The sequence below is a fragment of the Kitasatospora sp. NPDC034533 genome, from assembly GCF_055575155.1.
In genome coordinates, this window is the sequence record NZ_JBVITE010000016.1 from 56,880 (window position 1) to 112,010 (window position 55,131).

49 protein-coding genes and 1 pseudogene (2 of these 50 running past the window's edge) are annotated in these 55,131 nt (G+C 74.7%); 19 read left to right on the forward strand and 31 right to left on the reverse strand.

What is annotated here, in order from left to right:
- Positions 1-571, reverse strand: the 5' portion of a protein-coding gene (locus ACZ55U_RS14495) for a (2Fe-2S)-binding protein (RefSeq protein ID WP_465526101.1). It extends 173 nt beyond the left edge of the window; 571 of the gene's 744 nt are visible here — the first part of the coding sequence; it begins with the start codon at positions 569-571; its stop codon lies beyond the left edge, outside the window.
- 259 nt (positions 572-830) lie between these two features.
- The gene (locus tag ACZ55U_RS14500) at positions 831-1,448 is read right to left on the reverse strand and encodes a hypothetical protein (RefSeq protein ID WP_465526103.1); all 618 of its coding nucleotides are present in this window, start codon (positions 1,446-1,448) and stop codon (positions 831-833) included.
- Between the two features lie 162 nt (positions 1,449-1,610).
- Here ACZ55U_RS14500 and ACZ55U_RS14505 point away from each other — a divergent pair, with 162 nt between their 5' ends.
- Complete coding sequence (locus tag ACZ55U_RS14505) at positions 1,611-2,849, forward strand: sensor histidine kinase (protein ID WP_465526105.1); 1,239 nt, start codon at positions 1,611-1,613, stop codon at positions 2,847-2,849.
- A 141-nt stretch (positions 2,850-2,990) separates the two neighbouring features.
- Here ACZ55U_RS14505 and ACZ55U_RS14510 read toward each other — a convergent pair whose 3' ends face one another.
- From ACZ55U_RS14510 to ACZ55U_RS14525, 4 genes are all read right to left on the reverse strand, one after another.
- Positions 2,991-4,574, reverse strand: a complete 1,584-nt coding sequence (locus tag ACZ55U_RS14510) for a purple acid phosphatase family protein (protein WP_465526107.1) — start codon at positions 4,572-4,574, stop codon at positions 2,991-2,993.
- 454 nt (positions 4,575-5,028) lie between these two features.
- Positions 5,029-6,693 (reverse strand): peptide-N4-asparagine amidase, encoded by a 1,665-nt coding sequence (locus tag ACZ55U_RS14515; RefSeq protein WP_465526109.1) that lies wholly within the window; start codon positions 6,691-6,693, stop codon positions 5,029-5,031.
- 148 nt (positions 6,694-6,841) lie between these two features.
- Positions 6,842-8,572, reverse strand: coding sequence for a DNA polymerase/3'-5' exonuclease PolX (gene polX, locus ACZ55U_RS14520; RefSeq protein ID WP_465526111.1), 1,731 nt, complete (start codon positions 8,570-8,572; stop codon positions 6,842-6,844).
- Between the two features lie 87 nt (positions 8,573-8,659).
- The gene (locus ACZ55U_RS14525) at positions 8,660-9,445 is read right to left on the reverse strand and encodes a histidine kinase (protein ID WP_465526113.1); all 786 of its coding nucleotides are present in this window, start codon (positions 9,443-9,445) and stop codon (positions 8,660-8,662) included.
- 274 nt (positions 9,446-9,719) lie between these two features.
- Between ACZ55U_RS14525 and ACZ55U_RS14530 the strand changes: the two genes are divergently transcribed.
- Together ACZ55U_RS14530 and ACZ55U_RS14535 are read left to right on the forward strand one after the other, a co-directional pair.
- Positions 9,720-10,340 carry an ArsR/SmtB family transcription factor gene (locus tag ACZ55U_RS14530; RefSeq protein WP_465526115.1) on the forward strand — a complete coding sequence of 207 codons (621 nt, stop codon included), beginning with the start codon at positions 9,720-9,722 and terminating at the stop codon, positions 10,338-10,340.
- Positions 10,341-10,348: 8 nt separating this feature from the next.
- The gene (locus ACZ55U_RS14535) at positions 10,349-11,704 is read left to right on the forward strand and encodes an MFS transporter (protein WP_465526262.1); all 1,356 of its coding nucleotides are present in this window, start codon (positions 10,349-10,351) and stop codon (positions 11,702-11,704) included.
- 105 nt (positions 11,705-11,809) lie between these two features.
- Here the strand turns inward: ACZ55U_RS14535 and ACZ55U_RS14540 are convergent, their stop codons facing one another.
- A complete protein-coding gene (locus ACZ55U_RS14540; protein ID WP_465526117.1) occupies positions 11,810-12,481 on the reverse strand; it encodes a DUF6629 family protein in 672 nt (223 codons plus the stop codon).
- A 5-nt stretch (positions 12,482-12,486) separates the two neighbouring features.
- Positions 12,487-13,509: a DMT family transporter gene (locus tag ACZ55U_RS14545; RefSeq protein WP_465526119.1), complete on the reverse strand. Its 1,023-nt coding sequence runs from the start codon at positions 13,507-13,509 to the stop codon at positions 12,487-12,489.
- Between the two features lie 386 nt (positions 13,510-13,895).
- Between ACZ55U_RS14545 and ACZ55U_RS14550 the strand changes: the two genes are divergently transcribed.
- Complete coding sequence (locus ACZ55U_RS14550; protein ID WP_316525377.1) at positions 13,896-14,159, forward strand: dsRBD fold-containing protein; 264 nt, start codon at positions 13,896-13,898, stop codon at positions 14,157-14,159.
- Positions 14,160-14,368: 209 nt separating this feature from the next.
- On the opposite strand, the gene ACZ55U_RS14555 is transcribed toward ACZ55U_RS14550, so the two are convergent.
- The gene (locus ACZ55U_RS14555) at positions 14,369-15,250 is read right to left on the reverse strand and encodes an alpha/beta fold hydrolase (RefSeq protein ID WP_465526121.1); all 882 of its coding nucleotides are present in this window, start codon (positions 15,248-15,250) and stop codon (positions 14,369-14,371) included.
- 150 nt (positions 15,251-15,400) lie between these two features.
- On the opposite strand from ACZ55U_RS14555, the gene ACZ55U_RS14560 reads away from it, so the two are divergent.
- Entirely contained in the window at positions 15,401-15,835 is a 435-nt protein-coding gene (locus ACZ55U_RS14560) for a MarR family winged helix-turn-helix transcriptional regulator (RefSeq protein WP_465526264.1), read from the forward strand.
- Between the two features lie 99 nt (positions 15,836-15,934).
- Here the strand turns inward: ACZ55U_RS14560 and ACZ55U_RS14565 are convergent, their stop codons facing one another.
- Positions 15,935-16,861: an AEC family transporter gene (locus tag ACZ55U_RS14565; RefSeq protein WP_465526122.1), complete on the reverse strand. Its 927-nt coding sequence runs from the start codon at positions 16,859-16,861 to the stop codon at positions 15,935-15,937.
- 223 nt (positions 16,862-17,084) lie between these two features.
- Here ACZ55U_RS14565 and ACZ55U_RS14570 point away from each other — a divergent pair, with 223 nt between their 5' ends.
- Positions 17,085-17,543, forward strand: a complete 459-nt coding sequence (locus ACZ55U_RS14570; RefSeq protein ID WP_465526123.1) for an HD domain-containing protein — start codon at positions 17,085-17,087, stop codon at positions 17,541-17,543.
- Between the two features lie 222 nt (positions 17,544-17,765).
- Here ACZ55U_RS14570 and ACZ55U_RS14575 read toward each other — a convergent pair whose 3' ends face one another.
- Together ACZ55U_RS14575 and ACZ55U_RS14580 are read right to left on the reverse strand one after the other, a co-directional pair.
- Positions 17,766-18,140: an aggregation-promoting factor C-terminal-like domain-containing protein gene (locus ACZ55U_RS14575; RefSeq protein WP_465526125.1), complete on the reverse strand. Its 375-nt coding sequence runs from the start codon at positions 18,138-18,140 to the stop codon at positions 17,766-17,768.
- 478 nt (positions 18,141-18,618) lie between these two features.
- Entirely contained in the window at positions 18,619-20,160 is a 1,542-nt protein-coding gene (locus tag ACZ55U_RS14580; protein WP_465526127.1) for a carboxyl transferase domain-containing protein, read from the reverse strand.
- Positions 20,161-20,477: 317 nt separating this feature from the next.
- Between ACZ55U_RS14580 and ACZ55U_RS14585 the strand changes: the two genes are divergently transcribed.
- From ACZ55U_RS14585 to ACZ55U_RS14595, 3 genes are all read left to right on the forward strand, one after another.
- Positions 20,478-20,870: a ribonuclease gene (locus tag ACZ55U_RS14585; RefSeq protein ID WP_465526129.1), complete on the forward strand. Its 393-nt coding sequence runs from the start codon at positions 20,478-20,480 to the stop codon at positions 20,868-20,870.
- 212 nt (positions 20,871-21,082) lie between these two features.
- Positions 21,083-21,766, forward strand: coding sequence for a TetR/AcrR family transcriptional regulator (locus ACZ55U_RS14590; RefSeq protein ID WP_465526131.1), 684 nt, complete (start codon positions 21,083-21,085; stop codon positions 21,764-21,766).
- A 204-nt stretch (positions 21,767-21,970) separates the two neighbouring features.
- Positions 21,971-22,501: a universal stress protein gene (locus tag ACZ55U_RS14595; RefSeq protein ID WP_465526133.1), complete on the forward strand. Its 531-nt coding sequence runs from the start codon at positions 21,971-21,973 to the stop codon at positions 22,499-22,501.
- 232 nt (positions 22,502-22,733) lie between these two features.
- On the opposite strand, the gene ACZ55U_RS14600 is transcribed toward ACZ55U_RS14595, so the two are convergent.
- The gene (locus tag ACZ55U_RS14600) at positions 22,734-22,862 is read right to left on the reverse strand and encodes a hypothetical protein (RefSeq protein ID WP_465526135.1); all 129 of its coding nucleotides are present in this window, start codon (positions 22,860-22,862) and stop codon (positions 22,734-22,736) included.
- A 231-nt stretch (positions 22,863-23,093) separates the two neighbouring features.
- A complete protein-coding gene (locus tag ACZ55U_RS14605; RefSeq protein WP_465526137.1) occupies positions 23,094-23,900 on the reverse strand; it encodes an IclR family transcriptional regulator in 807 nt (268 codons plus the stop codon).
- 327 nt (positions 23,901-24,227) lie between these two features.
- Between ACZ55U_RS14605 and ACZ55U_RS14610 the strand changes: the two genes are divergently transcribed.
- The 3 genes from ACZ55U_RS14610 to ACZ55U_RS14620 all read left to right on the forward strand — a co-directional run bounded on the left by ACZ55U_RS14610 (position 24,228) and on the right by ACZ55U_RS14620 (position 27,668).
- Positions 24,228-25,538, forward strand: a complete 1,311-nt coding sequence (locus tag ACZ55U_RS14610; protein ID WP_465526139.1) for an extracellular solute-binding protein — start codon at positions 24,228-24,230, stop codon at positions 25,536-25,538.
- Between the two features lie 268 nt (positions 25,539-25,806).
- Positions 25,807-26,784: a carbohydrate ABC transporter permease gene (locus tag ACZ55U_RS14615; RefSeq protein ID WP_465526141.1), complete on the forward strand. Its 978-nt coding sequence runs from the start codon at positions 25,807-25,809 to the stop codon at positions 26,782-26,784.
- Positions 26,781-27,668, forward strand: coding sequence for a carbohydrate ABC transporter permease (locus ACZ55U_RS14620; RefSeq protein WP_465526143.1), 888 nt, complete (start codon positions 26,781-26,783; stop codon positions 27,666-27,668). The genes ACZ55U_RS14615 and ACZ55U_RS14620 overlap by 4 nt, the downstream gene beginning before the upstream one ends.
- Before the next feature lie 210 nt (positions 27,669-27,878).
- On the opposite strand, the gene ACZ55U_RS14625 is transcribed toward ACZ55U_RS14620, so the two are convergent.
- Together ACZ55U_RS14625 and ACZ55U_RS14630 are read right to left on the reverse strand one after the other, a co-directional pair.
- Positions 27,879-28,637 (reverse strand): VOC family protein, encoded by a 759-nt coding sequence (locus tag ACZ55U_RS14625; RefSeq protein ID WP_465526145.1) that lies wholly within the window; start codon positions 28,635-28,637, stop codon positions 27,879-27,881.
- Between the two features lie 85 nt (positions 28,638-28,722).
- Positions 28,723-29,364: an alpha-ketoglutarate-dependent dioxygenase AlkB gene (locus tag ACZ55U_RS14630; RefSeq protein WP_465526147.1), complete on the reverse strand. Its 642-nt coding sequence runs from the start codon at positions 29,362-29,364 to the stop codon at positions 28,723-28,725.
- A gap of 62 nt (positions 29,365-29,426) precedes the next feature.
- Here ACZ55U_RS14630 and ACZ55U_RS14635 point away from each other — a divergent pair, with 62 nt between their 5' ends.
- Entirely contained in the window at positions 29,427-30,044 is a 618-nt protein-coding gene (locus ACZ55U_RS14635) for a hypothetical protein (protein WP_465526149.1), read from the forward strand.
- 94 nt (positions 30,045-30,138) lie between these two features.
- Entirely contained in the window at positions 30,139-30,657 is a 519-nt protein-coding gene (locus ACZ55U_RS14640) for a universal stress protein (RefSeq protein WP_465526151.1), read from the forward strand.
- Between the two features lie 7 nt (positions 30,658-30,664).
- On the opposite strand, the gene ACZ55U_RS14645 is transcribed toward ACZ55U_RS14640, so the two are convergent.
- The 9 genes and pseudogenes from ACZ55U_RS14645 to ACZ55U_RS14685 form a co-directional block, all read right to left on the reverse strand.
- Positions 30,665-32,284, reverse strand: coding sequence for an amidohydrolase (locus ACZ55U_RS14645; RefSeq protein WP_465526153.1), 1,620 nt, complete (start codon positions 32,282-32,284; stop codon positions 30,665-30,667).
- Entirely contained in the window at positions 32,281-33,123 is an 843-nt protein-coding gene (locus ACZ55U_RS14650) for a PaaX family transcriptional regulator (protein ID WP_465526155.1), read from the reverse strand. The genes ACZ55U_RS14645 and ACZ55U_RS14650 overlap by 4 nt, the downstream gene beginning before the upstream one ends.
- Before the next feature lie 152 nt (positions 33,124-33,275).
- Complete coding sequence (locus ACZ55U_RS14655) at positions 33,276-34,028, reverse strand: maleate cis-trans isomerase family protein (RefSeq protein WP_465526157.1); 753 nt, start codon at positions 34,026-34,028, stop codon at positions 33,276-33,278.
- Positions 34,029-34,107: 79 nt separating this feature from the next.
- Positions 34,108-35,001, reverse strand: a complete 894-nt coding sequence (locus ACZ55U_RS14660; protein WP_465526159.1) for a fumarylacetoacetate hydrolase family protein — start codon at positions 34,999-35,001, stop codon at positions 34,108-34,110.
- Positions 35,002-35,018: 17 nt separating this feature from the next.
- Positions 35,019-36,182 carry a cupin domain-containing protein gene (locus ACZ55U_RS14665; RefSeq protein ID WP_465526161.1) on the reverse strand — a complete coding sequence of 388 codons (1,164 nt, stop codon included), beginning with the start codon at positions 36,180-36,182 and terminating at the stop codon, positions 35,019-35,021.
- Entirely contained in the window at positions 36,179-37,150 is a 972-nt protein-coding gene (locus ACZ55U_RS14670) for a carbon-nitrogen hydrolase family protein (protein WP_465526163.1), read from the reverse strand. The genes ACZ55U_RS14665 and ACZ55U_RS14670 overlap by 4 nt, the downstream gene beginning before the upstream one ends.
- 3 nt (positions 37,151-37,153) lie before the next feature.
- Positions 37,154-39,511, reverse strand: coding sequence for an oxidoreductase (locus ACZ55U_RS14675; protein WP_465526165.1), 2,358 nt, complete (start codon positions 39,509-39,511; stop codon positions 37,154-37,156).
- Positions 39,508-39,891, reverse strand: coding sequence for an acyl-CoA thioesterase (locus ACZ55U_RS14680; RefSeq protein ID WP_465526266.1), 384 nt, complete (start codon positions 39,889-39,891; stop codon positions 39,508-39,510). Before ACZ55U_RS14680 ends, ACZ55U_RS14675 begins: the two co-directional genes overlap by 4 nt.
- Before the next feature lie 33 nt (positions 39,892-39,924).
- A pseudogene (locus ACZ55U_RS14685) lies at positions 39,925-41,535 on the reverse strand (AMP-binding protein); the annotation flags it as partial.
- A gap of 239 nt (positions 41,536-41,774) precedes the next feature.
- Between ACZ55U_RS14685 and ACZ55U_RS14690 the strand changes: the two are divergent.
- Together ACZ55U_RS14690 and ACZ55U_RS14695 are read left to right on the forward strand one after the other, a co-directional pair.
- Positions 41,775-43,034: a sensor histidine kinase gene (locus ACZ55U_RS14690; RefSeq protein WP_465526167.1), complete on the forward strand. Its 1,260-nt coding sequence runs from the start codon at positions 41,775-41,777 to the stop codon at positions 43,032-43,034.
- The gene (locus ACZ55U_RS14695) at positions 43,019-43,666 is read left to right on the forward strand and encodes a response regulator transcription factor (RefSeq protein WP_465526169.1); all 648 of its coding nucleotides are present in this window, start codon (positions 43,019-43,021) and stop codon (positions 43,664-43,666) included. Before ACZ55U_RS14690 ends, ACZ55U_RS14695 begins: the two co-directional genes overlap by 16 nt.
- Before the next feature lie 3 nt (positions 43,667-43,669).
- Here ACZ55U_RS14695 and ACZ55U_RS14700 read toward each other — a convergent pair whose 3' ends face one another.
- From ACZ55U_RS14700 to ACZ55U_RS14715, 4 genes are all read right to left on the reverse strand, one after another.
- Positions 43,670-44,734 (reverse strand): hemophore-related protein, encoded by a 1,065-nt coding sequence (locus tag ACZ55U_RS14700; protein WP_465526171.1) that lies wholly within the window; start codon positions 44,732-44,734, stop codon positions 43,670-43,672.
- Positions 44,735-45,061: 327 nt separating this feature from the next.
- Complete coding sequence (gene adhP, locus ACZ55U_RS14705; protein ID WP_465526173.1) at positions 45,062-46,075, reverse strand: alcohol dehydrogenase AdhP; 1,014 nt, start codon at positions 46,073-46,075, stop codon at positions 45,062-45,064.
- A 153-nt stretch (positions 46,076-46,228) separates the two neighbouring features.
- Complete coding sequence (locus ACZ55U_RS14710) at positions 46,229-46,726, reverse strand: GNAT family N-acetyltransferase (RefSeq protein ID WP_465526175.1); 498 nt, start codon at positions 46,724-46,726, stop codon at positions 46,229-46,231.
- Positions 46,723-48,057, reverse strand: coding sequence for a DUF6271 family protein (locus ACZ55U_RS14715; RefSeq protein WP_465526177.1), 1,335 nt, complete (start codon positions 48,055-48,057; stop codon positions 46,723-46,725). The genes ACZ55U_RS14710 and ACZ55U_RS14715 overlap by 4 nt, the downstream gene beginning before the upstream one ends.
- A 357-nt stretch (positions 48,058-48,414) precedes the next feature.
- Here ACZ55U_RS14715 and ACZ55U_RS14720 point away from each other — a divergent pair, with 357 nt between their 5' ends.
- From ACZ55U_RS14720 to ACZ55U_RS14730, 3 genes are all read left to right on the forward strand, one after another.
- A complete protein-coding gene (locus tag ACZ55U_RS14720) occupies positions 48,415-49,587 on the forward strand; it encodes a peptidoglycan-binding protein (protein WP_465526179.1) in 1,173 nt (390 codons plus the stop codon).
- Between the two features lie 227 nt (positions 49,588-49,814).
- Positions 49,815-50,426 carry a DUF2269 domain-containing protein gene (locus ACZ55U_RS14725; RefSeq protein WP_465526181.1) on the forward strand — a complete coding sequence of 204 codons (612 nt, stop codon included), beginning with the start codon at positions 49,815-49,817 and terminating at the stop codon, positions 50,424-50,426.
- Positions 50,427-50,559: 133 nt separating this feature from the next.
- Entirely contained in the window at positions 50,560-51,567 is a 1,008-nt protein-coding gene (locus ACZ55U_RS14730; protein ID WP_465526183.1) for an LLM class flavin-dependent oxidoreductase, read from the forward strand.
- 216 nt (positions 51,568-51,783) lie between these two features.
- Here ACZ55U_RS14730 and ACZ55U_RS14735 read toward each other — a convergent pair whose 3' ends face one another.
- Both ACZ55U_RS14735 and ACZ55U_RS14740 read right to left on the reverse strand, forming a co-directional pair.
- Positions 51,784-53,340, reverse strand: a complete 1,557-nt coding sequence (locus ACZ55U_RS14735) for an APC family permease (RefSeq protein ID WP_465526185.1) — start codon at positions 53,338-53,340, stop codon at positions 51,784-51,786.
- A gap of 148 nt (positions 53,341-53,488) precedes the next feature.
- Positions 53,489-55,131, reverse strand: partial view of an amidohydrolase gene (locus ACZ55U_RS14740; protein WP_465526187.1) — the 3' portion only. Its footprint extends 40 nt past the window's final position; only the last 1,643 of its 1,683 coding nucleotides appear in the window; the start codon falls outside the window, past its right edge — the gene reads right to left on this strand; it ends in the stop codon at positions 53,489-53,491.

The following is a 55,131-nucleotide window of genomic DNA, read 5'->3' on the forward strand; positions in this document are numbered from 1 at the left end:
CCGCGGCCAACGCCCGTGCGGCGCCCGGCGCATGGGCGTCCAGCACCCGCAGCGTGCCGGCCAGCGCGGACGCGGCGTTGCCCAGCAGCAGGCGCGAGGAGAGCGGGGCAGCGGCCCGTACGGCGGTCGCCAGCGGCTCCAACCGGCCGATCAGAACGGCCTGGTGGAGTTGGTCGGCGAGGGTTCCGGCGGCCGGACGGGCGGGCTCCGGCGGGCTCCACAGATCGATCGGGCCCTGGTCCGGAATCCGCACCCAGGCGTCCTCCAGGGTCGGGACCGTCCCCAGCAAGACGGCCGAGCCGAGGCCCACCGACCAGAAGCGGGCGGCCAGCCCCAGGTGCAGGATCGAGGCGGCGACCCGGGGCTCCCCGGTGCCGAGCCGCCGCGCCACCACCCGCAGCCGGGCCGCCAACGGCGCGTCCGGCCCGGTGCCGTGGAGCTCGGCCAGCGGCCGGAAGCCCTCGGGGGGCTGCCCGGCCCGTTCGGACGGGGCGGTGTCCAGCGCGAAGTACGGCCCGACGGCGGCGAGTCGGGCGTAGTCCGGCGGCCGGCGATCGGGCCCGGGGTTCAACGGCCCTCCCCTGTGCGGTCGTTGAACCCCGGGCCGGCTGGTGGGGGCATGGTCGGAAGGTCGGTCGGAAGGTCGGGGGACAACGGGGCCTCCAGGTCCTCGGGTGCGGGGTGGCGGCGCGCGTCCCCGCACCCTGCCCGAGAGGCCCTGGCGGGACCGCTCGGCCCGCTTGGTCCGCTCGGTCCGCTCGGTCCGCTCGGTCCGCTCGGCCTGGGCGGTCCGACGAGGCCGGGCGGTCCGGTGTCGGTGGGCCCCGGGATCAGCCGCGCACGGAGAAGTCGCCACTCGTCGTGCGGACGAACGGTACCGTGCCCTGGCAGTCCGACACCGGCTGGCCGAACACGCCCCAGACCCAGCCCATCCGGTCCCCGCGCCGCCCGTCGTCCTCCACCGAGATCGAGACCTTCTTGCCGACCAGTTCCACGCCCGGGAACCACGGCGCCTCGCCCTTGGTGATCACCCCGGTGGCGATCGCCTCCCGGCCGCCGACGGCCAGGCAGCCGATGTCCCCCTCGAAGTCGGCGACCAGCCGGCCGTCGGCGCGCACATGGCGGACGTGGAAGTGGCCGGTGGTCGTGCGCGGATCGGTGTTGGTGGCGGCGCGGGCGTCCACCGAGATCCGGACCGGGTCGCCCTCGAAACCCGGGAAGGCGGCGGTGAGGACGGTGTCGCCGGTGCCGCGCACGCTCACCGCCCCGAAGTCGCCGGCGGCGGCGCCTGGTTCGGTGGTGCCCCGTTCGGCGATGGGGGCCGGTGCGGCGGCGCTGATCCCCGGAGCGGTGACGGCAGGCGCGGCCGTGACGGCCGGCGCGGTGGTGACGGCCGTCGCGGCCAGCAGGAGGAGCGAGACGGCGACGGTGGTGAGGCGGCGTTCCATGACGGTTCGTTCTCCTTCGGCGCTGCTGTTTTCCGGTGCCACAAGCTTGCTCCCGTCCGGCCCGCGCGCACCTCCCAGCACGGAGGGGAGTCGGCACCGTGCCGCTCCCTCCCGTGGAGGAGGGCCTCCTCCCCCGGGGGAGCTGCCCGTAGGCTCGGCCGGGTGCGCACCGACTCCCCCTCCGCCCGCCCCGGCCCCCCGCGGTCGCGATCGGTCCGGATCCGCCGGCAGCTCGCCGCCGCCCCCGTGCTCGCCGTGCTCGCGCCGGTCCTACTGGCCCAACCGGACGCCCGCGCCGCGGCCCTGCTGCTCGCCCTGACCGCCGCGCTCGCCGTGGCGGCGGCCACGCTGCCCTGGCCCACCGGGCGGATCACCCTCGGCATGGCCGGCGCGGTGGTGGCCACCGCCTCGCTGCTGGTCGACCTGCTCTACTCCGGGCCGTTCCGGCTGCCCGCGTTCTGGCTGCCCTTCGAGTGGCCCGCCCTGCTCGGGCTGCTCTTCCGGGCCGTCCGCAGGCTGCCCGACCGCTGGGCCGGACCGGTCGGCGGGCTGCTCGGGCTGGCGGCGCTGGTGCTGCCGCTCCGGTTCGCCCTGCGGGTCCCCCACGGCGGCGCGGCCTGGCCGGTGGCCGGGATGCTGCTCTCGCTGCTGCCGGTGCTCCTCGTCGCGGGGGCGGCCCTCTACCTGCGCGTCCTCGACATCCGCCGCGAGCGGGCGGTGGACCGGGCCCGGCGCGAGCAACGACTCGAAGTCGCCCGGGGGCTGCACGACTTCGTGGCCCATGAGGTCACCGGCATCGTGCTGGAGGCCCAGGCCGGCCAACTCCCGGGCCAGGACCCGGAGGAGACCGTCGCCCTGCTGCGCCGCCTAGAGGAGGCCGGGCTGCGGGCGCTGGACTCGATGGACGAGATGGTCGGCGCCCTGCGGGAGCCGAGCGGCCAGGGCGACGGAGCCGGAGAGGACGAGCGGGCCTCCACGACGACCACCCGGCGGCAGGGCCTGGCCGACCTGCCCGAACTGGTCGCCCGCTTCGGGGCCACGGGCACTCTGCGCGCCACCGCGCACCTGGCCCCCGACACCGCCGGGCGGCTGTCCGCCGAGGCCGAGGCGACCGCCTACGCCATCGTCCTGGAGGCCCTCACCAACATCCGCAGGCACGCCCCGAAGGCCACCGAGGTGACCGTCCGGGTCGCGCCCGGCGAGGCCGGCGCGGTCGAGCTGACCGTCACCGACGACGCCGCCGGCCCGACCGGCACGCCGCTGCTGCGCCGCCGCCCCGGAGCCGGCGGCACGGGCCTGGCAGGCCTCGCCGCCCGGGCCGCCGCCCACGGCGGCTCGCTGACCGCCGGACCCGGCACCTCCGCGGGCTGGCGGGTCAGCTGCTCGCTGCCGGGGCGCTGAGGGGCCCGAGCGCTGAGGTGCCGGGTCGCCGAGGTGCCGGGGCACCGGGGGCCGGGGCACCGGGGTGCCGGGTCCGGCGGGGCAGGTGCCCGGTGGCGCCGCCTCCGGGCACCCGGCGCCACCGGGCGAACGCGTCGCAGGTCAGTGCCCCCGGCCGCCGCCTCGGGCGCCGCGCGGGCGGGTCAGGGTGAAGCGGTCGACCGGGACGAGCTCCCCGTACGGGCCACTGACGGAGTAGTAGGTGACGCCGATGGTGGTCTGCCCGTTGCGGCCGCCCGGATCGACGTCGAAGGACGCGAAGCCGTACGGGTTGTCGGCGTCCCGGAAGGCGGACCAGGGAGCGTCCTCGATCACGTACACCGGCGGGCGCTTGCCGGTCGCCGGGTCCACGGCGCCGACCCCGGTGATCACCCGGGCCTTGGCCGGGCTGAAGAAGAGCTGGTTGGACGGGGCCGAGGTGCCGCCACCGCCGATGACCATGTGGACGGTGCCCTTGGTGGTGTCGATGGTCCCGGTGTTCGTGGAGACCGGGATGGGCGTGCGGGTGTCGGTGGGCTGCTGGCCGCGGATCGGGTGCGAGCGCTCGTAGTGGTGCTCGTGGCCGCAGACCACCAGGTCCACGCCGTACTTGTCGAACAGCGGCACCCAGGCCTCGCGGACGCCGAGGTCGGCGCCGTTGAACTTGTCGGCGGTGGAGATCACCACCTGGTGCATGCAGACCACGATCCAGTCGATCCCCGGGTCCGCGTTGGCGGCGATCAACTCCCGCTCCAGCCAGCGCTGCTGGGCGCCGCCGGAGTACCCGTGGACGTAGCTGTTGCCGCCGTCCTGGTAGGCCACGTCGTCGTTGTTGAGGCTGATCACGCGCACCGAGCCGGCCGTGAACGAGTACCACAGGCCGCTGGTCTCCGCGTCGGAGCGGGCGTCCGGCAGCTCGAAGTACGCCTGGTAGGCGCCGAAGCCGATCGGGCCGTTGCCCTTCTCGTTCTCGTGGTTGCCGGCCGCGGGCATCCAGGGGCGGTGGCGGGCCGAGCGGCTGTTGTTCTCGAACCAGTCGGACCAGGTGCGGACACGGTCGGTGGCGATGTTGGCGTAGCAGAGGTCGCCGTTGAGCAGGTGGAACAGCGGGGCGATCCGCTCGACCCCGGCGGTGGTGTCGCCGGCGGCGGGGCTGCCGAGGTTGTCGTTCACGTAGCCGTTGGCGGTCTTCTTGCCGAGGGTGGGGGTGCCCTGGTCGCCGAAACTGGTGAAGGTGAAGGCGGCGCGGCCGCGCGGGGCGGTGCGGACGGTGCCGAGCTCGGGGGTGGTGCCGTCGTGGACGGCGGCGTAGACGTAGTCCGTGTCGGCGTGCAGGCCGGTCAGCCGGGCGTGGTGCACCTGGACCTCGGTGCCGGAGGCGGCGTCCCGGTAGGTGCGGGTCGCGGCCTGCACCGTCCGGCCGAACCCGCTGTTCGAAGTCCCGTACATCACACGCGGGTTGGCGACGGACTTGGTGGTGTGCCAGGAGACCACCACCTCGCGGGAGGCGTCCGAGCCGAACTGGAGGTGCAGACCGGCCACGCGCGGTGCGCCGGAGCGGCCCGGCCGCTGCCAGAGCACCGGGGAGGCGGCGGCGGGGGTGGCCGACAGGCCGGAGAGGGAGACGGCACCGCCGAGGCCGACGCCGGTCGCACCGGCCAGGAGTCCGCGCCTGCTGACCGGGAGACGTCCACTGGAATCGTTCATGGCGGCCAGCTCACCGGACGAAGGTGAACCGCGCCCGGTCCGCCACGTGAACTTTCCCGCCCGGGGGAGCGGAGCGCCCCCCGGCCTCGGACTCACCGGCTCACCGCCCGACCCGGTCGGCGGGCTCACCGGCTCACGGGCTCACGGGCTCACCGTCTCACGGGCGGAACACGGGAACGCGTCCACGGGGCCGAGGGGATGCTCCGTGGACGCGCGGAACCTGTGAGGCTGGGGTGGCCTCCGGACATGGTGTCCTCTGGCCGGTAGTTCGATCGTCGACCGAGGTACCAGCGGCAGACCCTGATCCGTCTCGATCTGTCGCCACTGCCTCCTGCGGTCGAACTATTTCAGCTGCCTCACAGGTCCACCTCCCATGATGCGCCTCCCGCGCGCGGTGCACCAGGGGTGTACGGCAGGAATCCGGGCAATTCTCGCAAGCCGGGCAGCCGGGCCCTCAGGAGCTCGGCCAGCCGTCCACGAAGGCGAGCGTCCGCCGGTACGGCCCCTCGGGGCCGGTGCTGCGGTACTCCTCGGTGCTGCTGCCGGTGCGGACGGTGCGGTCCCCGTCGTGGCGCCGGGCGGTGGGGCGCAGGGTGTGGTCGACGGTCGAGCGCTCGGTGACGCGGCCGCCGGTCGCCGCGGCGGCCTCGCGGTGGTAGCCGAGGTCCATGGTGGTGGTCTGGTCGGTGTTGCCGGCCGTGTCGCGGCTCACCAGGTAGCGGACGTCCAGGGGTTCGCCCTCGTGCACGGTGGTGGTGCGGCGCGGGCCGCCGCCCCAGGTGGCGGTGGTGCGGGTGAGGTCGGTGTCGTTGTGCAGGGTCACGTCGTTGCCGGTGTCGCGCAGTTGCTGGACGGAGCGGAACGCGAGTTCGTCGCGGACCTCGGTGGTGATCCGGCCGTGCGAGGTCTGAACCCAGCCGCGCGCCAGGTCGTGCCGGGCCGCGGTGACCGTCCAGTCGCCGCTGCCGCCGCCGTGGTCGGCCAGTTCGGTGCCGACGGCGGCCTCCGGGGCGACCCGGTGGTCGGTGAGCTGCCCGGTGGTGCGGGTGGCGCCGTGGTCGGTCTCGGCGAAGAGGTTGACCTGGCCCGTCCAGGCGTCGTTGCTCTGCGCCTCGGCGGTGTTCACGGTGACGCCCACGGTGTGCGGACGGCCGTCCAGCAGCAGCCCGACGTACGGGGTGAGGTCGAGCCGGTACGTCGGCAGGTCGAAGGCGAAGACACCGGGGACGGGCCGCCAGAGCAGCGGGTCCCAGCCGCCGGTGTAGATCACCGGGTACGGCCATACCGCGCCGGCCACCCGGCCGTCCAGGGTGAGCCGCAGTTCGCGGAACGGGCCCTTGCCGCAGATCCCGCTGCCCGGGTTGGCGGCGGCGAAGGCGTCCGGCGCGGAGGCGTACGCGAACTCCTCGCAGGCGCCGCCGCCCCGGGCGTAGACCTCGGCGGTGAGGCGTTCGAGGTTCTGCGGGAAGGTGAGCTCGCGCCCGGCGGTGGGGGCGGCCTGGGTGAGGCCGAACGGCCCGGTGGTGAGCAGCCGGTCGGCGGTGCGGGCGGCCGGCCAACGGTCGTTCGCCGTGTAGAAGGTCAGCTCGGCGCTGATGGTGAAGACACCGGTGTAGGTGGCGTCGGTGACGTTGGCGAGGTCGAAGGAGAACTGCTGCGGGCCGTCCGAGAGGAGCGGGGCGTAGCGGGTGACGTCGTGCTCGACGTTCCACGCGATGCCGTCCTTGGAGGGCTCCGGCGTGGAGGAGAGCAGGACCTGGACGCCGCCGACGCGGACGCTGAAGATCCGGTCGAACTGCCGCCCCGCGACCTGCCCGTGGAGGTCCAGGACCACCGCGGACCAGGGACCGGCGCACTCGGTGGGCGGGGTGAGGGTGGCGGTGTACGGGGTGTCCGGCGGGTTGCCGTACCCGTCGCGGAACTCGCGCTCGTGCATCACCTCGACGGTGCAGGAGCGGGTGTCGGGGCGGGTCAGCGGCCGGGTGGCGGTGACCGGGTCGTGGTAGTCGGTGCCGAAGTCGGCGTGGGCCGGGCCGGCGGCGGTGAGGGTGCCGGCCAGGGTGAGGACGGCGGCGCCGGCCAGAGCGGCGGCGCGGCGGAGCAACGGGCGCAGGGCCAAGGCGGGTTCCCTGGGTCGGGCGGCCCGCGCGCGGGCGTCGCGGGCCGGTCGGATGATCCGGGAATCCTTTCGGTGGTGGCATGGCTGCGTCAAGATGTGAGGGCGTGGGCCCCGCCGCGTCGGCCCTGTCGCGGGGGCCGGCCCGGGGCTACTTCGGCACCGCGTCCTTGCGCAGGAAGTGCTTCAGCTTCTGCCAGGTCCAGGTGTTGACCACGTCCTCCGCGGTGAGCCACCCCCGCTGCGCCGTGCCGATGCCGAAGCGCGGGTAGGCGAGGTGGCCGGTGGCGTGCGCGTCGCTGTCGATCGTGAAGCGCACGCCGTGCCGCCTGGCCCGCAGGACGTCCTCGTCGCGCAGGTCGAGGCGCTGCGGGGAACTGTTGATCTCGATCGCGGTGCCGGTGCGCGCGGCGGCCTCGAACACCGCGTCCAGGTCGACGTCGATCGGCCCGCGGCTGCCGATCCGCCGGGTGGTGAGGTGCCCGATGACGTGCACGTACGGGTTCTCGCAGGCGCGGACCAGCCGGCGGGTCTGGGCGGCGCGGTCCAGGTTGAAGTGCGAGTGCACGGAGGCCACGCAGACGTCGAAGCCGGCCAGGAACTCCGGCGGCCAGTCCACGCCGCCGTCCGGGTCGATGTTCAGCTCGGTGCCGTGGAGCAGCCGCAACTTCTTGTGCCGGTCGGCGAGTTGGCGCAGCCGCTCGCGCTGGGCGAGCATCTTCTCGTCGGTCATCCGCTGCATGACCAGGTTCGGCGCGTGGTCGGTGACGGCGAAGTAGGAGTAGCCGCGGGCGGCGGCGGTGTCGACCATCTCCTCCAGGGTGGCCAGCCCGTCGGTCAGGTCGGTGTGGCTGTGCAGGTCGCCGCGCAGGTCCGACTCCTGGACCAGGTCCGGGAGTTCACCGTTCGACGCGGCCTCGATCTCGCCCCTGTCCTCGCGCAGCGGCGGCGCGATCCACGGCAGGCCGAGCGCCGCGTACACCTCCTCCTCGGTCTGCGAGACCACCTTCTCGCCGCTGTCCGCCTCGAACAGCCCGTACTCGGAGAGCTTCAGACCGGCCCGGACGGCCATCGTGCGCAGCTTGATGTTGTGCGCCTTCGAGCCGGTGAAGTAGACCAGTGCCGCGCCCCAGTCCTCCTCCGGAACGACCCGCAGGTCCACCTGGACGCCCTGGGTGGTGCGCACCGAGGTCTTGGTCGGCCCGCTGCCGATCACCTCGGCCACGTAGGGGAGTTCGACGAGCGCGGCCATCAGCGGAGCGGAGTCCTCGGCGGTCGCGAGCACGTCGATGTCACCCACCGTCTCGCGCATCCGGCGCAGCGAGCCCGCGTACGCGCAGCGGGTGCAGCCGGGCACGGCGGAGAGCGCGGCGACCAGTTGCTCGGCCAGCTCGGTGGCGGTGTCCAGCAGGGTGCGGCCGCCGGACTGCCGCATCAGCTCGATGCCGTGCAGGATCTTCTCGCCGCTGCGCTCGCCGAAGCCGGGCAGGTCGGACAGCCTGTCGGTGCCGGCCGCCGCGGCGAGTTCGTCCACCGAGGCGATCCCGAGGTCGCGGTAGAGGGTGAGTGCGCGTTTGGGGCCGACGCTGGGGACGGCCATCATCTCCCGCACGCCGGCCGGGATCTTGGCGCGCAGCGCCTCCAGGGCGGTGATCCGGCCGGAGGCGAGGAACTCGGCGATCTTCTCGGCGGTGGACTTGCCGACGCCGGGGATCTGCTGGAGACCCTTGACGTCCAGGCCCGCGAGGTCCTCGGGGTGGCCGCCGACCGCGCGGGCCGCCTTCTCGTAGGCGCGGGCCCGGAAGGCGTCCCCGCCGGTGATGTTGATCAGGTCGGCGTACTCCTGGAGCAGCTCCCTGACCTGGTCGTTGAGCCGGGGCATGGGGCAAGTCTAGGTTCGGTGGGGCGGTTTCGCCGGGTGTAGGGGCCTCGCCGGGGGCCCGGTCGGGTCGGGGACGGCGCGCGGCCGTCAGTCGTGGGCGACGGTCAGCAGCAGGACCACGGTCAGGCCGCCGCCGGGGCCGGTCTCCACCGCGAGCCGCCCGCCCGAGGCCAGCACCAGGCTGTGCAGGGCCGGGCCCGTCCGGCCGTCCCGCCGGGCGGTCGTGGACAGCCACTCGCGGGCCTCGGACGACTCGTGGGTGCCCCGGTCCGAGATCCGGATCTCCACCCGGCCGCGGTCCGCCGCCGCCCGTCCCCGCGCCCGCCGCCCGGAAGCGCCGCCCGCCACGCCGACCCGGACCAGCACCCGGCTGCCGACCGGGCTGCGCCGGATCGCGTGGTCGACCAGCCCGGCGACGGCGGCCTCCAGCCGTCGGGCGTCCGCGGCCACCACCGGGAGGCCGGGCGCGATCCGGACGGTGACGGCCGCCGCCCGGCCTCCGCCGCGCACCACCCGGCGGACCACGTCGGCCACCTGGACGTGCCGGGCCATCGGCTCGCAGCCGGCCTGCCGTCCGGTCCACCGCAGCCGTTCCAGCTCCGGGCGGGTGAGCGCCCTGGGTGCGGCCATCGCGCCGGGGGCCGACGGGCCGAGGCCCTCCTCGGCCCCGGTCGTCGCCGGCGTGCCCGGGCGTCCCGTACCGCCCCGGCGTCCCGTACCGCCGCGGCGGCTCGACCCGCCCCGGCGGCCGGCGCCGTCCGCGCCGGTGGCGTTGCCGCCGAGCGCGCCGGTGGCGTTGCCGCCGAGCGCGCCGAACGCGCCGAGCGCCCGGGCCCCCGACGCGACGTAGCCCCAGAGCCTCCCGCGTGCCATCGTCCTGCCCCTCGTGCTCCTCCGGCGGCCGTCCTCGACTCCGCGGCCGCCCGGGACGGGCCGCTTCCCGGGCCCTTCCTGCCAGCCTGCGCCTCGGCCGCGCGGGTGACAATCCCGTCCCGGGGCGCGGTCGGCCCTCCGGCCCCCGCCGAGCGGCCGGTCGGACACCCGCCGAGCGGCGGGGCCCCGCGGTGACCTCGGGAAACTCGAACCGCAAAGATTTCTTCGCGAAAAACCCTTTGCAAAGAAGCCTTTGCGGTCCTAGTCTCCTGCCATGACCGAAGAGCAGGGCTGGAAGCACAGCGAGGACCAGCGGGCCATCGCCCTCACCGCCGAGAGCATGCGGGCGATGGCACACCCGGTGCGCCTTCAGGTGGTCGGCTTGCTGCGCAAGCACGGCCCCTCCACGGCGACGCGGCTCGCAGCCGAGCTGGGGCTCAACTCCGGCGCCACGAGTTACCACCTGCGCCAGCTCGCCGCCGCGGGCTTCGTGGAGGAGGACGAGTCGCGCGGCAACGCCCGCGAGCGCTGGTGGCGGTCGGCCCACCGCATCACGCTCTGGACGGTGGACGACATGGCGGACGAGCAGCTCGGCGAGGCCGCCGGGTACCTGAGGTCCGTCCTGGCCGCGCACACCCTGGCGGCCCAGCGCTCGCTGGACACCTTCGAGGTCATGCCGCGCGAGTGGCGCAAGGCGCTGAACCTGAGCGACTTGGTGCTCCAGCTCACGCCCGCCGAGGCCCAGCAGCTCTCCGGCGAGCTGAGCGAGGTGGTCCGGCGCTACCGATGGGTGGGAGCCGAGGGGCCGGTCCCGGAGGGATCGGAGCAGGTATCCGTCGTCGTCCACGTCCTGCCGGACGTGCGCGAGGACACCGACGAGGGGGGAACCACATGACCGGCACGATGACCACGGCCACCAGAACCGCCGCCGACGGAACCGCCGCCGACGACGGGCCGGGGCGCAGCTACCGGCCGCTGGCCGGGGTGCTGACCGCCACGGTGGTCTCGGTGACGGGCACCCGGGTCTCGGCCATCGCCCTGCCCTGGTTCGTCCTGGCCACCACCGGCAGTGCCACCATGACGGGCCTGGTCGCCTTCGCGGAGATGGCGCCGTACGTGACGGTCAAGGCGCTGACCGGGCCGGTGGTCGACCGGCTCGGGCCGCGCGTGGTGTCCTGGACGACGGACGCGGTCAGCGCGGTCGCGGCAGGGCTGGTCCCGCTGCTGCACTCGCAGGGGCTGCTCCCGTTCTGGGTGCTGCTGGTGATGGTCGCGGTGATCGGGGCGATGCGCGGGCCGGGGGACTTGGCGAAGTCCGTCATGGTCCCGGAGGCGGCCGACCACGCCCGGGTGCCGATGGAGCGCGCCACCGGGCTGTCGGGCGTCACCGAGCGGCTGGCCTCCACGATCGGCCCGGCGGCCGGCGGCGGCCTGGTCGCCCTGATGGGCCCGCTGGCCGGTCTGGCGATCAACGCGGGCACCTTCGCGCTCGGGTCGCTGATCATCGCGCTCGCGCTGCCGCGCGGCATGGGGCGCCCGGCGGTGCCCGCGGTGGCTGCGGCGTCGGAAGCCGGGCCGGAGGCAGGGGAGCGGCCGGTCGGCTACTGGCGGATGTTCCGCGAGGGCTTCACGTTCCTGCGGTCCGAGCCGCTGCTGCTCGCCGTGACGGTGATGGTCGGCATCACCAATCTGCTCGACGCCGGCTTCGTGACCGTCCTCGTCCCGGTCTGGGCACGGGAGTCCGGCAAGGGCCCGGCGGCCATCGGGCTGTGCGCGGGTGTCATGGGGGCCACGGCGGTCGCCGGCAGCCTGATCGCGGCGGCCGTCGCCTCCCGGCTCCCCCGGCGCACGGTCTTCTTCGTGGGCTTCCTGCTGTGCGGTGCCCCCCGCTTCCTGGTGCTCGCCTTCGGCGCGCCGATGTGGGTGGTGCTCGCGGTCTTCGCGGTCGGCGGCTTCGGCTCGGGCTTCCTCAACCCGATCCTCGGCGCGGTGCTCTTCGAGCGGGTGCCCCGCCACCTGCTGGGCCGGGTGCACGCGCTCGGCGACTCGCTGGCCTGGGCCGGGATCCCGCTCGGCGGTCTGGCGGCCGGCGCGTCGGTCGCGCTGGTCGGCCTGATACCCAGCCTGGTCGCGGCGGGCGCGCTCTACTTCGCGACCACGACGCTGGCGGGGTTCCGGCCCGAGTGGCGCGAGATGGACCGCCTCCGGAGGGCCGGGGGCAGTACACCCGCAGAGCCGGACGGGGTGCCCTGCGGGTAGCCCGCCGCCCGGGGCCCTTCCGCCCGGGGCCGGTGCCCGGCTGGCGGCGCCTGCCCCTGGCAGGCGGGGGACGGGCCAGGTCCTGGGCGCGGCTCGCGGGCCCGGCTAGCGGTTCCGGTCGCCGGCGCGGACGGGGGCGGCAGCCGGCCGGTGGCCCGCCCACCGGAGGAGCAACACGCTGGTCAGCGCCGCGAGGGCGCACCAGGTGGAGACGAAGGCGAGGTGCCAGAGCAGGGCGCAGGCGACGGCGCCCACGCCGGTGAGGAGGCCGAGCCGGCGGAGCAGACGATCACCGCTCATCAGGAGGGGGCCGACGGTGGCGAGGAGATAGCCGGCCAGCAGGAGGGCCGGGTGCGGGGCGCCGACGGCGTAGCCGAGGGTGTGGCCGTGCACACCGGCCGACACCGGGCGGGACACGACGGCCACGGCCAGCGGCACGGCGACCGCCGCACCGAGCAGGGTGAGGGCGGCGGGTGCCCGCCGGTGCCGTTCACCGGTCGCGCACCACACGGCGGCCGGAACCAGCACGGGCAGCAGCGGAAGGGCAATCACCGCCCAGGCGGTGCGGGCCGCTGCGGCGAGGCCGTCCGGCAGCTCGCCGTCCGTGCCGAGCCAGACCAGCGCCTCGACCAGTTGGTGTACGCCCAGCACCAGGGGGAGCGCGGCGAGCGGCAACCGACCGGGGCGGCCGGACCGGTGGGCGCGGACCAGACAGGCCACCCCGACTCCCGTGACCAGCCCACCGGCCGCGGCGTCCGCCTGCACGCTCCAGCACATCGGGCCTACCCGCTGCTCCCGGGACCGCCGTCCTCCTCGGTCCCGTCCGGGCGCTGGTCCTCGGGGTGTTCCGCCGTTCCGTCCTCCGCATTCCCGGTGTCCGTCTCGGCTTCCCCCTCCGCGTCGCCGTCCCCCGCCTCGTCCTCCGGCAGGGTCCCGATGCCCTCCAGGGTCTCGCGAACGGTCCCGGGCATCGCCGGGTGACGGCCGATCACGACCACCCCGGTCACGATCGCCAGCAGCCCGATCGCCTGCCAGGCCAGCGCCGCCGGCGTCACCCGCAGCCGGTCGCCGAGGAAGCCCACCGCGCAGGCGATCCCGGACAACGGCTGGGCGGCGGTCAGCGCGGGCAGGGACATCCGCAGCGGCGCGGCCTCGAAGGCGCTCTGCACCAGCAGCAGCCCCACCACGCCCGCCACCACCACCGCGTACGGCTGCCAGCTGCGCAGCACCGCGGCCAGGCCGTCGTGGTCGAGGCGCTGGGTGGTGGTGCGGGTCAGGGCGTCCTGGAGGCCGTAGAGCAGCCCGGCGGCGAGCGCCAGCAGGGTCGCCTCCTCGAACAGCGGCAGCCGCCGGGCCAGTGACACCAGCAACAGGACCAGCCCGACCACGACGCCGACCACCAGCCAGTGCCGCAGCTCGCCGGCCGGTGGCCCGCCACCGGTCGGCTGCCCGGCCACGATGAACGCCGTGACCCCGAGCGCCAGCAGCAGGACTCCGCCCCAGCCGGAACGGCCCAGGGTCTGACGGGTCAGCACCCGGGCCAGTGCCATGGCGAAGATCAGATTGGTGGCCAGCAGCGGCTCGACCAGCGACACCTCGCCCTGGTTGAGCGCGAGTGCGGAGAGGATCAGCCCGCTGACCATGAATCCGGTGCCGAGCAGCCACTGCGGCATCCGCATCAGGTCGAGCAGCAGCCGCCAGCGCAGCAGATCGGAGCGCGGGGCTCGCTGCGCCGCGTGCTGCTGGAGGACGAAGCCGAGCCCCAGACAGCAGGCCGCACTGAGAGCGAGGACGAAGACCGCCACGGAGGGACCACCAGGTTGTCGCTGCCCGTGCCGCGCCGACGGGTCCGAGAGGGTGGTCGGCTGTCGCGGCCGCTCCCGCCAGCCTACCGCCGGGGCGGTGGCCGGGCCGGTCGCGCGACACGCGGCGGTGCGGTGGGGCCCGTGCGATGTGTGGGGTTTCGGGTTTTCCGGGCGGTGTTCGCCGCTACCGGTGTGGGGCTGGTCGCGCGATACGCGGGTGGGGTGTGGTGCGGCCGGGTGCGCGGTGCGGGGCCCCGGGGGCCTTCCGGGCAGCGCTTGCCGCCGGTGGCGGGGCAGGCGCACGCTGGTGTGAGCGGCCGCCACGGGGCACCGTCCGTGCCGGTCCGGACAGGCGGCGACGGGGGCCGGCGCCAGGAGGTGTGGCGATGCACAACCAGTGGGACGTGGAGCTGAGCTTCGAGGAAGACGGCGTGCACACGACGTGTGAGGCCCGGCTGACCGGTGCGAGGGCGCCGGGGCTGAGCGCGCACGGCGAGTCGGTGAAGAGCGTGGAGGACCGTCCGCTCGCCAGGATCGGCGAGGAGGTCGCCGCCTCCAGAGCCCTGGAGGAACTGTCGCGCAAGCTGCGGACCCAGGCCACCGGGGAGATCGACGACGAGGGGCGCCGCCCGGACTACCTGATCTACTGAATCCCACCGGTCGGTGACCAGCTCCGGACCGCGCGTACGGCCCGGGGCCGACGGGTCGGCGTGTGCCCGGGGGGTCGGCGGTGTGAGAAGTCGGGTGGGCCGACTTCTCACGCCCGCGTTCTCGCGTTCTCGCGTTCTCGCGTTCTCGCGTTCTCGCGTTCTCGCGTTCGCGTGTCCGCGTGTCCGCGTGTCCGCGCGGGAGTTGGAGGTCAGCCCTGGCGGGTGGGGGCGAGGAAGTCGGTGAGCCGGCGGTTGATCTCGTCGGCGGCGGCCATGGGGAAGTTGTGGTGGGCGGCGTACGGGAGGACGGCGACCTCGGCTCCGGGCAGGGCGCGGCGGGCGGCTTCGGCGACCCGTCGGGGGTCATGGGTACGGCTGTGGGCGGCGAACAGGGCGAGAAGAGGAGGGGTGAGCGTCCGGAGCCGGTCGGCGGAGGGCCGGGGGCCGGTGACCACGCGGGAGGCGGGGAAGTCGGCGTAGCCCAGGGCGTACAGCTCGCGCCAGGCGGGATCGAGGCTGGGGGTGGTGCCGGTGTCCCAGTCGAGGAAGGAGCGGGCGCGGGCCGGGGTGCGGCCGGGGAGGAAGAGGGGGAGGGCGCGCAACAGGTAGCCGGGCCGGTAGCCGGCGAAGCACTGGGTGGGGTCGAGCAGGGCGAGTCGGCCGACCCGGGCGGGGGCGTGCAGGGCGTACTCCAGGGCGATCCAGCCGCCGTACGAGTGGCCGCAGAAGTCGGCCTGCCGGACGCCGAGTTCGTCGAGGACGGCGTCCAGCCAGCCGAGCAGGCCGGGCACACCGTCGAGTGCCGCGCCGTCGTGGACGCTGCGGCCCGGGTCGCCGATGAGGTCGACGGCGAGGACGCGGTGCCCGGCGGCGGCCCAGGCACCGGCGTTGGCGAACCAGACGGTGGAGGTGGCGCCGCCGCCGTGGAGCAGGACGAGCGGACGGCCGTCGGCGGGGCCGCAGGCGTTGATCCGGGTGGTGCCGTGCGCGGTGCGGACGGTGAGCGCCTCGACCGGGACGGGCCAGCGGGCCAGCAGGGCGTCGTAGGCGGTGAGGAAAGGGGCCAGGGAGGGGGCGGTGCGGGCGGACATCGGGGCCTCCGCGGGTGTGGTGTGATGGCGACCGGGCCGGCGAGACCACTCGCCGAGCACGTATCTCGCTGAGCAAGTATCTCGCCGAGCGAGAGAATACACAGTCATACCCCGAGGAAGGGCGAGAGGGTGTCCGAGGTTTCGGAGCCGATGCGGCTGGTCCACCTGCTTCGTGGTCTGACGGTCGAACTCGACCTGTTCGGCGCCGAGTTCGCGGCCCGCAATGGTCTGCACCCGACCGATCTGCGGGCGCTGATCCATCTGCTGGACGCGGCCCGGGCCGGGCAGGTGGTCACGCCCGGTCGGCTCGGCGAGGCGCTGGGGCTGAACTCGGCGGGCACCACCGGCCTGGTGGACCGGCTGGAGCGGCTCGGGCTGATCCGCCGCGAACGCGACCCGCAGGACCGGCGCAGGGTGCGGCTGCTGGTGGAGGAACGCGCGATGGAGCTGGGGGAGGGCTTCTTCGGCGGGCTGATCGGTGATCTGGTGGCGGCGATGGGGCAGTTCGAGCCGGCGGAACTGGAGACGGCCCGGCGCTTCCTCGCGGCCATGGCCGCGGTGGTGACGACCGCCAGGGAGAAGTGACCGGACGCGGGCCGGCCGGACCGCCACTACGCGGGCAGCGCGGACCGCGCGACCCGTGGCCCGGACGGACCACGCGTCCCGTGGGCCGGCCGGACCGCGCTACGCCGGCCCGAGGGTCCAGCTGATCACCGACAGCGTCGCCATCGACACCAGCGTCGACCAGAGCACCGCGTCCCGGGCGAGGGCGGTGCCCTGCTCGTACTCGCGGGAGTAGGTGTACACGTTCTGCGCGGTGGGCAACGCGGAGAACAGCACCACGGTGAGCAGTTGGTGCGCGGGCAGGTGGAGCAGCGGTCCGGCCACGGCGAGTGCGACCAGCGGCTGGACCAGGGTCTTGAGCGCGACGATCAGCCCGACCTCCGCACGGCGCGGCCGGCCCGCCGCCGGCGGCCGGTTGTGCAGCGAGATGCCGAGGGTGATCAGGGCGGTCGGCACGCCCGCCCCGCCGAGCAGCTCGCAGGAACGGTTCAGCTCGGTGGGCAGGTGCGCGCCGGTCGCCGAGACGATCGCCCCGAGCGCGGCGGCCAGCAGGATCGGGTTGCGCACGGGCAACGTGAGCAGCGCGCGGCGGCCGGCCGCGCCGCCGTCCAGCACGGCCAGGACGGCGGGGGTGACCAGCAGGATCTGGAACAGCACCACGGGTGCGACGAAGGACGCGTCGCCGAGCACCTGCATGGTCACCGGAATGCCGAGGTTGGCCGAGTTGACGTAACCCGAGGCCATCGCGCCGATGGCCAGCTCCCCGGGCTTCCGACGGAACAGCAGCCGCCCGGCGAGCAGCCCGAGGCCGATCGAGACCAGGGTGCCGGCCACGAAGGCGAGCATCGAGGCGTTGGCGAAGCGGTCCAGCGGGGTGCGGGAGATCATCAGGAACAGCGCGGCCGGCATCGCCACGTGGAAGACGAACCGGTTGAGCACCGTCTCGGCCTGCGGTCCGAGCAGCCCGGTGCGGCCGACGGCGTAGCCGGCGCCGGTGAGCGCCCAGATCGGCGCGAAGGCGGACAGCAGGGGGTGCACGGCTGGCATGGTTCCTCGGATCGCTCGGACGGGTCTGCCGGACGCGACGGGGTTCTCCCGTCCAAGGGCGTCGAACCCCCGAGCGCGGTAACCCCCGAAGCCGTGAACCCCCGGGGCAGTAAACCAGTGGCCGCCGCCGGGGCCGCCGACGGCCCGGGCACCTGCCCCGGTCCTGCCCCGGTCCGGTCGTAGGCCCTGCCCTGCCCTCCCGGCCAGGGCCTACGATGAGCCGGTGGAGGACCAGTACCTGAGCCTGTCCGAGGTGGAGGCGATCGCGCGCCGGGCCCACCGGGGACAGGTGGACAAGAACGGCCACCCGTACGACGAGCACATCGCGGCGGTCGCCCACGGGACGGCGGCGCGCGGCGGCAGCGCGGCGCAGATCGCGGCGGGCTGGCTGCACGACACCGTCGAGGACGACCGCCTGAGCCGGGAGTGGCTGGCCGGGGCCGCACTCCCCGAGGAGACCAAGGCGATCGTGGAGGCGCTCACCCGGCGTCCGGACGAGCCCGTCGAGGAGTACACCGCGCGCATCCTGGCCACGCCGGGCGCGCTGCTGGTCAAGCGCGCGGACCTGGCGCACAACTCCGACCCGGCCCGCCTCGCCGCGCTGGACCGGGCGACCGCCGAGCGACTGGCCGCCAAGTACGCGCGGATGCGCGAGCTGCTCGGGCTCACCGGCGAGCTGTAGGAGCTGGGGGCGGGCAGTAGGGGCTGGTAGGAGCAGGAGGAACCGTACGAAGCGCGGGAACCCGCGCGGGCGCAGGGGCCGGAGGAACCACGAAAGGGCCCGGACCACGCGGGTCGCGCGGGTCCGGGCCCTCTCGGGCACCCCGGTGGTCCCTGTCCGGCCCCCGGGGTGAGGGGGAGTGGTCAGGAGACGGTCGGAGACAGGTGGGCCTTTGGGGTCGGCTTAGTACCAGTGGTGGCTCTGCCAGAACGCCCAGGCGCCGTTCGGGCTGCCGTAGCGGCTGTTCATGTAGTCCAGCGCCCACTTGATCTGGGTGGTCGGGTTGGTCTTCCAGTCGGAGCCGTGCGAGGCCATCTTGGAGCCCGGCAGCGCCTGGGCCAGGCCGTACGCGCCCGAGCTCGGGTTGGTCGCGGTCACGTTCCAGCCGGACTCGTGGGAGATGATCTGGTTGAACGAGGCCAGCTGGTTCGCCGGGACGATCTGGGCGGCGATGGCCTGCGGGGAGGCGGAGGCGGCGTTCGCGGTGGCGGGCAGGACACCCGCGCCCAGGGCGGTCAGACCGGCGGCACCGGCGAGGACGGCGGCGGAAGTGCGCATGCGGAGCTTGAAAGCGGGCATGAAGAAATGGACCTCAATCGGGTTGGGCCGGTCGCTCCCCGCCCAGGACCACGGCCGGGGGCCGGCGGTCACGGGGGTGACACGGCAGTTAGCCACTCACCGGCGGGACAGGTGCCGGTGCGGCTGACGACTGAGCCATTGTTGGCAGACGGGATCGGCCGTCGCCAAGCCCCCCTCGTTACGACTCCTGGTCGTACGGACGGTGCGGCCGTGGATTCGAAGGACGGGGCCGTGCGGGCGCTCCGCACGGCGCTGAGCTGGGCGGACCTCGGGACGGCCGGGGTCGCGCGGCAACCCGGGTGGCGTCTACTACCCTCCGTCGTTCACCTTGATCACGTGTGAGCGCACTCACCGTGCGAGGGCCCTCGGGCGTCACGCGCAGGCCCGGTCGCGGCACGGTGGGTGCAGACGATCAACCCCGTGGCCGTGACCGGCGCCACACCATCGCGGCGGCCGGCTACCGCAGGTCGCCCAGCCGCCGGTGCCGCAGGGCCCGGGCCGTCAGCCGGTCCGCTTCGGTGGCCGCCGCCAGGGTGGCGAGCGCCGCACCGACCGCCTGCCCGAGCCGTGCGCAGAAGGCCCCGGGCTCCTCGGCGGCGTCCGGCAGCTCCGGGACGACCTCGTCGACGAGCCCGACCTCGGCCAGGTGCCGCGCGCCGATCCCCTGGCTGCGGGCCAGCTCGGCCGCGTGGGCGCCGTCCCGGTGGACGATCGCCGAAGCGCCCTCCGGCGGCAGCGGCGCCAGCCAGGCGTGCTCGGCGGCGACCACCCGGTCCGCCGGGAGCAGGGCGAGCGCCCCGCCGCCCGAACCCTGGCCGAGCAGTACGGCCAGGACCGGGGTGCGCAGCGCGAGCAGGGTGGTGAGGCAGTACGCGATCTCCACCGCGATGCCCTCCAGCTCGGCCTGGGCGGACAGCTCCGCACCGGCCGTGTCGACCACGGTGACCAGCGGCAGCCCGAGCTGCTCGGCCAGGCGCGCGGTGCGCCGTACGGCCCGCAGGTCGGCGGCGGTGAAGGGGCGCTCGTGCCCGGGGGTCTGCCGCTGCTGGCCGGCGACCAGGACGGGGCGCCCGCCGAGCACGGCCAGCGCCCGGACCAGTGCGCCGCCCCGCCCGCCGGGGGAGTCCAGCAGCACCAATTCCTCGGCGGTGTGCCGCAGCAGCTCGCGGGCGCCCGGACGGTCCGCGCGGCGGGTGCGGAGGACGGAGTCCCAGGCGTCGGGGCGCCCGGCGTCGGTGGAAGGGGCGGGTTCGGACCCGGCCGTGGGGGCCGAGGCAGCAGAAGGGGAAGGGGAAGGGGAAGGGGAAGGCGGGGCGGTGGCGAGCACGGCGAGCGTGCGGCGCAGGAGCTCGCGCAGCTCCTGCGGCGGGACGACGGCGTCCACCAGTCCCTGTTCGGCGAGGGTCTCGGCCCGCTGGACGTCGGCCGGCAGCTCCAGGCCGCGCAGCTCCTCGTACACGCGGGGGCCGAGGAAGCCGAGCCTGGCGCCCGGCTCGGCGAGGACCAGCTGGCCCAGCGTGCCCCAGGAGGCGAAGACCCCTCCCATGGTGGGGTTGCGCAGATAGGTGAGGTAGGGGAGGCCGGCCGCGCGGTGCGCCTGGACGGCGGCGGTGATCCGCAGCATGCAGAGGAAGGCCGCCGAGCCCTCCTGCATCCGCGTCCCGCCGGAGACCGGCAGGGCGAGCAGCGGCAGCCGCTCATCGGTGGCGCGCTCGACGGCGCGGGTGATCCGCTCGGCGGTGGCGACGCCGATCGAGCCGCCGAGGAAGCCGAACTCGGAGGCGACCAGCGCGACCGGGCGGCCGGCGACCAGCCCGAGCCCGGTGAGGACGGCCTCGTCCAGGCCGGTGCGCTCGCGGGCCCGGTCGAGCGAGGCGCGGTAGCCGGGGTCGTCGGGCGGGCCGGGCGCCGGTTCGTCCCAGCTCCGGAAGCCGTCCTGGTCGACCAGCAGCCCGATCAGCTGGTGCGCCGTCAGCGATGTGCCCGAGGCCGTACCCATGCCCCACCCCGTCAGAGATCGTTCCGGTCCGTCGTGATCCGCTGTTGCGTACCGCACTCTATGCGGCCCGATCAGGGCGCCGCGAGTGCCCGCACGGGCGGGTGGGACGGGTGTGGCATTCGTTCGACGGCGGTCGGACGCGGCGCCGGGCGGGCGGTTCGTGGACGTTGCGCGGACGGCTGCGCGGACGGCTGCGGGGGTTGCCGGAGGAGGCTGGAGTACGGCTCAAGTCCCCTTTGGTAAAGGGAAGTTACTCACTGGCTAATAGTTTCCCGGAGGGCTTCCGGAGTTGACGGTGTCTCGCCACACTGGTGGGCATGACTCGCACTCTACGCGCGTGGAAGTCCCGCGCCGCCGCCGTCACCGCCGTCGTCCTGATGACCCTCGCCCCGGTCGCCGTCGCCACCGACGCGCACGCCGCCGTGAGCGGCACGGTCTGCCTCTCCGCCCTGCCGTCGCAGGCCGCCGACACCCTCGACCTGATCGCCTCCGGCGGGCCCTTCCCCTACTCCCAGGACGGCGTGGTCTTCCAGAACCGGGAGGGCGTCCTGCCCAGCGAGTCCTACGGCTACTACCACGAGTACACCGTCATCACCCCGGGCTCCCCGACCCGCGGCGCCCGCCGGATCGTGACCGGTCAGGCCTACCAGGAGGACTACTACACCGGCGACCACTACGCCACGTTCTCCCTGATCGACCAGACCTGCTGAGCGGGAACACCCCGGAACGCCCCGGTACGCCCCCGAAAGTCCCCGGAACGCTCCCGGCGTGTCGGCGGCCCCGGCGGACGTCCCCGCCGGGGCCGCCGCCACGCGGCCCCTTCCTGCCTGGCCTGCCGCCCATCTCGCCTCCCGCGCACGGCAGTTGAACGCCCACCGCTGCGCGCCGGATGGGACCGGCCGGCACTTGCTAGGGTCGGGGCATGGCACCACCGAGCAGCGCGAACCCCTCGGGGCGGCTCCGGCGAGACGCGCAGCGCAACCGCGACCTGCTGCTCGCCGCCGCCCGCGACATGTTCTCCCGGCACGGCCTGGACGTGCCGCTGGACCAGATCGCCAAGGAGGCCGGCGTCGGCAACGCCACCCTCTACCGGCACTTCCCGACCCGGGAGGCGCTGATCGGCGAGGTGTTCGCGGACGCCGGGGCCGGCCTCGCCGACGCCGGCGAGGAGGCGCTCGCCGCCGAGGACGCCTGGAGCGGCCTCGAACGGTACTTCGGGCGGATCTTCGAGCTGGTCGCCGCCGACCGGGGCATCAACGACCTCGTCACCCAGGCCATACCGACCATCCCCGGCATGATCGAGATCAGCCGGCAGCACGCCACCACCGTCGGAGTCCTGATCGCCCGCGCCCAGGAGCAGGGCACCATGCGCCGCGACGTCGTCACCATGGACCTGCTCTTCCTGCTCGGCCCGCTCTGCCGCGCCCTGCCCGCCGCCACCGAGCTGCGCCCCGATCTCTGGCGCCGCTACCTCGCCCTCCTGCTCGACGGCTTCCGCGCGCGGGCCACCCACCCGCTGCCCGTCCCGCCGATCGGGGAGGAGCACCTGGACCGGATGTTCGCGGACCTCTGGGAAGCGGACGCTCCGGAGCCGCCGAAGGCCTGAGCGCGCGGTGCCCGCCCGCCATCAGGAACGTGTAGGAAACACCCGGCTCCGCGTCAGAGCCGCGTCAACGAGCCGCCGTGCACGGGTACCAGCGGCTTTGCTGGACACGGATGCGAACGCGGACGTGGGCACGGACACCGACACCGGCACGGACGCGGGGCGGTGCGAGGGCACCCGGGCGGGCGGAGAGGCAGGGGCGAGAGCGTGACGGACAGCGACGTGGGTGCGGACGAGGGCCGGATCGTGGTCGGCGTCAGCGGTTCGCTCGGCAGCCTCGCCGCACTGCACCACGCGGTGGCCGAGGCCCGGCGGTCCGACGTCGAGGTGCTCGCCGTACTCTGCTGGACCCCGCCCGGTGACGAGTTCGGCTACCGCCGCACCCCCTGCCCACCGGTGGTCGACGCCGGACGCGCCGCCGCCGTCGCCCGGCTGCGCCAGGCCCTCGACGAGGCGTTCGCCGGGCGCCACGCCGGAGTTCGGCTGCGCTGCCAGACCGTCCGCGGCGAGACCGCCCACACCCTGGTGCGCTGCGCCGACCGCCCGGGGGACGTGCTGGTGCTCGGCGCGGGCCGTGAGCGGGGCCGCCTCTCCCGGCTGATCCGGCCGTCGATCACCGCCTACTGCGTCCAGCACGCGACCTGCCCCGTGCTCACCGTCCCGCGACCGCCGTTGCAGCGGGACCTGGAGGCGCTGGAGCGCGGCCAAGGGCTGCGCGACCTGGTCGCCGGGAACTGACCCGGCGGCTGCTTCCGGTCAAGGGCGTCGGCGCGCGGGGCGGGCGGCGGCCAGGGGCCGGCGCGGGAGCATCTCGCCGGGCGCGCCCGGGCCCGGGCAGTCCACGACGCCGGTCATCCGCGGCCCCGGTCCGGGAACTCAACCACGCCGTGCGGGTCACCGGGCCCGCCCGAGGCGGTCCGGCAGCTGCGGTGGTCCAACACGGCGTCAACGGCTGTGAGTTGACGGATGATCACGAACACCGGCGGAAGCCGGGAAGCATCACCGGGGCGGCCTCGGCGGAGGTGGCGGCGGCCGGGCGGTGGACGCCCGCCCGCCGTCCGGCCGCGTACGGGACGGCCTCCGGTCGAGTGCTCGTCATGCCGGGTTCGCCCCCGATTTGGCACGTGATCACGGAGCTTGTACTGTACTTCCTGTCGCGAGGGAGAAGATTCCTCGTCAGGCGTCAGTGGTGCTACCAGAGCACGTCCTACTTTCAGTAGGAAGAGTCCGTGCGACCCGGGCCTGGCGCTCCAGAGTCGGACGGGGTCCGGCGCCAGTCGAACGGCGCCGGGCCCTTTCCGCGTTCCCGCAACCGGGAGAGGCCGGGCGTTCAGGACGGCTGGCGGTCGGAGCCCAGTTCGCGCGAGATCCGCAGGCCGACCTGGGCGACCACCGGGCCGAGGGCGCGGACCCGGGCGGCCGTCATCCGCGAGGTGAGGCCGGAGACGGACAGCGCGGCCGTCACCTCGCCGGTGTGGTCGAAGATCGGGGCGGCGACGCAGCGCACCTCGGGCTCGTTCTCCCGGTCGTCGATCGAGTAGCCGCGGGCGCGGATGCGGGCGAGGTCGGCGCGCAGCCGGGGTTCGTCGGAGATGGTCCAGGCGGTGACCGGACGCAGCCCGGCCGCGACCACCTCGGCGACGGCCTCCTCGGGCAGCCAGGCGAGGATCGCCTTCCCGGTGGCGGTGCAGTAGGCGGGGGCCCGGCTGCCGACCCGGGAGGCCATCCGGACGTTGGTCTCGTCCTCGACCTTGTCCAGGTAGACGATCCCGGGGGCCTGCCAGACGGTCAGGTGGACGGTCTCGCCCGCCTCCCGCTGGAGCCGGCGCAGGTGCTCGGCGGCGACGGTGCGCAGGTCGAGGGTGGTCAGGTAGGCCTGGCCGAGCCGCAGCGAGCCGTGGCCGAGCCGGAACCAGCCGGTCTCGCGGTCCCGGTCGAGCAGGTGCTCGTCCAGCAGGGGGCCGGCCAGCCGCAGCACCGTGCTCTTGTTGAGGCCGAGTCCGTCGGCGAGCTGGGCGAGCGGGACGCCGCGCCGGTCGCTGTGGTCGCGGACGTAGCCGAGGACGGCGAGCGCGCGGCGCAGCGAGGAGGACTGGTTGCGTTCGGTCGCGGGTTTCTTGGGCGCCGTCTCCGTCATGGGTCCGTTCCCTGGTGTTGTTCTGCCGGTGTTCCCCCGCTGGTCGGCGGCGGTTGTCAGAACGTACCTGTTCGCGGCCGGATCGCCGCATCTTCGATACAACGTTGTGCAGTGCAAAACTTTCGCCAATCCCCTCTTGTTGGCGCCGATCGCCCCCGCCTAACGTCCCTGCCATCGAGCAGGCGACGACGCCCCACCCGAGCGCTACGCCCTGCCGTAACCCCCACCACTTCACTCACCATCGGCCCCGGTCAGGGCCTGCTTCGACGTGCTCGGCCCCGGCGGCGCGCGTCTCGGCGGCAGCTGTCGGGAGGGGAGGTCTCCACCATGCGACTCATCGGACGGACCGCCGCGGCCGTCGTGCTCGCCGCCGGCTGCCTGGCCGCCACCGCCTGCGCCCCCGGCACCGCCTCGCCGGCGAGCGACAAGGCCGGCGACGACCGGACCGGCACGCTGCAGGTCTGGCTGTACAACGAGGCGGGCAACGCGGCCAAGGAGGCCGTGATCTCCAAGGCCGTGACCGAGTTCCAGGCCTCCCACCAGGGCGTCACCGTCAACGTCAGCTACATCGACACCGACGCCTCGGCGCGCGCGGCCAAGATGAAGGGCGCCTTCAACGACCCGAACAGCGCCCCCGACCTGGTCGAGTTCGGCAACACCGACCTGCCCGGCTACGTCGCCGCCGGCGGCCTCGCCGACATCACCGCCGAGCTGGACAAGTGGCAGGACAAGGGCGACCTCGACCCGGCGATCGCCAAGACCGCCGTGGTCGACGGCAAGACCTACGGCCTGCCCTGGTGGGTCGGCGTGCGGGCGCTGTACTACCGCACCGACCTGTTCACCGAGGCCGGCCTCACCCCGCCGACCTCCTACGACGAGCTGGTCGCCGCCACCCAGAAGATCCACGGCGCGCACCCGGACACCTTCGGCATCGCGGTCGGCGGCAAGTACACCTTCGCCGCGCTGCCCTTCGTCTGGGACGCCGGCGGCGACATCGCCACCCAGGACGGCTCGAAGTTCAAGGCCGCGATCGACTCGCCGGCCTCGCAGGCCGGGATCAAGCGCTACACCGACCTGTTCGGCCCGGACGGCTGCCCCGCCCAGCAATGCGCGGACCTGACCGGCGGCAAGACCGTCGACCTGTTCGCCGCGGGCAAGTCGGCGATGGCGGTGCTGCTGAACTCCAACCGCAGCAAGGTCGACGCGGGCGCCGTCAAGGGCAAGTACGGCGTGGTGCCGCTGCCCGGGGAGAAGCCCGGCTCGATCGCCCCGGCCTTCGCCGGCGGCAACAACCTGGGCGTGATGAAGGCGGCCAAGCACCGCACGCTGGCCGTCGAGTTCGCCGAGCTGCTGGCGAGCCCCGCGTACCAGGAGCAGATGTACGACGCGATGGGCAACCTGCCGACGCTGAAGTCCGTCAGCGGCAAGGTCGCGGCGAAGGACGCCTTCCTGAAGCCGTTCACCGACACCATCGCGGCCGGCACCAAGTTCGTGCCGCTCGACCAGGCGTGGGCGCAGATCGACGCCCAGGCGGTGATCCCGACGATGCTCCAGCAGGTCGTCACCGGCAAGGCGGACGTGGCCAAGGCCTCGGCCGACGCCGCCGCGCAGGTCACCTCGGCCTTCGCCGCGCACTGACGGCCGGCCGGACGTCGGCGGCGGCGCGCTCCGGGCCCCGCGCCCCGGCCGCCGCGCCGCCGCCGCAGTGCCGCCGTCGTCGCGCGGGCACCGCGCCGCCACCGTCGTAGCGGCCGCCGCGTCGCCGCCCCAGCCGCACCAGGCACCGCGCCGCCGCACGGCCGGTGCCGCGCACCGCAGGCACCGCACCGCTGGGACACACGAACCGGCCACCGGCCGCGTACCGACGGTCCCACTCCCGGTCCGTCTCAGAGAGCAGGTCCCGCACGTGTCCGTATCCACCCCGACCGCCCCGGCGCCGCCTTCCCCGCAAAGGCGCCGTGGAGGCAAGGCGCCGGCCGCACCCCCGGGCGGCCGGCGCCGGCGGCCCCCGCTGCTGCTGCTCCTGCCGGCCGCCGTCATCCTCATCCCGCTGGTCGCCTACCCGATCTACCAGCTCGGCCTGCTGTCCGTCCTGGACTTCGGACAGGCCCAGGCCTCGGGCGGCGCCCCGACCTCCTTCGTCGGCCTCGGCAACTACACGAAGATCCTTGAGGACGAGCAGTTCTGGACGGTGCTGCTCCAGACCATCGGCTTCGCCGCGTTCTGCGTGGTCGCCACCCTCGCCGTCGGCGCCACCCTCGCGGTGCTGCTCACCAAGGTCGGCCGGTGGCCGCGGCTGGTGCTGACCACCGCGGCGATGGCCGCGTGGGCGGCGCCGGCGATGACCGGCTCGACGGTGTGGAGCTTCCTGTTCGACACCAACCTCGGTCTGGTCAACCACACCCTGGAGGGCCTGGGGCTCTCCGGCTTCCACGAGTTCAACTGGTTCTACGACAAGTGGACCGCGTTCCTGATCGTCGGCGCCGTGGTGGTGTGGCACTCCTACCCGTTCGTGATGGTCACCCTCTACGCGGGCATCCGGGCCATCCCGGAGGAGGTCCTGGAGGCCGCCGCCCTGGACGGCGCCAACACCTGGACCACCTTCCGCCGGATCACCGCCCCGATGCTGCGGCCCATCCTGACCATCGTGGTGATCCAGTCGGTGATCTGGGACTTCAAGGTCTTCACCCAGATCTACGTGATGACCGAGGGCGGCGGCATCGCCGGCCAGAACCTGGTGCTCAACGTGTACGCGTACCAGAAGGCGTTCGCCTCCTCGCAGTACGGGCTGGGCGCGGCGATCGGCGTGATCATGCTGCTGATCCTGGTGATCCCGACGGTCCTGTACATCCGCACCCTGCGACGGACGGGGAACGAACTGTGAGCCCGGCGAACCCCCTCGCTGCCGTGAAGCCGGCCCGCAACACCCGTGGCCGGTGGCGCCTGGCCGCCAACACCGGCGCGGTCCTGCTGGCCGTGGTCACCGCCTTCCCGATCTTCTGGATGGTGCTCTCGGCCTTCAAGCCCAAGGGTGAGATCCAGTCGCTCGACCCGAAGCCGTGGACCGCCCACCCCACGCTGGAGAGCTTCCGTCAGGTGCTCAGCGTGGACGGCTTCGGCCGGTACTTCGTGAACAGCCTGGTCGTCGCGCTGTCGGTGGTGGTGCTGTCGGCGATCGTGGTCTTCCTGGCGGCGGTGGCCGTGACCAGGTTCCGGTTCAGGTTCCGCACGACCATCATGGTGATGTTCCTGATCGCCCAGATGATCCCGGTCGAGGCGCTGACCATCCCGCTGTTCTTCATGTTCCGCGACGCCGGGCGGTTCGCCCCCGGCATCGGGCTGAACACCCTGGCCTCGCTGGTCCTGGTGCAGCTGGCGTTCTCGCTGCCGTTCGGGATCTGGATGATGCGCGGTTTCGTCGCGGCCGTGCCGGCCTCGATCGAGGAGGCGGCGCAGATCGACGGCGCCAGCCGGACCCGCATCCTGTGGCGCATCCTGCTGCCGCTGGTGGCGCCGGGCCTCGCCGCGACCAGTGTGTTCTCCTTCATCGCGGCCTGGAACGACTTCGTCTTCGCCAAGACGTTCATCATCAGCGCCACCGAGAACCAGACGCTGCCCTCGGCGCTGCTGGTCTTCTTCAAGCCGGACGAGAACGACTGGGGCGGCATCATGGCGGCGTCCACGCTGATGACCGTGCCGGTGCTGATCTTCTTCATCGCGGTGCAGCGCAAGCTGGTCTCCGGACTGGCCGGTGCGGTGAAGGACTGACGGCCGTGCCGGTCACTGACGGCCGCCCCGGCCACTGACGTCCGCGCCGGTCACTGACGTCCGCGCCGGTCACTGACGTCCGCGCCGGTCACTGACGGCCGCCGACCCGCTGACGTCAGCGGCTTGCCGACGGCCGCCGTCCAGGGCCCCCGGGAGCCCCGCCACCGTGCGGGGCTCCCGCGGTCGTTCGGGCGCCGGACCCCGGGCGGCTCAGGCCGCCGCCGCGCGGTCGCGGCCAGGGACGGCGACCAGCACGAACTGCGCGCCGCTGTCGTCCCGGACCAGCGCGGAGCGGCCGTACGGCGTCGGGGCGGGCCCGCTGAGCACGGCGCCGCCGAGGTCGCGCACCCGGGCGGCCGTGCGGTCGGTGTCCCCGGTCGCGAAGTGGGCCAGCCAACGCGCGCCGGTGCCCGGGCGGCAGGGGCCGATGCTGCACGCCGGGAGTCCGGCGACCCGGGCGAGGGCGTGGCCGGCCCGCGGCCGGTCGTAGGTGTAGCCGAAGACCCGGCGGTAGAAGGACCGGGCGGTGTCGGGGTCGGGGGAGAGGTGCTCGTTCCAGGCGAGCGCGCCCGGCTCGTCGACCAGCCCCGCGCCGTCGATGGTGCCGGCCTGCCAGAGCCCGAAGCGGGCGCCGAGCGGGTCGACGGCCAGCGTGGCGCGGCCCTGCTCGGGCACCTCGTACGGCCCGCGGACCGGCCGTCCACCGGCGGCCCGGACGGCGGTGGCGGTGCGCAGCGGATCCGGGCAGGCGAGGAAGGTGGTCCAGCCGGCGGGCGGCTCGGCCGCCCGGGCCGGTTCGACGGCCGCGACCTGGGCGCCGTACCGGGTGGCCACCGCCTCGCCGTGGCCGGTCGGGACGAACTCCCAGTCGAACAGGGCGGCGTAGAAGGCCTGTGCCCGGGCGGTGTCCGGCGTGGTGAGCACGACCCAGCACGGCACTCCGGCGCGGTAGACGCCAGGTTTCGGCATGCGGCCCTCCTGACGGGAGCCGGTGCCGGGTGCCCCGGCCCCTCCCGCCAGCCTCCGCGCCCGGCGGGTGCGGGGCAAGCCGGGCTCAGGAGACCCCGTGCGGCCGGAACTGGATGCTGATCCGGGGGCCCACCGGGCGGGCCGTCTTGGGGATCGCGTGCTCCCAGGTGCGCTGGCAGGATCCGCCCATCACCACCAGGTCACCGTGGCCGAGCGGGTGGCGGACGACCGCGGCGCCGCCGTTCCGGGGCCGCAGTGCCAGGACGCGCGGCTCGCCGACGGAGAGGATCGCCACCATGGTGTCCTCGCGGGCGCCGCGCCCGATCCGGTCGCCGTGCCAGGCCACGCTGTCCCGGCCGTCCCGGTAGTAGCAGAGGCCGAGGGTGCGGAACGGCTCGCCCAGCTCCCCGGCGTAGTGCCGGCTCAACAGCTCCCGGGCCCGGCCGAGCACCGGGTGCGGGGGCTCGGCCTGCGCCGGGTAGGAGGCCAGCAGGCGCGGGACGTCGACCATCCGCTCGTACATCTCGCGGCGCTCGGCCCGCCAGGGCACCGTGGTGGCCAGCTGTTCGAACAGTTCGTCCGCGCCGTGCAGCCAGCCCGGCAGCAGGTCCAGCCAGGCGCCGTCACCGAGCGGCTGCCGCCGCAGGCCGTCGAGCGGCCCGAGGCGGATGCCGCCGTGGTCCGCGTCGTCGAACAGCGAGGGCTGGAGGTGGACGGTGCCGTGCATGGGGCCCAGGGTACGCCTCCATTCGAACATGTGCTCGAACAGAAAGGTCTTAGGCTGCGGTCATGGCGATCAACGGTTTCGGGGTCACCGAGTTCCAGCTGGTGCTGCTGCGCCGGATGGCCGACTTCCAGCCCGGACTGGTCGAGGAGGCGGTGCGGCGGCTGGGCGCCACCCGCGCCTCGATGCGGGAGGCGAACAAACGCTGGCAGGCGATGGTCTGCGCGCCCGGCTTCCCGCGCGGGGCCGCCCGCTACGCCGCCGTGCTCGGCCCCGCCGAGGCGAGCGTGGAGCGCCGGATCGGGGACCTCGCCTGTACCGCGCGGCAGTGGGCGCTGCCGCTCTGGCCCGAGCTGCGGTTCGAGATCCTGCTCGGCCCGGCCGGGGGAGGTGGGCCGCTGCTGAACGAGTGGCTGGTCCGGGCGGCCGGCGCCCCGGTGCCCGTGCTGCGCACGCCGGCCGACCTCGTGCCGTGGAGCTGTGTGGTGGGTGACGTCGGCGCCGCCTTCCCGTCGGCCGTGCCGCGGGAGGGGAGCGCGCCGACCAGGTTCCGGCTGGACTTCGCGGCGCCGGGCGCCGACGGGCGGCCGCGCACCTGGGCGGCCGACTTCACCTGGGGGCTGCTCCAGGAGGTCAGGGAACTGGACGGCCAGGGCATGGCTATTCCAGGCGATGCAAGGTGATATTCAGTGAATGCCTTCGATTTGCAGGCCTTGGAGGGGTGTGACAGCCTAATCGCAGACATTGGAGAGATCTGGCATCGGAAAGCGAAGGATCATGTCGGACGGCGCGCGCGTCATCGTCGGAGTCAGCGGATCACTGCACAGCCTGACCGCCCTGCACCGGGCGGCGGAGGAGGCCAGGGCCCGGCAGGCTGTCCTGGTCCCGGTGCTCGCCTGGACGCCGGTCGGTGGCGAGCGCAACTACCGTGCCCGCCCGTGCCCGCCGCTGCTGCGCGCCTGGCAGGAACTCGCCGAGGCGCGGATGGCGGGCGCGCTGGAGCAGGCCTTCGGCGGCCTGCCGATCGGGGTGCCGGTCCAGCCACTGGTCGTGCGCGGCGAGGCCGCGGCGGTGCTGACCGGGCTCGCCGACCGGCCGGGCGACCTGCTGGTGGTCTCCACCGGCGCTCAGGGCGGCCTGCGGGCCGGGCTGCGCGGCCTGCTGCGCCGCTCCGTCGCCCGGCGCTGCCTCGCCCGGGCCCGCGGCGGGGTGCTCGTCGTCCCGCCGTCCACGCTGCACGAGGACCTGCGGGCGCTGCACCGCGGCATCGACCTGCGGGAACTCGTCGCCGCCTGACGGCTCGTCAACCGCGGTGGGTGATGCGCCCGTCGACGATCGTGAGGGTGGGCAGCAGCTCGCGCAGGGCGTCCGCCGGACACTCCAGCGGATCGGTCGGCCACACCGTGAGGTCGGCGAACGCCCCCGGGCGCAGGCTGCCGCGCACGGCGCTCTCGCCCGTCAGCCGGGCCGCGTTCACTGTGTGCAGTGCGACAGCCTCGGCCCGGCCGATCGCGTGCTCCGGGCCGACCACCCCGGCGGTGGTGCCCCGGGTGGTCATGCCCCACACCGACACCATCGCGCCGTACGGGCCGACCGGGAAGTCAGAGCCGCCGGTGAGCAGAGCCCCTTCGTCCAGCCACTCGCGCAGCGGGAAGAGCGCGGCCGTGCGCTCCTCGCCCCAGGCCCGTTGCTGGGTGAGCGCGCCGTCGTGCAGCAGCGGATGCTGGACCGTCACCGGGATGCCGAGCGCGATCGCCCGGGCCCGCTGGCCGGGGCGGGCCAGGCCGCCGTGCTCGACCACCAGCGTGCCGGGCGGCAGGCCGGGGCGGCGCTCCAGCACCTGCTCGAAGACGTCCAGCAGGACCCGAAGACCCCGGTCGCCCCAGGCGTGCACGCCGACCCGCCAGCCGCGCCCCACCACCCGGTCCACGGCCGCGAGCAGTTCGGCCGGCTCCCAGAGCAGCCGGCCGTGGTAGCACGGCTGCCCCTGGTACGGCTCCTCCAGCGCGCCCGCCTCGAAGCCGCCGTCGATGCCGAACTTGACGCCCCACAGGCGCAGTCGGTCGTCGTCCCGGCCGGCCTCGCGCCACGCGTCCATCCGGTCCAGCAGGGCGTCCACCTGCGCGGGCGTACGGGCCGCGAATCCGGACACCAGGGCCCGGACCCGGACGGCGAGCGCCCCCTCGGCGCGGGCCGCGTCCAGGACGTCGAGGTCCTCGACAGGGACGAGGCAGTCGCGGACGGTGCCGATCCCGGTGGCGGCGAAGGCGGCGGAGGCCGCGCGCAGGCCCTCGATCCGCTCGGCGGGGGTGGGGCGCGGCAGGACCCGCTCGACCAGCTCCACCGCCCGGTTGACCAGCCGGCCGGTGAGCCGCCCGTGCTCGTCGCGCTCGATCACGCCGCCGGGCGGCGCCTCGGTGGCCTCGGTGATCCCGGCCAGCCGCAGCGCCGCCGAGTTGAGCACCACGTTGTACGCGCCGCGCCGCACCAGCACCGGGTGTGCGGCGGTGGCCGCGTCCAACTCCGCGGTGGTGGGCAGCCGTTGCTCGGCCAGCAGCACCTCCTGCCAGTTGACCGTGGTGGGGATCCACTCCCCGGCCGGGGTGCGGGCGGCGCGCTCGCGGATCAGGCCGAGGAACTCCGGGAGGTCGCGGGCCCGGTGGACCGGCACGCCGTGGACGCTCAGGGCCGCCAGCACCAGGTGGGCGTGGGTGTCGTCGAAGGCGGGCAGCACGGTCGAGGCGGGGGCGTCCACCACCCCGGTGTCCGGCCCTATCAGGGCGTCCAGTCCGTCGGGCGCGGGGGACAGGGCGGTGATCCGGCCGCCGGTGACGGCGATCGCGCGCCGCGGCGGCTCGCCGGGCACCAGGGTGTGCACGGCGGCGGCGCGGATCAGCAGCTCGGCGGGGGCGGGCTCGGTCATCGCGGCTCCTGGAGGCGGGACTGTCCGGTGACCTTCTCGACGTACCGAAGGCTCGGCCCGGCGAGCAGCCCGTGCAACTCGGTGAACACCGCGCGGGCCGGCACCGCGTTCCAGCCGGCGGGCAGCAGCTGCGCGGGCAGCCCCGGGTCCAGGTACGGCAGCCGGCGCCACTGGGTGAGCATCGGCACGTAGTCGCGGAACGCCTCGGCCGGGTCCACCGGCGAGCGTCCGCGCAGCTCCTCGGCGACCGGCCGCCAGGCGCCTTCGAAGGCCTCGTACTGCGCTTCGATCGCCGGGAGGTCCCACCAACTCGCCACCGCCGTACGGAGATCGGCGAAGCCGGCGTACTCGGCGGAGAGGAAGAGGTGGACGTAGGCACTCAGTCCGAGCCGGTCCAGCAGCCGGCGGGCGTCGGGCAGCAGCCGGGCGGGCGCCAGCCAGACCCCGGGGGCGGCGTTGCCGAAGCCGAGCCAGCTCAGCCGGGAGCGCAGCTGGTGACGGTGGGCGCGGGCGGACTCGGGGACGGAGAAGACCGCCACCACCCAGCCGTCGGCGAGGTCGGCGGGCTCCAGGCTGTGGAAGATCCGCCGGTCGCCCTCCTCGAAGACCGGCTCCATCGCCGGGGCGAGCCGGTAGCCGGTGCCGCCGCGGCGCTCCTGGATCAGCGTGCCGGCCTTCTTCAGCCGGGACGTCGCCGACCGGACGGCGGGGCCGTCGACGTCCAGCTCGGCCAGCAGCGCGATCAGGTCGGCGATGGATATCCAGCCGCCGAGGGGGCGGACGAACTCGCCGTAGACGGTGTGGATCAGGGAGCTGGGCCGGGCGGCGTTCTCGGACATGCGCGGGCCCTCCTCCCCGTCGGTGGTGGTGATCATAACGAGAGCGCCGGTACGGGGGCGCGGGTTCCCGCGTTTCCGAGGGGAGCCCGGGCTGCCGCGCCCGCTCCCGGTCCTGCGGGCAGGCCTTGCGCCCAGGTCCGGCGCGATGGCCGCTACGCGTAGGCGCCGGAGAGCAGGTGCCCGGCGCCGGGCGCGAAGGCGGGCAGGCCGAGGGCCCGCAGGAGCTGGTGGGTGGTGCAGACGGCGGCCGAGACCACCGGTTTGCCCAGCTGCTGCTCGGCCTCCTCGACGGCCGACAGCGAGGGCAACTGCACACAGGCGGAGAGGACCACGGCGTCCGCCTCGGCGTGGTCGAGCCCGCGGGCGATCGCGGGCAGCCGGGCGGGGTCGTGGGCGGCCACGTCGAGGTTGTCGGCGATCTCCAGGGCGGCGTGGTCGAGCACCTCGATGCCCTCCGCCGCGAGGTACTCGACCACCGTCCGGGCCAGCGGCCGCAGGTAGGGGGTGACCATGGCGACCTTCGCGGCCCCGAGTTCGCGCAGCCCGGCGACCAGCGCGCCGGCGCTGGTGACCACGGGCGCGGGGGCGCCGTTGTGGACGGTGCGCAGGTGCAGCCGCCGCTCGGCCTCTCGGTGGTAGCCGTGGCCGGTGGCCATCACGGCGACCAGGCAGGCGTAGCCGATCACGTCCACCCGGGCGTCCGAGAGCTCGGCGGCGCAGCGGTCGGACTCGGCGTCCATGGCGCGCAGTTGCTCGGGGGTGACCTTGGTCATCCGCATCCGGCTGGAGTGGAAGGTGAACCGCTCCGGGGCGACCGCCTCGCGGGCCCGCAGCAGGGCGGGGACCTCGGTCTCCATGGTCACGTTGGAACTCGGGACGATCTGGCCGATCCGGTAGGTGGTCATCGGGTCCGGACTCCTCTCAGCGGGCGCGTCGGTCAGCGGGCGCCGCGTCGGTCGGTGGGGGCCGGTCACCGTGCGCCGGTCAGCGGGCGTCGATCACCGGGTTGGCGAGCGTGCCGATCCGCTCGATGGTGGCCTCGACGAGGTCGCCGGGCTGGAGGAACTGCGGGGGCACCATCCCGGCGCCGACGCCCGAGGGGGAGCCGGTGGCGATCACGTCGCCCGCCTCCAGGGTGACGCCGGAGGAGATGTCGGCGATCAGCCGGGCGACGCCGAACAGCATGTGGCGGGTGTTGGAGTCCTGCCGCGTCTCGCCGTTGACCTTCAGCGACAGGTCGAGCCGCTGCGGGTCCGGGATCTCGTCGGCCGTCACCACGACCGGGCCGAAGGGCGCGTAGCTGTCCTGGCCCTTGGAGAAGAACCACTGCCCGGAGCGCCGCTGGTCGCGGGCGCTGATGTCGTTGACGATGCTGTAGCCGAACACGTGCCGCAGCGCGTCCTCCTCGGCCACCCGGAAGGCGGGTGCGCCGATCACCACGGCGAGTTCGCACTCCCAGTCGAGCTGCTTGGTGAGGTCGGCGTTGTGCAGGATGGGCTCGCCGGGGCCGGTGACGGCCGTCGAGGGCTTGCCGAACAGCACCGGCCGGTCCGGCAGTTCGCGGTCGGTGTCCAGGGTGCGGTGGGACTCGGCCACGTGCTCCACGTAGTTGAGCCCGACACCGACGATCTTGCCCGGGCGCAGCGGCGCGCACAGGGAGACCTCGGCGAGCGGCCTGGTGGCCGGGGCTCCGGCGAGCAGCTCGCGGGCGGTGGTCAGGGCGGCTTCCCCGGCGCGGATCAACCCGAGGAGGTCGGTGGGCAGCCGGGTGCCGGCGGCGTCGGCCAGGGCGGTCAGGTCGGCGACCCGGTCGCCGTCGAGCCGGGCGCCGAGGCGGGGGGTGGGGTCGCCGTCGGCGCGGTAGGTCAGCAGGTGCATGGCGGTGGGGCTCCTGGTCAGGCGGTGGTGGCGGGCTGCTGCCCGAGCGGGTGGGCCTCCTCGCGGTGGAGGCCGAGCGAGTGGATCAGCGGGAAGTCGTCGAAGGAGAACAGGCAGGCGTCCTCGCCCTGGTCGAGGTTCGCGTGTTCGTGCCAGGCCCAGGACGGGACGACGAAGACGTCCCCCTGCCGCCATTCGAAGCGCTGCCCGGCGATCACCGAGACGCCGTGCCCCTTGGCCGCCGTGTAGACCACCGAGCCGGTGTGCCGGTGGGCGCGGGTGGCCTGGCCGGGGCGCAGCAGTTGCAGGTGGGCGGACATGGTCGGCATCACCGGGCCGCCGGTGACCGGGTTGGTGTACTCCATGATCACGCCGTCGTAGGGCGAGCCCTCGGTGGCGCGGGCGAGCCGGCACAGCGCTTCGTAGCTGGGCTCCCAGGGCCAGCCGAACAGCGGTGAGTAGGGCCGGGTCCACTTCTCGACGCCGTACGGGAGCAGGTTGCCGCCGTAGCTGAGCAGCGAGGAGTTGACGACGGGCCCCGGCCGCTGGTGGAGGTCGGGGTGGACCTCGTAGAAGTTGGCGTCGAGGGTGTTGACCAGCGGGATGTCCAGGCCGTCCTGCCAGATCACCGGGGCGTCGCCGGACTCGTTGCCGTGCTCGTGCCAGGTGTTGTTGGGGGTGATGGCGAAGTCCCGCGGGCCGACCCTCAGCTTCTGCCCGTCCACGATGGTCCAGGCGCCGGTGCCCTCGTGGACGAAGCGCAGGGCGGAGGCCTGGTGGCGGTGGGCGGTCATCGTCTCGCCGGGGCCCATGATCTGCAGGCCGGTGTACAACAGGCCCACGGCGGCGCTCAGTTCGCGGCGTCCGGGGTTCACCAGCATCACCACCCGGCGCCCGGCGTCGTCGGCCTTCACCAGCGGCAGCGCCTTGCGCACCAGCGGGCGGAGGTCGGCGTAGCGCCAGAGCGTCGGGACGGACTTCGGCTGCGGGTACCAGGGTTCGATCTCGTTCGCGACCGTCCACAGGGCCCCGGCCTCGTAAGCGGCCAACTCCTCGTAGTACGCCCGCAGTTCCGGGCTGTCGGTGACCCTGGCCCGGCCGATCCGGTCGTCGTCCTGGCCGGTCGCGCGCTCGCCCGCGCCTTCGGCCGCGTGTTCGGCGGGGTGCTCGGTGCCGGTCATGACTCCTCCTCGGGGAGCACCAGCGGCCGCAGCGGGCGGTTGTCCACGTGCAGCCGGAAGACGTCGAAGCGGTTGTAGTGGCCGACGATGTCGTGCATCTGCTTGGGCTGGATGCAGCGCCCGAGGTCGATCTCCCCGTAGACGATGCCCTCCTCGTCCACCAGCGGGTCGGTGACGGCGCGGCCGTCCGGGCCGAAGATCCCGGACAGGGCGCTGTGCGGGCGGGAGAGCTGCTCGCGCACCCGCGGGTCGTCGCCGGCGAGCAGGTCCACCATCGCGGGCGAGACGGTGGAGCAGGAGACGACGGAGAACACCTTCCCCTCGAAGCAGTGCGCGGCCGTGCGCAGCGCGATCGACTCCGCCATGTCGTAGTCCTCGGGGCCCACCGGCAGCGCGATGTAGCAGGCGGCGTGGACGAGTTCGCCCTGCGCCAGCAGGGTGAAGCGGGCCAGCGGGTTGGTGTTCTCGCCGCAGGCCAGGGCGCCGAGCGGGCCGACGCCGGTGGGGTGCACCCTCAGGGTGCTGCCGTCGCCCTGCGCCCAGGTCAGCTTCTCGGCCCAGGTGGGCATCAACTTCCGGTGGGAGGTCAGCAGTTCGCCGTTCGAGCCGATGATGAGCAGGGTGTTGTACAGCAAGCCGAGGCCGGGGCCGCCGCGCTCGTTGATCCCGATCACCAGCACCACCCCGGCCTGCCGGGCGGCGGCGCGCAGGGTGTCGACGTACGGCCCGGGGACGTCCACGGCGGCCCGGTACAGGCGCTCGAACCAGGGCGAGCCCTGCACCGGGTTCATGGTCCAGTTCCAGTACGGGTAGCCGGGGACGAAGACCTCGGGGAAGACCACCAGTTCGGCGCCGTTCCGGGCCGCCTCCCGGAGCAGCGCGACGGCCTTGTCGACGGTGGCGGCCGGGTCCAGGTAGACGGGGGCGGCCTGCACGGCGGCGGCGGTGAAGCGGGGCAGGTGGGGCATCCCTCACTCCTCGGGACGGGGTGGTGACCAGCGGCGGTGGACGGGCGCGGGCGGCTCGCGCAGCAGGCTCAGGCGCGGGGCCACCCGGTCGGCGTTCGGACCCGGCGGTTTGCGGCTGCCCGCCCGCCAGGGCTCGGGCCAGGGGGCGCCCGGCCCGGTGTGGCCCTGCTCGGCGGCGGCGTGCAGCGTCCAGAGCGGGTCGTAGAGGTGCGCCCGGCCGACCGCGACCAGGTCGGCCCGCCCGGCCAGCAGGACGGAGTCGGCGTCGTCCGGCCCGGAGATCGCGCCGACCGCGATGGTCGGCAGGCCGGTGGCCGCGCGGATCAGCTCGGCGAAGGGCGTCTGGTAGCCGCGCCCGTACGGGGGCCGCTGGTGCGCGACCACCTCGCCGGTGGAGACGTCCAGCGCGTCCGCCCCCGCCCCGGCGAGCGCGCGGCAGATCGCCACGGCCTCCTCCTCGGTGGTGCCGCCGGGCGCCCAGTCGCTGGCCGAGATCCGCACCAGCAGCGGCCGGCCGGCGGGCCAGACGGCGCGCACCGCCGCCAGCACCTCCAGCGGCAGCCGCAGCCGCTGGGCGAGCGGGCCGCCGTAGTGGTCGGTGCGGCGGTTGGTGAGCGGGGAGAGGAAGGAGGAGAGCAGGTGGCCGTGCCCGAACTGGAGCTCCAGGGCGTCGAAGCCGGCCCGGGCGGCGCGCTCGGCGGCGGCCGTGAAGTCCGCCGTCATTGCCGTCAGTTGGATCTCGCTCGCCTCGTGGGGCACCGGGCTGTCGGCGTCCCAGGGGAGGGCCGAGGGGGCGATCAGCGGCCAGCCGTCGGCGAGCGGCCGCCCGATGCCGTCCGGCCCGGGGACGGCGGTGGCGCCCCGGCGGCCGGCGTGGGTCAGCTGGATGCCGACCGGGGTGTCGCTCACCGCCCGGACCGCGTCCCGGAGCCGGCGCCAGGCCGCCTCCTGGCGGTCGGCCCACAGCCCCGGGCAGCGGTCGGTGGCCCGGCCCTCGGGGCTGACCGCCGTCATCCCGGCGATGACCAGCCCCGCGCCGCCGAGCGCGTGCCCGGTCAGCTGGGCCAGGTCGAAGCCGCTGGGCAGCGCGTCGGGGGAGGTGAAGGTGGCCAGCGGGGGCACCACGACGCGGTTGCGCAGCTCCAGCGCGCCCAGCTTCAGCGGCCGGAACATCGGCGGCACCCCGGGTGAGCCCCCGAAGGCGGTGTCCACGGCGTCCACGAAGGCGCGGTCGCGGGCCCGCAGGTTGCCGTAGGTGACCCGCCGGCTGCGGGTCAGCAGGTTGAAGGCGAACTGGTCGACGCCCTGCCCGGTGCGCCGTCCGATGGTCTCGAACCACTCCAGGCTGGCCTGCGCGGCGCGTTGGGTGGACTCCACCACCGGGCGCCGCTCGGCCTCGTACGCGGCCAGCGCGTCGTCCAGGGTCGGCTGTTCGCCCAGCGCGGCGGCCAGGGCGAGCGCGTCCTCCAGGGCCAGCTTGGTGCCCGAACCGATCGAGAAGTGCGCGGAGTGGGCCGCGTCGCCGAGCAGGACGGTGTTGCCGTGGCGCCAACTCCCGTTCCGCACCGTGGTGAAGCGGATCCACCGGGAGGCGTTGGGGATCAGCCGGTGGCCGTCCAGATGGCCGGCGAACAGCTCGGCGCAGCGCCGCACGCTCACCAGGTCGCTCTCGCCGCGCCCCGGTTCCCGGGCGGCGAGCGCCCCGAAGCCCGCGCGGCGCCAGGGCTCCTCGGCGGCCTCGACGATGAAGGTCGAGCGGGTGGCGCTGTACGGGTAGGCGTGCACCTGGAGGACGCCGAAGTCGAACCGCTCGACGATGAAGGTGAAGGCCTCGAAGACCTTGTCGGTGGCGAGCCACATGTAGCGGCAGTGGCGCTCGTCCAGCTCCGGGCGGAACCTCTCCGGGTGGGCCGCCCGGGTGCCGGAGCGGATGCCGTCGGCGGCCACCACCAGGTCGTGTTCGGCGGCCAGCCGGTCCACGGGCGGGGCCGGGGTCCGGTAGCGCACGTCCACCGCCAGTTCGGCGCAGCGCCGTTGCAGGATGGCGCGCAGCCGGTTGCGGTCCAGGGCGGCGAAGCCGTGGCCGCCGCTGGTGCGCACCTCGCCCGCGTAGCGGATGTCGATGTCGCTCCAGCGGGCGAACTCGGCGCTGATCGCGGCGAAGACGCGCGGGTCGGCCCGGGCGATGCCGTCCAGCGTCTCGTCGGAGAAGACCACGCCGAAGCCGAACTCGTCGTCCCGGCCGTCCCGTTCGAAGACGGTGATCTCCCGCTCGGGTGCCAACTGCTTGGCCAGGGCGGCGAAGTAGAGCCCGCCGGGGCCGCCCCCGATCACCGCGATCCGCCGCGCCACCGGGGTCATGCCAGCACCTCGGGACTCTGCGGCCCGGCCTCCGACAGCGTGCGGCGGACCTGCGCGGGCCACGGCTCGGCCCCCGCGTCGTGCGGCGCCGCGTGCACCACCGACATCCGGCCGCTCGCGGCCAGCCCGTTCGGGCCGTACACCTCGAAGGCGTAGTGCAGCGAGGAGCCGCCGACCCGGACCACCCGCAGCTCGGTGCGCACCAGGTCGCCGAACCAGAGCCGCTCGCGGTAGTCGGCCTCGAAGTGCACCCGGGGTATCCGTCCGAACAGCTCGGCCAGCCCGAGCCGGCGCAGCAGCGCCGCCTCCGCCGCCTCGGCCCAGCGCTGCACGGCGGAGAAGTGGTAGTGCCCGGCGGCGTCGGTGTCGGACCACTCCACCCGGCGCTCGACGGTGACGCTGGCCGGGGCGAGCGCGGCCCGCCGCCGCAGCTCGGCGCGGTGCAGCTTGCCGGTCGCGGTGCGCGGCAGCTCGGGCAGGAACTCCACCGCCCGCGGGTACTTGTACGGCGCTATAGCGCCCTTGACGTGCTCCTGGAGCGCCCGCACCGTCTCCGGCCCGGTGGGGACGCCCTCGCGCAGCACCACGTACGCCTTGACCACCGTGCCGCGCTTCTCGTCCGGCGCGCCGACCACCGCGCAGTCCGCCACGTCGGGGTGGGCGGCCAGGGCCTGCTCCACCTCCGGGCCGGCGATGTTGTAGCCGGCCGAGACGATCATGTCGTCATGGCGCGCCTGGTACCAGAAGTAGCCGTCGCCGTCCCGGACGCAGGTGTCGCCGGTGAGGTTCCAGCCGCCGCGGACGTAGTCGACCTGGCGGTCGTCGGCCAGGTAGCGGCAGCCGGTCGGGCCCTTGACGGCGAGCAGCCCGGGCTCGCCGTCCGGCACCGGGCGGCCCTGCTCGTCCAGCACCGCGGCCCGGTAGCCCGGTACGGGCCTGCCGGTGGAGCCAGGGCGGATGTCCTGGCCGGCGGCCGAGACGAACACGTGCAGCAGCTCGGTGGCGCCGATGCCGTCGATCAGCCGTTTCCCGGTGGCCGCGTGGAAGGCCCGCCAGACGGCGACGGGCAGCGGCTCGCCCGCCGAGACGCAGTGGCGCACCCCGGCCAGCCGGTCGGCCAGTCCGGCGGCCAGGATCGCCCGGTAGGCGGTCGGCGCGGTGAACAGCACGCTCACCCGGTGCCGGCGGACCTGCTCGGCGAGCTGCTCGGGGGTGGCCTGCTCCAGCAGCAGTCCGGCGGCCCCCGCCCGCAGCGGGAAGACCAGCAGGCCGCCGAGGCCGAAGGTGAAGCCGAGCGGCGGGGTGCCGGCGAAGAGGTCCTCGGGGGTGGGGTGGAGCAGGTGGCGGGAGAAGGTGTCGGCGATGGCGAGCACGTCGCGGTGGAAGTGCAGGGTGGCCTTGGGGCGGCCGGTGGTGCCGGAGGTGAAGGCGATCAGCGCGACGTCGTCGGCGGCGGTCGGGACGGCGGTGAAGCCGGCGGGCTTGGCGGCGCAGCGGGCGGTGAGGTCACCGGGGTCGGGGCCGCCGAACGGCAGGACGCGCAGGCCGGGGGTGTGTGCCGCGCGGAGTTCGGCCAGGAAGCGGTGGTCGCACAGGGCGAGGACGGGCTCGGCGATGCCGTGCAGTTCGGTGAGCTCGGCGGCCCGCAGCAGCGGCACGGTGGTGACGACCACCCCGCCGGCCTTCAGGACACCGAGCCAACAGGCGGCCAGCCACGGGGTGTTGGGACCGCGCAGCAGTACCCGGTTACCGGTGGCGAGGCCGAGGTCCTCGGTCAGCAGGCGGGCGATCCGGTCGGCGTGGTCGCGCAGTTCGCCGTAGGACCACCGCTCGGTGGCGGTGAGCAGGCAGCGGCGGTCCGGACCGAGGCGTTCGATGGTCTCGTCGAGGAGGGCGGCGGCGCAGTTCAGGCGGTCAGGGTAGGCCAACTCCGGTAGGTCGAAGAGGAGTTCCGGCCACTGCTCGAAGGGTGGGAGATGGTCTCGACAGAACGTGTCCACGTGCGCGGAGGGGGATAGCTCCATGGGCGGGCACCTCATCGTGCGAGCGGGAGTGAGGCCAGTATGGCGCGCTGGTGACGCCAGTCAAGAGAGCGATACATGCATTCGGGCGACGGCCCGGGGGCGCTCGCCGCGCGGGAACGGCGGATGGGCCCGGACCCACGACCGGGTGGGTCTGGGCCCACTCCTCGGCTGAGCAGGGCGTCCGCCGCTTCCGTACGGTGCACAGTGGTCGCATCGACCGGAGAGCGAGGAGCGGGAACGTGGGGCAACGGGCTTCCTGGGGTGGACGCGCGGGGGTGGGGTTCCTGAGGGCGGTCGCGGTGTCGGCCGTCACCCTGCTGATCCCGGCGCTGTGGGTGGCCGCCGTGGCCCTGGGGGTCGGGTGGGGCGCGGCCAACCCGTGGTCATGGCTGCTGCCCGTGGTGCTGGTGGCCGCCGGCACGCTCGCGGCGGCCCGTCCGGTCTGCCGGGCGGTGCGCTTCCTGGTCGAGCGGTGGACCGGTACCGTCGTCCCGGCCGGCTACCGGACGGCCGGGCCGGTCATCCGGATGTCCACCGGCTACTGGTGGAACGGGTACGCGTACGAGCGCAGCCGCCGGGACGCCCTCATCGACCAGTCCTGGCGGCTCTGGTGGAGCGATCCGGCCACCTGGCGCGACCTGCGGTTCGCCGCGATCGCCCCGTTCGCGGCGGGCCTGCCCGCGCTGCTCCCGCCGGCCGGGGCGGTGCTGGCGGTGCTCGGGCTGCTCAGGACCGAGCCCTGGGCCCGGCCGGCCGGCGCGGCGGCGGCGGTGGTGGCCGTCGCCGCCGCGCCGTACGCCTGGCGGCTGGTGGAGCCGGTGGCGGTCCGCTTCCTCGGCCCGTCCCGCGCGATGCTGCTGGCCGATCGGGTGGACGAACTGACCGCCCAGCGCGCGGACGTGACGATCGCCCAGGCCGCCGAGATCCGCCGGATCGAGCGGGACCTGCACGACGGCGCCCAGGCCGGGCTGGTCGCGCTCGGGCTCTCCCTGGCGACCGCCGAGAAGCTGATGGAGAGCGACCCCGAGCGGGCCCGGGCGCTGATGCGGGCGGCCCGGGCCGGCGCGGCGAGCTCGCTGGCCGAACTGCGCGACCTGGTCCGGGGCATCAACCCGCCGTTGCTCAACGAGCGCGGACTGGTGGACGCCGTGCGCGCGCTCGCCCTGAACAGCCCGCTCGACGTGGCCGTCACCGCCGACGGGCCGTTCCGGCTGGAGCCGCCGATCGAGTCCGCGGTGTACTTCGGGGTCGCCGAGCTGCTCACCAACGCCGCCAAGCACGCCCGGGCGACACGGGTGCGGATCACCGTCGGGCACAGCGGGACCGGCGTCGTGGTGGAGGTCCGGGACGACGGCCGGGGCGGCGCGACGGCGGGCGGCGGAGGAGGCCTCGCCGGACTGCGCCGCCGGCTCGCGGTGTTCGACGGCACCCTGGAGCTCGCCAGCCCGGTCGGCGGACCGACCCGAGCGACCATCATGGTGCCATGCGAATCGTTGTAGCCGAGGACCTCTACCTGCTCCGCGAGGGGTTGGTCCACCTGATCGAGGCCTACGGGCACCAGGTGGTGGCGACGGCCACCACCGGACCGGAGACCCTCGACGCCCTGCTGACCTGGCGCCCGGACGTCGCCGTCGTCGACGTCCGGATGCCGCCGACCCAGTCGGACGAGGGCCTCCGGGCGGCCCTGGCCGCGCGCCGGGAGGTGCCCGGGCTGCCGGTGCTGGTCCTCTCCCAGCACGTCGAGCAGCTCTACGCCCGCGAGTTGCTGGCCGACGGCGCGGGCGGCATCGGGTACTTCCTCAAGGAGAGCGTGTTCGACGGAGACCAGTTCTTCGACGCCCTGGAGCGGGTGGCCGGGGGCGGGACGGCCATGGATCCGGCCGTGATCGGCGCGCTGGTGTCCTCCGCCCCCGCCGACCGGCGGCTCGACCGGCTCACCGAGCGCGAGTCGCAGGTGCTCGCCCTGATGGCGGAGGGGCTGTCCAACCAGGCCATCGCCGGGCGGCTGTTCCTCAGCGACAGCGCGATCGGCAAGTACACCACCTCGATGTTCGGCAAGCTCGGGCTCACCGACGACGAGAACGGCAACCGGCGGGTGCTGGCCGTACTGGCCTACCTCAACAAGTCCTGAGGTTCAGGAGGCCGGGGCGGTGGCGTCCGGGGTGGCGCCGCCGTCCTGGGCCCGCCGGGCGCGCTCGGCGAGCGGCTGGAGGAGGCCGGGGAGCAGGCTGCCCGCGAGCGACCCGTCGGGATCCTCCTCGCGCACCATCAGCAGCATGCCGCCGACCCTGGCCAGCACCACCGTCGACGGCCCCCGGGTGCGGGTGGCGCTCTGGTCGCCGATCCCGGGCAGGGGCGCCGCCGTCGGCTCGGCCCCGGGGGTGCGGTCGAGCGTGGTGGCGAAGGCCTGCGCGGCCGTTGCGGGGGAGTCGAAGGCGACCGCGTCGAGCGTCAGGCGGTGCTCCCCGGGTGCGGTGAACATCACGGTGGCGGAGGTGAGTTGCCGGTCGCAGGCGGTCGGCAGCAGACACGGCACGGGGCCGCCCTGGCCCGTCCCCGACTCGGGGCCGCGCTCCACCTGCCAGCCGGGCAGCGGCAGCGTCCGCGGCAGCACACCGCGCGACAGCGCCGGATCGCGCGGGGCCGGGGCGGCGTGCGCCAGGTCGGGGCCGCCTGGCTTCAGCAGCGGGCGCGAGCCCAGGTGGACGCCGAGTGCGACCACGGCGGCGATCAGCACCAGGGCGAGTGCCACCACGATCCCGGCGCTGCCCCGGCGGGCGGTGAGCGCCCGGGCGGCCGGGGCGATCCGCAGCTGGACGGTGGTCGGGCTCCCGGCCGGTGACGGCGCGGACGGTGGCGGCGCGGACGGTGGCGGCGCGGCCCGTGGGCCGGTTCGCAGCTGGACGGTGACGGGTTCGGTCCGCAGGTGGACGGTCGGCGGATCGGCCGGCCTCCCGAGCCCGGTGGTGGCCAGGTACCGGGCGAACGCCGGGTCGGCGTCCAGCAGTTGCGCCACCGCGGCGGTCAGCAGCGCCCGGGCCCGCACGTCCCCCGGGTCCGCCTCCGCCGCCGTCAGGGCGCGGGCCCCCTCCGGCACCGTCCGCAGCCGGGCCCGCAGCACCTCCGCCACCGCCCGGTGCGGCCCGTCGCCCAGCAGCGCCGCCACCGCGTCCGGCGTCAGCCCCCGGCCGTCCCCCATGGCAACTCCCCTTGCCGTACGGTCGTTTCTCCCACGATCGCGCACCGCGACCCACTTCGTACCCAGGCCGAACGGAACGGAGACGCAACCGCGACCGCATCCGGACACGGAGGGAACGGACCTCGGGCCGGGCGCGGTCCCGCCACCGCCGGGGGAGGCGGTGGCGTGGCTCAGACCGGCGGGTCGCCGAGGCGCCGGGGCACCGCCGACCGGCGTCGGCGGTGGCCGGGACCGTGCCCACGGGCAACCGCGCGGCGGGGCCGCCCTCCTCCCGGCTCCGGCGCGACCACGGCGAAAGCGGGCCGCACGGGCGGGCCGCGGCGCCGGTCAGCGCAGGTCGAAGACCAGACGGGCGGAGACCCTGCCGCTCAGCACCTCCTCGAAGCAGCCGTTCACGTCTTCGAGCCGGCGGGTCTCGCGGATCACCCGGGTGCGGCCGAGGGCGTGCAGCCGGAAGACCTCGGCGAGGTCCTCGCGGGTGCCGACGATCGAGCCGATCACCTTGGTGCCGTTCAACACCGTCTCGAAGACCGGGAGTTCGAGCTTTCCGCCGGCCGGAAGGGCGACCAGGACCAGGGTGCCGCCGCGGCGCAGGGCGCCGTAGGCGGCCTGGAAGGAGGCGTTGCTGACGGCGAGGGCGATCGCCGCGTGGGCCCCGCCGAGCGCCTGGACCTCGGCGGCGACGTCCTGGGTGCGGGCGTCGAGCACGTGGTCGGCGCCGAGTTCGCGGGCCAGGGCGAGCTTGTCGTCGGTGACGTCGACCGCGATCGTCTCGGCGCCGAAGATCCGGGCGTACTGGAGCGCCAGGTGGCCGAGTCCGCCGATGCCGGAGACCAGCACCCGGGTGCCGGGCCGGGCGCCCGAGACCTTGAGCGCCTTGTAGGTGGTGACGCCCGCGCAGGACAGCGGGGCGGCGTCCAGCGGGTCGATGCCGTCGGGGACGGGGACGACGTAGTCGCCGTGCGCGAGCGCGTACTCGGCGTACCCGCCGTCCACCGAGTAGCCGCTGTTGTGCTGTTGAAGACAGAGCGTCTCCCAGCCGGAGACGCACTGGTCGCAGCGCCCGCAGGCGTCCGCGAGCCAGGGGATGGCGACCCGCTGGCCGACCCGGACGTGCCGGACCTGCGGGCCGGCCGCCTCCACGATCCCGACGCCCTCGTGCCCGGGGACGAACGGCGGAGTGGGCTTGACCGGCCAGTCGCCGTGGGCGGCGTGGATGTCGGTGTGGCAGAGGCCGGAGGTCTCGATCCTGACGCGCACCTGGTGCGCGGCCGGTTCCGGGACCGGCCGGTCCTCGATGGCCAGGGGTGCGGTGAAGTCGTGGACGACGGCGGCCTTCATGCTCTGCTCCCTCGGGGTGCGGGCGGGTACCGCAGGTGGGCACCACGGGCGGCTGCGCGGGGGCGCAGCCGCCACCAGCTTCACCCGATGGAGTGATTCCCGCCGTCCGGACTGAGCCGAAAGGGTGATCTTTCGTTCGGGCATCCCCGCAGGTCAGCGCACCGGCATCGACATGTAGACCGCGCGCCGCCCGTAGCACGCGGGAACCGCGACCTCCCGGTGCGCCCGGTAGCCGAGCAGCCGCAGCAGGATGTCCGCCCCGCGCACCGCGACCATCGAGATCCGCTCGTAGCCCAGCTCCCGCGCCCGCTCCCGGAAGTGCCGGATGAACCCCAGCGCGACGTCCCGGCCGCGCAGGTCCTCCGCGATCACCAGGTCGTGCACGTGCAGGTTGCCGGACGCGAAGACCGACTCCTCCGGCCGGTCGAGGTCCGGGCAGCGCAGCGGCGGGTAGGGCAGGCTCAGCAGGTAGCCGCGGACCGTGCCGCCCTGCTCCAGCACGAAGCAGGTCCCCGGCGAGGCGAGGGCGCGGGACTGGAGCGCCTCCCGGCCCTCCGACAGGCCGTCGGCCGCGTAGGCGTCGTGCTCCAGCGCGACCACGGCGTCCCAGTCGGCGTCGGCCAGCAGCCGGATCCGGAGGTCCTCGTTCACCCGGCCGCGACCTCCGCGGCGGAGCGGAGCCCTTCGGCCCCTCCGGCACGGGAGGCGGACACCAGCGCCGGCCAGGCTTCCACCAGCACCGCCCAGCGCTCGGCGTCCTCCCGGGCCTCGTCCAGGAGCCGCGGGCGCCGCGCGGCGACCACGTCCGCGAGTTCGGCGTACTTGCCGCCCAGCTTGCGGTAGGAGCGGTCCAGGACGTCCAGGCAGTGCTCGTTCCCGGCCCGGTCCCAGTCGAGGCTGCCCCGCACCAGGTCGAGGATCGGCTCGGTCCTCAACTGGTGCCGCTCGTCCAGCATCCCGCGGCCGAGGTCGATCATCCCGCCGTAGACCGGGTACAGGTACAGCATCGAGAGCAGGAACTTGACGAACCGCAGCTGGTAGGCGATGAAGCCGGCGCCGGTCCGGCGCTCGGGAGTGTAGTAGTTGACGATGTGGCGGTTGTGCACGACGCCGGGCATCTTCGCGTGGACCATGGCGTGGTGGAGGACGTAGTCGCTGCCGATGGTCTCGGTCGAGGGCAGCAGCGGCAGCACCTCGTAGCCGCGGTGGTCCAGGGCGACGTTGCACATGTAGACGTCCCAGATGTCGGGCACGCCGAGGACGGACTCGTCGGTGGTGAACGGCTCGGAGCCGGCGCCCTTGAAGGAGACGTCCACCATCGCGTCCTTCTCCTCGTCCGACCACACCGGCGGGGCCCACAGGCGCACCACCTCGCGGTAGACCGCCGGGTCCAGCTCGTGGATCTCGCCGATGTCCACGCAGAGTTCGCCGATGAAGGAGCCGCTGACCAGCATCACCGGCTTGTCCGCGTCTGCCGGGTCGAGCTCGGAGCGGGTCACCCCGGCCACCGCCTCGCCGGCCGGCTTGCCGATCGAGAGCAGCTCGTGGTGGATCGGGAAGACCTTCCAGCCGTCGAGGACCTGGAAGTCGGCGTCGTCGTTGCGCAGGTGCGTCGAGGTGCAGCCGAGGGCGGCCGCGCCCAGGAAGAGCCGGTTGACGCAGGAGCCGTACGCGACGGCCCGCGGGAGCATCAGGTCGAGCAGCAGCTCGGGGTCGGGGGCGCCGGAGCGCTCGGTCACCCGGCGCAGGAACTCCCGCTGCCGCGCCTCGCCGAGGTGGTGGACGACCACGCCCGCGGTGGGCTCCAGCGCGGCCACGGCGCCCGCGTTCAGCGCGAATTCGGCGGCCTCGGTGGTGTCGAGGATCAGCAGGTGCACCTCGACCCCGAAGGTCGCGACGGCGTAGGCCGCCTCCTCCGCGAGTTCCGCGATGGTCTCGGGGCAGGGCCGCATGGTGGGCAGGGCGAGGCAGACTCTTTGCATGGTGCGGGTTTCTCCATCGGATCGTCAGATTCGGTGCCACGGCTGGGAGTTGAGGGCGCTCGGGAGTTCCGGGCGCGGCTCGGTGCCGGTCCGCCGGACCACCGTGGACTAGACCACTTTTGATGTCAACGATTGACAGCGGGCCCCGGTGGCGGTGGAATGCGCCCCCTTCCGCGCGATCGGACGCCCCCGCACGGGCGTCTGATTCGCACAGGACGGCGAATACCCCCTGTCGAGTCGAACGGCCGGACGAGCGCGGGGGGTTCATCGGCACGGATTCGCGCTGCGGGGTCAACCCGCGAGCCCTGCCTGCCGATACCGGGATTGATGCCCTCACGCCGTTCGGAGGAGATCGCAATGCCCGAACTGTGGCTGCCCGGTGCCGAGGTCCACGACCTCGGCGATCACGCGCCGACCGACCAGAACTTCCCGCCGAAGGCCATCGCCCACATCACCTGGGACCGCAACGCGACCGCCGCCGCCCCGCAGGACTGGTGCCCCTACGACGACCTGGTCGGCTACTTCACCGGCAGCGGTGCCGGTGAGGCGCCGCACCTCGTCTGGGACCCGTTCAGCGGCCGGGTGGCCCAGCTGTTCCCCGCCGACTCCCGCTCGAAGAGCCTGCTCAGCCCGCCCCAGAGCCCGACCCGGACCAACCGGGCCGGGCGGGTGGTGATCCAGATCGAAGCGGTGTTCTTCCCCTACTGCCGCTACCAGGGCCGCGTCTACCCCCGGCTCGTGGACACCCCGTGCGCGGGCTGGGGCGGCATCCACGCCTGGGTCTCCTCCTGGGGCGTGCCCGACACCTGGCCGATGGGCCGGCCGACCGACTTCTCCGGCCACCGCGACGAGCAGGTCTGGGAGACCAGGGGCGGCTGGTACGCGCACGCCCACGTGCCGTACAACGACCACACCGACCCGGGCTCCTGGCCCGACCTCGCGGCACCCGGCTCCCCGGGCGACCCGCCCTCGCAGCAGCAGCCCGCCCGCTACCAGGTGAGCATCAACGGCCTGGCGTACGGCTACGGCGCCCAGGGCTACCAGGTGACGGCGGTCGGGCGGGCGCTGGTCTCGCACGGCTTCGGCGACCACTACCGCTCGGGGCCGGGCCCGAACTGGACGGACGCGGACACCGAGAACTACGCGGAGTACCAGGAGAGCCTGGGCTACTCCGGGCAGGCCGCCGACGGAGTCCCGGGCGAGGCCTCGCTGCGCCGGCTGCTCGGCTACCTCCCCGGGCAGCGGACGGTCTCGGTGGCCCACCTGATCGCGGCCGCGCGGACCGATCCGGGGGCCGAACAGGGGCACGTGACCTACGGGTCCGAGGTGGCCATAGTCGAGCAGGCGCTCGTGGACGAGGGGCTGCTCGAACAGCGGTGGGTGGACGGCTCGTTCGGCAGCAGGACGGTCTCCGCTTACGCGGCCTGGCAGCGGCGCTGCGGGTACCAGTCGGGGGCGGCGGACGGGATCCCCGGCCCGGCCTCGCTGCAACGGCTGGGCGCGGCGCAGGGGTTCGCGGTGACCGACTGAGGTGAGCGACTGAGGTGACCGAGCGAGGTCGAGCGAGTGGGTCGAGCGAGTGAGGGGGACCGACCGAGCCTGGGGCCCGCTCCCGGGGAGTCGCGTTCCGGCCGTCGCCGGTAGCGCGTACTCGCCCGGGAGTAGGCGAGGTTACTCCCGCCGTCAGATGCCGGAGGAGGCTCGGAGGGGAGAGTCTGGGGCCGTCCTGAGTGCTCCCGACTCGAAGGAGGTCCACCGTGCGCTCGCCCACCGGAGCCGTCGCGGCGTCCCCGCCGACGCCAGGGCGGTCGGCAGCACCGGCGCCCCTCGGCCGCCGCCTGCCGCCGGCCGTGCGCAAGCCCCTGGTCGTCCTGCACGTCGTCGCCTCGGTGAGCTGGCTGGCGCTGATGCTCTGCCTGCTCACCCTGGCGCTGACGGCGCTGACGGCGGGGGACGCCGACCGGCTGCGCACCGCCTACCGGGCGATGGGCCTGCTCGGTGACGCACTGATCCTGCCGCTGAGCCTGCTCACCTTCCTGAGCGGGGTGGCACTCGGGCTCGGCACGTCCTGGGGGCTGTTCCGGTACTACTGGGTGAGCACCAAGTTCTGGCTGACGCTCGGGGCGATGGCGGCCTCCGTCCTCGCCCTCACCGCCCGGCTGCACGACGCGGTGCGGGTGGTGGACGCCCATCCGAGCGGGCCGATCACGGTGGCGGAGCTGGGCTTCGTCCGCTACAACACGGTGATCGTCCCGGCGGTGGCGCTGGCGCTCTACCTGGTCAACGTGGTCCTGTCGGTGTACAAGCCGTGGGGCCGCCGCAAGGCGACGGGCACCGGCGGGGCCCGAATACGGGGGGAGGGTGCCTGACCGGCTGGCTTGCCGGTCGCCGGTCGCCGGTCGCCAGTCGCCGGTCGCCGGTCACGGGCTCCGGGCCCGGTGCCTCGGCCGCGCGGGCAGTTCGGGGGAATGTCCGCGCGGCGGGCGGGCGTTGGCCACCGGCGTGACCAGTGCCGCGCCCAGGACCAGGCTCTCCGTACTCGACCGCTCCCGGACCAGACAGGGCGAGGAGCCGGCCCAGGCCCTGCGGGACACGGTGTCCCTCGCCCGCGAGGCGGAGCGGCTCGGCTACCACCGGTTCTGGGTCTCCGAGCACCACGGTGTGCCGGGGGTGGCCGGTTCGGCGCCCACCGTACTCGCCGCGGCGGTGGCAGCGGCCACCACGCGCATCCGGGTCGGTACCGGCGGGGTGATGCTGCCCAACCACCAACCGTTGGTGGTGGCCGAGCAGTTCGGGGTGCTGGCCGCGCTGTTCCCGGGGCGGATCGACATGGGGCTCGGGCGCTCGGTGGGCTTCACGGACGGTGTCCGGCGGGCGCTCGGGCGGGAGAAGGAGGCCGCAGACGAGTTCGGCGCCCAGCTGGCCGAGCTGCTCGGCTACTTCGACGGCTCGCAGCAGGCGCACCGCGGCGTCCACGCCCGTCCGGCCGAAGGCCTGCACGTCCCGGCCTTCGTGCTGGCCACCGGCGCGGGGGCCGACCTGGCCGCCGAGGCCGGGCTGCCGCTGGTGATCGCCGCCGCCCGCGGGGAGGACCGGATGCTCACGGCGATCGACCGCTACCGCACCCGGTTCCGCCCCTCCGCCCAGGCGGCCGAGCCCTATGTGGTGGTCTCGGGCACGGTGGCGGTCGCGGAGACGCCGGAGCAGGCGCGCGAGCTGCTCGTCCCGGAGGCCTGGTCCGGCGCGTACTCCCGCACCCACGGCGAGTTCCCGCCGCTGGCCCCCGCCGCCGAGATCCGTGCCCGGGAGATGACGCCCAGGGAGCGGGCGGGCTACGAGCAGTCGCTCAAGGGCCACATCGCGGGCACCCCGGAGCAGGCCGCCGCCGAGCTGGCGGCACTGGTGGAGCGCAGTGGCGCGGACGAGTTCCTGGTCACCACCAGCACCTACGACCGCACCGCGCTGCTCGACTCCTACCGGCTCCTCGCCGAGGCCGTCGGCCAGGTCTGACCAGCGCCGGGCTGACCAGCGCCGGGCTGACCGGCCGGGAGCGATCAGCCACGGCCGCGCAGCCACGGCCGGGCGTCCAGGGCGGAGCGCCCAGGGCCGGCGCCCGGGCCGAGCGCTCGGGTCCGAGCGGCCGGGCCGGACCGGACAGGCCCGACCGGCCGAGCCGGAGCGAGGAGGGACAGAGCGGGGGTTCGGCCCTGTTCGGGCCGCCCGCCCTCAGCCCGCGTCGACCTCGCTCGTCCCGAGCCGCGCGTAGACCTCCGGCCGTCGGGCCCGCAGCCGCAGGGCGATCCCGACGCCGGTGAGGAACACCACCGGCACGATCGCGACCAGCGGCCAGTTGACCGCCGGGCCGGCGCCGGTGAACAGGTCGAGCCGCCACACCACCAGAGCCGTGGCTCCGCACAGCAGCACGGTGGCGGCGAGCGGTGCCACCGTCGTACGGAACACCCCGGCGCTCGCGGCGGCCGCCCGGTTGCGGCGGAAGAAGGCGAACACGGCCAGTCCGGCCAGCGCCTGGAGCACCAGGATGCCGACCACCCCGGGGGAGTTCACCCAGAGGAAGAACTGGTTGTACGGGTCCGCGCCGATCAGCGCCGCCACCCCGACGGCCGCGGCCGCCAGCACCGACTGGGCGATGCCGCCGATCCACGGCGAGCCGTGCCGAGGGTGGATCCGGCCGAGGGCGGCCGGCGCGGCCTTCTCGGCGGCCAGGGCGTAGCCGTACCGGGTGATGGTGTTGTGGAAGGCCAGCAGTGCCGCGAGCAGGCTGGTGACGATCAGCACCCGCTGCACGTCCGTGGCCCAGGCGCCGACGTAGTCGGTCATCGCGGTGAAGAACATCCCGGCCGGGTCGGCGGTGGCGGTCGCGACGGCCTCGGTGTCGCCGAAGGCCTGCACGATCATCCAGGTGATGAAGGTGTAGAAGAGCCCGAGGAAGGCGATCGCGGCGTAGGTCGCGCGCGGCACGGTCCGCTGCGGCTGCCGGGCCTCCTCGCGGTAGATCGCGGTGGCCTCGAAGCCGATGAAGGCGGCGAAGGAGAGCCCGAGCACCCCGCCCATCCCGCCGGAGAACACGTTCTTCGGCGCGAACGAGGACAGGCTCAGCCCGTGCGCCCCGCCCTTGACCAGCACCGCCACCGCGAGCACCAGGAGGATTCCGGTCTCGGCGATCAGCAGTGCCCCGAGCACCTTGGCCCCGAGGTCTATCGAGCGGTAGCCGAGGAACCAGACCACCGCGACCCCGATCAGGGCCCAGACCGGCCAGGGCAGGTCCAGCCCGAGCAGATCGGCGGCCGTGGTGTGGGCGAAGAACCCGAAGGCGCCGAACATGCCGATCTGGATCGCGTTGTACGAGAGCACCGCGAGCAGCGCCGCGCCCAGCCCGGCGGCCCGGCCGAGGCCGCGGGTGACGTAGGCGTAGAAGGCGCCGGCGTTGCGGATGTGCGCGGTCATGGCGGTGAAGCCGACCGCGAAGAGCGCCAGCACCACCCCGGTGGCCAGGTAGGCGACCGGGGTGCCGATGCCGCCGAAGGAGATCGCGAACGGCGCCACACCGGCCATCACGGTCAGCGGCGCGGCGGCGGCCACGACGAAGAAGACGATGTCACCGGTGCCGAGCACCCCGCGCTCCAGGCCGCCCGTCGGCGTGGAGGACGCCGGGGACGCGGCAGACGGCGCGGAGGAGGAGACGGAGGAGGACGGGGAGGCAGCCGAAGGGACGTCGGGGGGACGGAGCGCGGACGAGGAGGTCGCGTCGGAGGGCAGGTTCATGGGGGAGCTCTCCTGGGGTCGTACGAACGAGGGTAGGACGGTCGGCGGCGACGGTGCGTCGGCCGCCGACCGGGGAACGAGGCACCGCCGCGGTGGGGGACGGGCGGTGCCGGTCGGAAGATCCGCCGGCGCGGGACCGCCGGGCGCCTCAGCGCGCGCGGTCGCCGCCGCCGGACCCGCCGTCGCCGCCGGGCTCACCATCGCGGCCGCCGCCGGGCCCGCCGTGGGTGCGGCGCCCGCCGAGCCAGGTGCCGGCCACCTCGATCGAGGCCAGCTCGGCGGCCGGGACCGCGTACGGATCGGTGGCCAGGTGCACCAGGTCGGCCCGCATGCCCGGCCGCAGCACACCCCACTCGGCCTCCTCGAAGGCCTGGTGCGCCACGCCCGCCGAGTACGCCGCCAGCGCCTCGTCGAGCCCGATCCGCTCCTCGGGCAGCCAGCCGCCGTCCGGCAGGCCGTCCGTGGTCTGCCGGGTGACGGCGGTGGCCAGCCCGGCCAGCGGCTCGTACCGGGTGACCGGCCAGTCGCTGCCGAAGGAGACCCGGGCGCCGCCGCGCAGCAGGGCGGCGATCTGGTACTGCCGGGAGCCGCGCTCCGGACCGATCCGGGGCAGGGTGAGCTCGGTCATCAGCGGGTCGGTCTGCGCCCACAGCGGCTCGAAGTTGGCGATCACACCGAGTTCGGCGAAGCGCGGCAGGTCGTCCGGGTGGACCAGCTGGACGTGCGCGATCACCGGTCGGCGGGGGCGCACCCCGTTGCGGCGGGTGGCGGCCTCGACCGCGTCCAGCGCGATCCGCACGCCGTGGTCGCCGATCGCGTGGATGTGCGGCTGGAAGCCCAGCGCGTCGACCGCGGTGACGGCCTCCGCCAGCTCGGCGCCCGTCCAGTTGGCGACCCCGTGGGAGTGGGGGCAGTCGCTGTACGGCTCCAGCAGCGCGGCCGTCCCGGACTCGATGACGCCGTCGGCGAAGAACTTGACCGACCGCGCGGTGAGCCGGCCGCGTCCGGCGGCCTCCACCCGGTCGCGGTCGGCCACCAGCTGGGGGAGCCGCTCGCGCCAGCCGTCCGGTTCGAGCAGCAGGGCGAGCCCGGCCCGGACCGGCAGGTCCTCCTCGGCCACGGCGGCCAGCCAGGTGTCCACCTGGGCGGGCTCGACCCAGGCGTCCTGGAGCCAGGTCAGCCCGGCGGCCGCGAGGGTGGCGGTGGTCTCCCGCAGCGCGGCGACCTGCTCGGCCACCGGGCGCGGCGGGACCAGGGAGAGGACGGGGTTGAGGGCCCCGAACTCGCGCAGCGTGCCGAGCGGGCTGCCGTCCGGTCGGCGGACGATCTCGCCGCCCACCGGTTCGGGCGTGTCCGGGCCGTACCCGGCCCGGCGCAGCGCCTCGCTGTTGGCCCAGCCGGTGTGGTGGTCCATGGTGCGCAGCAGCACCGGCCGGTCCGGGACGGCCTCGTCGAGCAGCCGGGCGTCGAACAGCCCGCCCTCGGCCAGCCACGGGTCGACGGCGTCGCCGGTGATCCACTCGGCCTCGGGGTGCCGCCGCGCCCAGTCGCGGACGGCTTCCACGACCTGTTCCAGGCTGGTGCAGTCGCGGACGGGCACGCCGAGCAGGCCGATGCCGCCGAGCAGCGGGTGGACGTGGCCGTCGCCGAAGGAGGGCAGCAGGGCGCCGCCGTCGAGGTCGACGGTCTCGGTGCCTTCGTCGCGCAGGGCCAGGGCGGCGTCGCCGAGGGCGATGATCCGCCCCGCGCTGACGGCGAGGGCGTGGGTGCGGGGGAGGGCGGGGTCTCCGG

Excerpts from the sequence above, each read along its gene's own strand:
- ACZ55U_RS14500 (WP_465526103.1), bottom strand. The coding sequence starts at position 1,448 with ATGGAACGCCGCCTCACCACCGTCGCCGTCTCGCTCCTCCTGCTGGCC.
- ACZ55U_RS14510 (WP_465526107.1), bottom strand. The coding sequence starts at position 4,574 with ATGAACGATTCCAGTGGACGTCTCCCGGTCAGCAGGCGCGGACTCCTG.
- polX (WP_465526111.1), bottom strand. The coding sequence starts at position 8,572 with ATGCCCCGGCTCAACGACCAGGTCAGGGAGCTGCTCCAGGAGTACGCC.
- ACZ55U_RS14525 (WP_465526113.1), bottom strand. The coding sequence starts at position 9,445 with ATGGCACGCGGGAGGCTCTGGGGCTACGTCGCGTCGGGGGCCCGGGCG.
- ACZ55U_RS14530 (WP_465526115.1), top strand. The coding sequence starts at position 9,720 with ATGACCGAAGAGCAGGGCTGGAAGCACAGCGAGGACCAGCGGGCCATC.
- ACZ55U_RS14535 (WP_465526262.1), top strand. The coding sequence starts at position 10,349 with ATGACCACGGCCACCAGAACCGCCGCCGACGGAACCGCCGCCGACGAC.
- ACZ55U_RS14540 (WP_465526117.1), bottom strand. The coding sequence starts at position 12,481 with ATGTGCTGGAGCGTGCAGGCGGACGCCGCGGCCGGTGGGCTGGTCACG.
- ACZ55U_RS14550 (WP_316525377.1), top strand. The coding sequence starts at position 13,896 with ATGCACAACCAGTGGGACGTGGAGCTGAGCTTCGAGGAAGACGGCGTG.
- ACZ55U_RS14555 (WP_465526121.1), bottom strand. The coding sequence starts at position 15,250 with ATGTCCGCCCGCACCGCCCCCTCCCTGGCCCCTTTCCTCACCGCCTAC.
- ACZ55U_RS14560 (WP_465526264.1), top strand. The coding sequence starts at position 15,401 with ATGCGGCTGGTCCACCTGCTTCGTGGTCTGACGGTCGAACTCGACCTG.
- ACZ55U_RS14565 (WP_465526122.1), bottom strand. The coding sequence starts at position 16,861 with ATGCCAGCCGTGCACCCCCTGCTGTCCGCCTTCGCGCCGATCTGGGCG.
- ACZ55U_RS14575 (WP_465526125.1), bottom strand. The coding sequence starts at position 18,140 with ATGCGCACTTCCGCCGCCGTCCTCGCCGGTGCCGCCGGTCTGACCGCC.
- ACZ55U_RS14580 (WP_465526127.1), bottom strand. The coding sequence starts at position 20,160 with ATGGGTACGGCCTCGGGCACATCGCTGACGGCGCACCAGCTGATCGGG.
- ACZ55U_RS14585 (WP_465526129.1), top strand. The coding sequence starts at position 20,478 with ATGACTCGCACTCTACGCGCGTGGAAGTCCCGCGCCGCCGCCGTCACC.
- ACZ55U_RS14590 (WP_465526131.1), top strand. The coding sequence starts at position 21,083 with ATGGCACCACCGAGCAGCGCGAACCCCTCGGGGCGGCTCCGGCGAGAC.
- ACZ55U_RS14600 (WP_465526135.1), bottom strand. The coding sequence starts at position 22,862 with ATGACGAGCACTCGACCGGAGGCCGTCCCGTACGCGGCCGGACGGCGG.
- ACZ55U_RS14605 (WP_465526137.1), bottom strand. The coding sequence starts at position 23,900 with ATGACGGAGACGGCGCCCAAGAAACCCGCGACCGAACGCAACCAGTCC.
- ACZ55U_RS14610 (WP_465526139.1), top strand. The coding sequence starts at position 24,228 with ATGCGACTCATCGGACGGACCGCCGCGGCCGTCGTGCTCGCCGCCGGC.
- ACZ55U_RS14625 (WP_465526145.1), bottom strand. The coding sequence starts at position 28,637 with ATGCCGAAACCTGGCGTCTACCGCGCCGGAGTGCCGTGCTGGGTCGTG.
- ACZ55U_RS14630 (WP_465526147.1), bottom strand. The coding sequence starts at position 29,364 with ATGCACGGCACCGTCCACCTCCAGCCCTCGCTGTTCGACGACGCGGAC.
- ACZ55U_RS14635 (WP_465526149.1), top strand. The coding sequence starts at position 29,427 with ATGGCGATCAACGGTTTCGGGGTCACCGAGTTCCAGCTGGTGCTGCTG.
- ACZ55U_RS14640 (WP_465526151.1), top strand. The coding sequence starts at position 30,139 with ATGTCGGACGGCGCGCGCGTCATCGTCGGAGTCAGCGGATCACTGCAC.
- ACZ55U_RS14645 (WP_465526153.1), bottom strand. The coding sequence starts at position 32,284 with ATGACCGAGCCCGCCCCCGCCGAGCTGCTGATCCGCGCCGCCGCCGTG.
- ACZ55U_RS14650 (WP_465526155.1), bottom strand. The coding sequence starts at position 33,123 with ATGTCCGAGAACGCCGCCCGGCCCAGCTCCCTGATCCACACCGTCTAC.
- ACZ55U_RS14655 (WP_465526157.1), bottom strand. The coding sequence starts at position 34,028 with ATGACCACCTACCGGATCGGCCAGATCGTCCCGAGTTCCAACGTGACC.
- ACZ55U_RS14660 (WP_465526159.1), bottom strand. The coding sequence starts at position 35,001 with ATGCACCTGCTGACCTACCGCGCCGACGGCGACCCCACCCCCCGCCTC.
- ACZ55U_RS14665 (WP_465526161.1), bottom strand. The coding sequence starts at position 36,182 with ATGACCGGCACCGAGCACCCCGCCGAACACGCGGCCGAAGGCGCGGGC.
- ACZ55U_RS14670 (WP_465526163.1), bottom strand. The coding sequence starts at position 37,150 with ATGCCCCACCTGCCCCGCTTCACCGCCGCCGCCGTGCAGGCCGCCCCC.
- ACZ55U_RS14675 (WP_465526165.1), bottom strand. The coding sequence starts at position 39,511 with ATGACCCCGGTGGCGCGGCGGATCGCGGTGATCGGGGGCGGCCCCGGC.
- ACZ55U_RS14695 (WP_465526169.1), top strand. The coding sequence starts at position 43,019 with ATGCGAATCGTTGTAGCCGAGGACCTCTACCTGCTCCGCGAGGGGTTG.
- ACZ55U_RS14700 (WP_465526171.1), bottom strand. The coding sequence starts at position 44,734 with ATGGGGGACGGCCGGGGGCTGACGCCGGACGCGGTGGCGGCGCTGCTG.
- adhP (WP_465526173.1), bottom strand. The coding sequence starts at position 46,075 with ATGAAGGCCGCCGTCGTCCACGACTTCACCGCACCCCTGGCCATCGAG.
- ACZ55U_RS14715 (WP_465526177.1), bottom strand. The coding sequence starts at position 48,057 with ATGCAAAGAGTCTGCCTCGCCCTGCCCACCATGCGGCCCTGCCCCGAG.
- ACZ55U_RS14720 (WP_465526179.1), top strand. The coding sequence starts at position 48,415 with ATGCCCGAACTGTGGCTGCCCGGTGCCGAGGTCCACGACCTCGGCGAT.
- ACZ55U_RS14735 (WP_465526185.1), bottom strand. The coding sequence starts at position 53,340 with ATGAACCTGCCCTCCGACGCGACCTCCTCGTCCGCGCTCCGTCCCCCC.